Origin of the sequence: Paraburkholderia sp. BL21I4N1 (genome assembly GCF_002973525.1) — a bacterium.
Lineage (GTDB): Bacteria > Pseudomonadota > Gammaproteobacteria > Burkholderiales > Burkholderiaceae > Paraburkholderia.
In genome coordinates this window covers 111,061-167,058 of sequence record NZ_PVEN01000017.1, presented here as the reverse complement: position 1 = coordinate 167,058, position 55,998 = coordinate 111,061, and the positions used below count along the sequence as shown (strand labels likewise).

Annotated in this window: 57 protein-coding genes and 1 tRNA gene (2 of these 58 cut by a window edge); 36 read left to right on the top strand and 22 right to left on the bottom strand. The window is 62.7% G+C overall.

Annotation, left to right across the window (positions count from 1 at the left end; genetic code table 11):
• The 5 genes from paaN to paaK all read left to right on the top strand — a co-directional run.
• Positions 1-159, top strand: partial view of a phenylacetic acid degradation protein PaaN gene (gene paaN / locus B0G83_RS31255; RefSeq protein WP_105511200.1) — the end only. 1,542 nt of this gene lie to the left of the window's left edge; 159 of the gene's 1,701 nt are visible here — the last part of the coding sequence; its start codon lies beyond the left edge, outside the window; the stop codon is at positions 157-159.
• A 129-nt stretch (positions 160-288) separates the two neighbouring features.
• Complete coding sequence (gene pcaF, locus B0G83_RS31250) at positions 289-1,491, top strand: 3-oxoadipyl-CoA thiolase (protein WP_105511199.1); 1,203 nt, start codon at positions 289-291, stop codon at positions 1,489-1,491.
• Positions 1,492-1,549: 58 nt separating this feature from the next.
• Positions 1,550-2,341 (top strand): 2-(1,2-epoxy-1,2-dihydrophenyl)acetyl-CoA isomerase PaaG, encoded by a 792-nt coding sequence (paaG, locus tag B0G83_RS31245; protein ID WP_105511198.1) that lies wholly within the window; start codon positions 1,550-1,552, stop codon positions 2,339-2,341.
• A gap of 1 nt (position 2,342) precedes the next feature.
• Positions 2,343-2,822, top strand: coding sequence for a hydroxyphenylacetyl-CoA thioesterase PaaI (gene paaI, locus B0G83_RS31240; protein WP_105511197.1), 480 nt, complete (start codon positions 2,343-2,345; stop codon positions 2,820-2,822).
• Positions 2,823-3,037: 215 nt separating this feature from the next.
• Complete coding sequence (paaK, locus tag B0G83_RS31235) at positions 3,038-4,342, top strand: phenylacetate--CoA ligase PaaK (RefSeq protein WP_105511196.1); 1,305 nt, start codon at positions 3,038-3,040, stop codon at positions 4,340-4,342.
• A 180-nt stretch (positions 4,343-4,522) separates the two neighbouring features.
• On the opposite strand, the gene B0G83_RS31230 is transcribed toward paaK, so the two are convergent.
• Positions 4,523-5,647, bottom strand: a complete 1,125-nt coding sequence (locus B0G83_RS31230; RefSeq protein WP_105511195.1) for a murein transglycosylase A — start codon at positions 5,645-5,647, stop codon at positions 4,523-4,525.
• 28 nt (positions 5,648-5,675) lie between these two features.
• Between B0G83_RS31230 and B0G83_RS38775 the strand changes: the two genes are divergently transcribed.
• Positions 5,676-5,846 carry a hypothetical protein gene (locus B0G83_RS38775; protein ID WP_181157140.1) on the top strand — a complete coding sequence of 57 codons (171 nt, stop codon included), beginning with the start codon at positions 5,676-5,678 and terminating at the stop codon, positions 5,844-5,846.
• Between the two features lie 82 nt (positions 5,847-5,928).
• On the opposite strand, the gene apaG is transcribed toward B0G83_RS38775, so the two are convergent.
• The gene (gene apaG / locus B0G83_RS31220) at positions 5,929-6,303 is read right to left on the bottom strand and encodes a Co2+/Mg2+ efflux protein ApaG (protein ID WP_105511208.1); all 375 of its coding nucleotides are present in this window, start codon (positions 6,301-6,303) and stop codon (positions 5,929-5,931) included.
• A gap of 277 nt (positions 6,304-6,580) precedes the next feature.
• On the opposite strand from apaG, the gene rpe reads away from it, so the two are divergent.
• The 8 genes from rpe (at position 6,581) to B0G83_RS31180 (ending at position 13,872) form a co-directional block, all read left to right on the top strand.
• Positions 6,581-7,264, top strand: a complete 684-nt coding sequence (gene rpe, locus B0G83_RS31215; protein ID WP_105511193.1) for a ribulose-phosphate 3-epimerase — start codon at positions 6,581-6,583, stop codon at positions 7,262-7,264.
• Between the two features lie 14 nt (positions 7,265-7,278).
• A complete protein-coding gene (locus B0G83_RS31210; protein WP_105511192.1) occupies positions 7,279-8,007 on the top strand; it encodes a phosphoglycolate phosphatase in 729 nt (242 codons plus the stop codon).
• A 375-nt stretch (positions 8,008-8,382) separates the two neighbouring features.
• Positions 8,383-9,876 (top strand): anthranilate synthase component I, encoded by a 1,494-nt coding sequence (gene trpE, locus B0G83_RS31205; protein WP_105511191.1) that lies wholly within the window; start codon positions 8,383-8,385, stop codon positions 9,874-9,876.
• 13 nt (positions 9,877-9,889) lie between these two features.
• A complete protein-coding gene (locus B0G83_RS31200; protein ID WP_105511190.1) occupies positions 9,890-10,480 on the top strand; it encodes an aminodeoxychorismate/anthranilate synthase component II in 591 nt (196 codons plus the stop codon).
• A gap of 17 nt (positions 10,481-10,497) precedes the next feature.
• On the top strand, positions 10,498-11,529 hold the full coding sequence (gene trpD / locus B0G83_RS31195) for an anthranilate phosphoribosyltransferase (RefSeq protein WP_105511207.1): 1,032 nt from the start codon (positions 10,498-10,500) through the stop codon (positions 11,527-11,529).
• 18 nt (positions 11,530-11,547) lie between these two features.
• A complete protein-coding gene (gene trpC, locus B0G83_RS31190) occupies positions 11,548-12,333 on the top strand; it encodes an indole-3-glycerol phosphate synthase TrpC (protein WP_105511189.1) in 786 nt (261 codons plus the stop codon).
• Between the two features lie 48 nt (positions 12,334-12,381).
• The gene (locus B0G83_RS31185; RefSeq protein WP_105511188.1) at positions 12,382-13,008 is read left to right on the top strand and encodes a CYTH domain-containing protein; all 627 of its coding nucleotides are present in this window, start codon (positions 12,382-12,384) and stop codon (positions 13,006-13,008) included.
• A 33-nt stretch (positions 13,009-13,041) separates the two neighbouring features.
• Positions 13,042-13,872 carry a uracil-DNA glycosylase gene (locus B0G83_RS31180; RefSeq protein WP_105511187.1) on the top strand — a complete coding sequence of 277 codons (831 nt, stop codon included), beginning with the start codon at positions 13,042-13,044 and terminating at the stop codon, positions 13,870-13,872.
• A 131-nt stretch (positions 13,873-14,003) separates the two neighbouring features.
• Here the strand turns inward: B0G83_RS31180 and B0G83_RS31175 are convergent, their stop codons facing one another.
• The 5 genes from B0G83_RS31175 to B0G83_RS31155 all read right to left on the bottom strand — a co-directional run bounded on the left by B0G83_RS31175 (position 14,004) and on the right by B0G83_RS31155 (position 19,122).
• A complete protein-coding gene (locus B0G83_RS31175) occupies positions 14,004-14,600 on the bottom strand; it encodes an FMN-dependent NADH-azoreductase (RefSeq protein WP_105511186.1) in 597 nt (198 codons plus the stop codon).
• A 156-nt stretch (positions 14,601-14,756) separates the two neighbouring features.
• On the bottom strand, positions 14,757-16,547 hold the full coding sequence (locus B0G83_RS31170; RefSeq protein ID WP_105511185.1) for a M61 family metallopeptidase: 1,791 nt from the start codon (positions 16,545-16,547) through the stop codon (positions 14,757-14,759).
• Positions 16,548-16,652: 105 nt separating this feature from the next.
• The gene (locus B0G83_RS31165; RefSeq protein WP_035562643.1) at positions 16,653-17,378 is read right to left on the bottom strand and encodes a DsbC family protein; all 726 of its coding nucleotides are present in this window, start codon (positions 17,376-17,378) and stop codon (positions 16,653-16,655) included.
• Positions 17,379-17,499: 121 nt separating this feature from the next.
• Entirely contained in the window at positions 17,500-18,672 is a 1,173-nt protein-coding gene (locus B0G83_RS31160) for a UbiH/UbiF family hydroxylase (RefSeq protein ID WP_105511184.1), read from the bottom strand.
• Positions 18,673-18,759: 87 nt separating this feature from the next.
• A complete protein-coding gene (locus tag B0G83_RS31155) occupies positions 18,760-19,122 on the bottom strand; it encodes a hypothetical protein (RefSeq protein WP_258168396.1) in 363 nt (120 codons plus the stop codon).
• A 331-nt stretch (positions 19,123-19,453) separates the two neighbouring features.
• Between B0G83_RS31155 and ychF the strand changes: the two genes are divergently transcribed.
• Both ychF and B0G83_RS31145 read left to right on the top strand, forming a co-directional pair.
• Positions 19,454-20,548 (top strand): redox-regulated ATPase YchF, encoded by a 1,095-nt coding sequence (ychF, locus tag B0G83_RS31150; protein ID WP_105511183.1) that lies wholly within the window; start codon positions 19,454-19,456, stop codon positions 20,546-20,548.
• A 107-nt stretch (positions 20,549-20,655) separates the two neighbouring features.
• Positions 20,656-21,006, top strand: a complete 351-nt coding sequence (locus B0G83_RS31145) for a nucleotide pyrophosphohydrolase (protein ID WP_105511182.1) — start codon at positions 20,656-20,658, stop codon at positions 21,004-21,006.
• A 24-nt stretch (positions 21,007-21,030) separates the two neighbouring features.
• Here the strand turns inward: B0G83_RS31145 and B0G83_RS31140 are convergent, their stop codons facing one another.
• Entirely contained in the window at positions 21,031-22,002 is a 972-nt protein-coding gene (locus tag B0G83_RS31140; protein WP_105511181.1) for a glycerophosphodiester phosphodiesterase family protein, read from the bottom strand.
• A gap of 366 nt (positions 22,003-22,368) precedes the next feature.
• Between B0G83_RS31140 and ugpB the strand changes: the two genes are divergently transcribed.
• The 7 genes from ugpB to B0G83_RS31105 all read left to right on the top strand — a co-directional run bounded on the left by ugpB (position 22,369) and on the right by B0G83_RS31105 (position 30,262).
• Positions 22,369-23,694, top strand: a complete 1,326-nt coding sequence (gene ugpB, locus B0G83_RS31135) for a sn-glycerol-3-phosphate ABC transporter substrate-binding protein UgpB (RefSeq protein ID WP_105511180.1) — start codon at positions 22,369-22,371, stop codon at positions 23,692-23,694.
• Between the two features lie 98 nt (positions 23,695-23,792).
• The gene (ugpA, locus tag B0G83_RS31130; protein WP_105511179.1) at positions 23,793-24,677 is read left to right on the top strand and encodes a sn-glycerol-3-phosphate ABC transporter permease UgpA; all 885 of its coding nucleotides are present in this window, start codon (positions 23,793-23,795) and stop codon (positions 24,675-24,677) included.
• A complete protein-coding gene (ugpE, locus tag B0G83_RS31125) occupies positions 24,674-25,519 on the top strand; it encodes a sn-glycerol-3-phosphate ABC transporter permease UgpE (protein WP_105511178.1) in 846 nt (281 codons plus the stop codon). Before ugpA ends, ugpE begins: the two co-directional genes overlap by 4 nt.
• 83 nt (positions 25,520-25,602) lie before the next feature.
• Positions 25,603-26,691 (top strand): sn-glycerol-3-phosphate import ATP-binding protein UgpC, encoded by a 1,089-nt coding sequence (locus tag B0G83_RS31120; protein ID WP_105511177.1) that lies wholly within the window; start codon positions 25,603-25,605, stop codon positions 26,689-26,691.
• Positions 26,692-26,758: 67 nt separating this feature from the next.
• A complete protein-coding gene (locus tag B0G83_RS31115; protein ID WP_105511176.1) occupies positions 26,759-27,061 on the top strand; it encodes a DUF3761 domain-containing protein in 303 nt (100 codons plus the stop codon).
• Positions 27,062-27,294: 233 nt separating this feature from the next.
• Positions 27,295-28,959, top strand: coding sequence for an energy-dependent translational throttle protein EttA (gene ettA, locus B0G83_RS31110; RefSeq protein WP_105511175.1), 1,665 nt, complete (start codon positions 27,295-27,297; stop codon positions 28,957-28,959).
• A 178-nt stretch (positions 28,960-29,137) separates the two neighbouring features.
• The gene (locus tag B0G83_RS31105; RefSeq protein WP_105511174.1) at positions 29,138-30,262 is read left to right on the top strand and encodes a DUF748 domain-containing protein; all 1,125 of its coding nucleotides are present in this window, start codon (positions 29,138-29,140) and stop codon (positions 30,260-30,262) included.
• A gap of 113 nt (positions 30,263-30,375) precedes the next feature.
• On the opposite strand, the gene B0G83_RS31100 is transcribed toward B0G83_RS31105, so the two are convergent.
• The 3 genes from B0G83_RS31100 to B0G83_RS31090 are packed head-to-tail and all read right to left on the bottom strand — an operon-like array spanning position 30,376 to position 33,148.
• Positions 30,376-30,999, bottom strand: coding sequence for an HAD family hydrolase (locus B0G83_RS31100; protein ID WP_105511173.1), 624 nt, complete (start codon positions 30,997-30,999; stop codon positions 30,376-30,378).
• 57 nt (positions 31,000-31,056) lie between these two features.
• The gene (locus tag B0G83_RS31095; protein ID WP_105511172.1) at positions 31,057-32,874 is read right to left on the bottom strand and encodes an aminopeptidase P family protein; all 1,818 of its coding nucleotides are present in this window, start codon (positions 32,872-32,874) and stop codon (positions 31,057-31,059) included.
• A gap of 19 nt (positions 32,875-32,893) precedes the next feature.
• On the bottom strand, positions 32,894-33,148 hold the full coding sequence (locus B0G83_RS31090) for a hypothetical protein (RefSeq protein ID WP_105511171.1): 255 nt from the start codon (positions 33,146-33,148) through the stop codon (positions 32,894-32,896).
• A gap of 203 nt (positions 33,149-33,351) precedes the next feature.
• Between B0G83_RS31090 and B0G83_RS31085 the strand changes: the two genes are divergently transcribed.
• The 7 genes from B0G83_RS31085 to B0G83_RS31055 all read left to right on the top strand — a co-directional run bounded on the left by B0G83_RS31085 (position 33,352) and on the right by B0G83_RS31055 (position 39,517).
• The gene (locus B0G83_RS31085) at positions 33,352-34,074 is read left to right on the top strand and encodes a response regulator transcription factor (protein WP_105511170.1); all 723 of its coding nucleotides are present in this window, start codon (positions 33,352-33,354) and stop codon (positions 34,072-34,074) included.
• A 63-nt stretch (positions 34,075-34,137) separates the two neighbouring features.
• Positions 34,138-35,424, top strand: coding sequence for a glutamyl-tRNA reductase (hemA, locus tag B0G83_RS31080; protein WP_105511169.1), 1,287 nt, complete (start codon positions 34,138-34,140; stop codon positions 35,422-35,424).
• A 121-nt stretch (positions 35,425-35,545) separates the two neighbouring features.
• Positions 35,546-36,628 carry a peptide chain release factor 1 gene (gene prfA / locus B0G83_RS31075; RefSeq protein ID WP_105511168.1) on the top strand — a complete coding sequence of 361 codons (1,083 nt, stop codon included), beginning with the start codon at positions 35,546-35,548 and terminating at the stop codon, positions 36,626-36,628.
• Positions 36,629-36,638: 10 nt separating this feature from the next.
• Positions 36,639-37,487, top strand: coding sequence for a peptide chain release factor N(5)-glutamine methyltransferase (gene prmC, locus B0G83_RS31070; RefSeq protein ID WP_105511167.1), 849 nt, complete (start codon positions 36,639-36,641; stop codon positions 37,485-37,487).
• 138 nt (positions 37,488-37,625) lie between these two features.
• Positions 37,626-37,937, top strand: coding sequence for a Grx4 family monothiol glutaredoxin (gene grxD / locus B0G83_RS31065; RefSeq protein ID WP_035554969.1), 312 nt, complete (start codon positions 37,626-37,628; stop codon positions 37,935-37,937).
• A 61-nt stretch (positions 37,938-37,998) separates the two neighbouring features.
• On the top strand, positions 37,999-38,598 hold the full coding sequence (locus B0G83_RS31060; protein ID WP_105511166.1) for a UbiX family flavin prenyltransferase: 600 nt from the start codon (positions 37,999-38,001) through the stop codon (positions 38,596-38,598).
• Between the two features lie 133 nt (positions 38,599-38,731).
• Entirely contained in the window at positions 38,732-39,517 is a 786-nt protein-coding gene (locus B0G83_RS31055; protein ID WP_105511165.1) for a class III extradiol ring-cleavage dioxygenase, read from the top strand.
• A 178-nt stretch (positions 39,518-39,695) separates the two neighbouring features.
• On the opposite strand, the gene B0G83_RS31050 is transcribed toward B0G83_RS31055, so the two are convergent.
• Entirely contained in the window at positions 39,696-41,291 is a 1,596-nt protein-coding gene (locus B0G83_RS31050) for an APC family permease (RefSeq protein ID WP_105511164.1), read from the bottom strand.
• A 481-nt stretch (positions 41,292-41,772) separates the two neighbouring features.
• On the opposite strand from B0G83_RS31050, the gene B0G83_RS31045 reads away from it, so the two are divergent.
• Positions 41,773-41,976 (top strand): cold-shock protein, encoded by a 204-nt coding sequence (locus B0G83_RS31045; protein ID WP_060858913.1) that lies wholly within the window; start codon positions 41,773-41,775, stop codon positions 41,974-41,976.
• 111 nt (positions 41,977-42,087) lie between these two features.
• Here the strand turns inward: B0G83_RS31045 and B0G83_RS31040 are convergent, their stop codons facing one another.
• On the bottom strand, positions 42,088-43,338 hold the full coding sequence (locus B0G83_RS31040; RefSeq protein ID WP_105511163.1) for an Hsp70 family protein: 1,251 nt from the start codon (positions 43,336-43,338) through the stop codon (positions 42,088-42,090).
• Between the two features lie 189 nt (positions 43,339-43,527).
• Between B0G83_RS31040 and B0G83_RS31035 the strand changes: the two genes are divergently transcribed.
• A complete protein-coding gene (locus B0G83_RS31035; protein ID WP_105511162.1) occupies positions 43,528-45,021 on the top strand; it encodes an MFS transporter in 1,494 nt (497 codons plus the stop codon).
• Between the two features lie 92 nt (positions 45,022-45,113).
• Here B0G83_RS31035 and B0G83_RS31030 read toward each other — a convergent pair whose 3' ends face one another.
• Positions 45,114-45,707: a nitroreductase family protein gene (locus B0G83_RS31030; protein WP_181157139.1), complete on the bottom strand. Its 594-nt coding sequence runs from the start codon at positions 45,705-45,707 to the stop codon at positions 45,114-45,116.
• Between the two features lie 214 nt (positions 45,708-45,921).
• On the bottom strand, positions 45,922-47,205 hold the full coding sequence (locus tag B0G83_RS31025) for an MFS transporter (RefSeq protein WP_105511160.1): 1,284 nt from the start codon (positions 47,203-47,205) through the stop codon (positions 45,922-45,924).
• Between the two features lie 153 nt (positions 47,206-47,358).
• On the opposite strand from B0G83_RS31025, the gene B0G83_RS31020 reads away from it, so the two are divergent.
• Positions 47,359-48,000 (top strand): TetR/AcrR family transcriptional regulator, encoded by a 642-nt coding sequence (locus B0G83_RS31020; protein ID WP_105511159.1) that lies wholly within the window; start codon positions 47,359-47,361, stop codon positions 47,998-48,000.
• 64 nt (positions 48,001-48,064) lie between these two features.
• On the top strand, positions 48,065-48,619 hold the full coding sequence (locus B0G83_RS31015; RefSeq protein WP_105511158.1) for a DUF1415 domain-containing protein: 555 nt from the start codon (positions 48,065-48,067) through the stop codon (positions 48,617-48,619).
• A 35-nt stretch (positions 48,620-48,654) separates the two neighbouring features.
• Here B0G83_RS31015 and B0G83_RS31010 read toward each other — a convergent pair whose 3' ends face one another.
• Positions 48,655-49,497, bottom strand: a complete 843-nt coding sequence (locus B0G83_RS31010; protein ID WP_105511157.1) for an SAM-dependent methyltransferase — start codon at positions 49,495-49,497, stop codon at positions 48,655-48,657.
• Positions 49,498-49,896: 399 nt separating this feature from the next.
• On the opposite strand from B0G83_RS31010, the gene B0G83_RS31005 reads away from it, so the two are divergent.
• Positions 49,897-50,217, top strand: coding sequence for a hypothetical protein (locus tag B0G83_RS31005; protein ID WP_012434486.1), 321 nt, complete (start codon positions 49,897-49,899; stop codon positions 50,215-50,217).
• Positions 50,218-50,291: 74 nt separating this feature from the next.
• Here the strand turns inward: B0G83_RS31005 and B0G83_RS31000 are convergent, their stop codons facing one another.
• Positions 50,292-50,501, bottom strand: coding sequence for a DUF1059 domain-containing protein (locus tag B0G83_RS31000; protein ID WP_105511156.1), 210 nt, complete (start codon positions 50,499-50,501; stop codon positions 50,292-50,294).
• Between the two features lie 375 nt (positions 50,502-50,876).
• Between B0G83_RS31000 and B0G83_RS30995 the strand changes: the two genes are divergently transcribed.
• Positions 50,877-52,217 (top strand): TIGR03862 family flavoprotein, encoded by a 1,341-nt coding sequence (locus B0G83_RS30995; protein ID WP_105511155.1) that lies wholly within the window; start codon positions 50,877-50,879, stop codon positions 52,215-52,217.
• A 71-nt stretch (positions 52,218-52,288) separates the two neighbouring features.
• Here the strand turns inward: B0G83_RS30995 and B0G83_RS30990 are convergent, their stop codons facing one another.
• The 5 genes from B0G83_RS30990 to B0G83_RS30970 all read right to left on the bottom strand — a co-directional run.
• Positions 52,289-53,413 carry a class I SAM-dependent methyltransferase gene (locus B0G83_RS30990; protein ID WP_105511154.1) on the bottom strand — a complete coding sequence of 375 codons (1,125 nt, stop codon included), beginning with the start codon at positions 53,411-53,413 and terminating at the stop codon, positions 52,289-52,291.
• A 292-nt stretch (positions 53,414-53,705) separates the two neighbouring features.
• A complete protein-coding gene (locus B0G83_RS30985; RefSeq protein WP_105511153.1) occupies positions 53,706-54,275 on the bottom strand; it encodes a TetR/AcrR family transcriptional regulator in 570 nt (189 codons plus the stop codon).
• A 445-nt stretch (positions 54,276-54,720) separates the two neighbouring features.
• Positions 54,721-54,796: transfer RNA gene (locus tag B0G83_RS30980), tRNA-Thr, on the bottom strand.
• Positions 54,797-54,815: 19 nt separating this feature from the next.
• Positions 54,816-55,322 carry a ClpXP protease specificity-enhancing factor gene (locus tag B0G83_RS30975; RefSeq protein ID WP_105511152.1) on the bottom strand — a complete coding sequence of 169 codons (507 nt, stop codon included), beginning with the start codon at positions 55,320-55,322 and terminating at the stop codon, positions 54,816-54,818.
• Positions 55,323-55,392: 70 nt separating this feature from the next.
• Positions 55,393-55,998: the 3' portion of a glutathione S-transferase N-terminal domain-containing protein gene (locus B0G83_RS30970; RefSeq protein ID WP_035554923.1), read on the bottom strand. The gene runs 6 nt beyond the window's last position; 606 of the gene's 612 nt are visible here — the last part of the coding sequence; its start codon lies off the right edge, out of view; the stop codon is at positions 55,393-55,395.

Here is a 55,998-nt window from a genome sequence, read left to right as displayed (position 1 = left end):
GTCAACCAGTCGGCAGCGTTTTCCGACTTCCACGGCACGGGCGCCAACCCGGCGGCCAACGCAGCGCTGGCGGATGCGGCCTTCGTGGCAAACCGCTTCCGCGTCATTCAAAGCCGCGTTCATGTTGAACCGAAAGCGGCGCCGGCGGTAGCTAGCTGAAAGTCATAAGACAAAAGCACGGCTTTCGTCCTATGCCTTTCGGCCGAATGGACCTAGCCGTGCCCTCCCAACTAACATGAGACATCGGATCGGCATTTCGCGCCGGTCCGCCCCCCCGTAGGAGCTCATATGAACGACGCCTTCATTTGCGACGCGATTCGCACCCCGATCGGCCGCTACGGCGGCGCCCTCAAGGACGTTCGAGCCGACGACCTCGGCGCGGTGCCGATCAAGGCACTGATCGAGCGCAATCCTGGCGTCGACTGGCGCGCGCTCGACGACGTGATCTACGGTTGCGCCAATCAGGCCGGCGAAGACAACCGCAACGTCGCGCGCATGTCCGCGCTACTGGCAGGTTTGCCGACCGACGCACCCGGCGCGACCATCAACCGTTTGTGCGGCTCGGGCATGGACGCGGTCGGCACCGCCGCACGCGCCATCAAGGCGGGTGAAGCGCGTTTGATGATTGCCGGCGGCGTGGAAAGCATGACGCGGGCGCCATTCGTTATGGGCAAGGCAGCTAGCGCCTTCGCGCGGCAAGCCGACATTTACGACACGACCATTGGCTGGCGCTTCATCAACCCGCTGATGAAACGCCAATACGGCGTCGACTCGATGCCGGAAACGGCGGAAAACGTCGCGGTCGAATTCAGTATCAGCCGCGCGGACCAGGATCTGTTTGCACTGGCGAGCCAGCAGAAGGCGGCTCGTGCGCAGGAAGACGGTACGTTGGCCCAGGAAATCGTCGGCGTCGACATTCCGGTGAAGAAAGGCGACCCGGTGCGCGTCATGCTCGACGAGCATCCGCGGGCGACCTCGCTCGAAAGTCTGGGCAAGCTCAAAGGCGTGGTTCGTCCCGACGGCAGCGTGACGGCCGGCAACGCGTCCGGTGTGAACGACGGCGCCTGTGCACTGCTGCTGGCGAATCAACAGGCTGCCGATCAGTACGGCCTGCATCGCCGTGCTCGCGTGGTGGGTATGGCAACGGCGGGGGTCGAGCCGCGCATCATGGGCATCGGCCCGGCGCCCGCCGCCCAGAAACTGTTGAAGCAACTCGGCATGACGCTCGAACAATTCGACGTGATCGAGTTGAACGAAGCTTTTGCGTCGCAAGGCCTGGCCGTGCTGCGCACGCTCGGATTGCGTGACGACGACCCACGTGTCAATCCGAACGGCGGCGCCATTGCGCTCGGCCATCCACTCGGTGCATCGGGCGCGCGTCTGATCACGACTGCGCTGTATCAGTTGGAACGGATCAACGGCCGCTTCGCGCTTTGCACGATGTGCATCGGGGTAGGCCAAGGCATCGCGCTGGTCATCGAGCGGCTCTGATACAAGCGCACAAACGTCAAAGCGTCCATCGATCTAAGAGACTTTGAGGAGACACCCAATGTCGTATGAAGCGATTCGCCTGGATATAGATGCATCAAGCCGTGTAGCGACCATTACGCTGAACCGCCCGGACAAGCTGAACAGCTTTACGCGCGCAATGCATCAGGAATTGAGCGCCGCGCTCGACCAGGTGGAAGCGTCCACGGCTCGCGCGCTCGTGCTCACCGGTGCGGGCCGCGGCTTCTGTGCCGGTCAGGATCTTGCCGATCTCGACTTCACGCCAGGCGCAATGACCGATCTGGGCGAGTTGATCGACACGTATTTCAATCCGCTGATTCGTCGCCTGCAAGCGCTGCCCATGCCCGTGATCGCCGCAGTGAACGGCACGGCCGCAGGCGCCGGCGCCAACCTCGCACTGGCCTGCGATCTCGTGCTCGCAGCCCGCTCCGCGAGCTTCATCCAGGCGTTCGTGAAGATCGGCCTCGTGCCTGATTCAGGCGGCACCTGGTTCCTGCCGCAACGCATCGGTATGGCGCGCGCGATGGGACTCGCCATTACCGGCGACAAACTCGGCGCCGAAAAAGCCGAGAGCTGGGGATTGATCTGGCAAGTGGTCGACGACGCAGAACTCGCCGGCACCGTTGCCAAACTGGCGAGCCAACTCGCGCAGCAACCCACGCGCGCGATCGCGGCGATCAAACACGCCATGCGTGCAGGTGCGACGCAAACCCTGGATCAGCAACTCGACCTCGAACGTGATCTGCAGCGTGAGCTCGGCGCTTCCCACGATTACGCGGAAGGCGTCCAGGCTTTCGTCGACAAGCGTGCGCCACGTTTCGAGGGCCGCTGAGATGCCCGCACAGACCAGCCACACCAGCCAACCCGGCCAACCCAGCCAGATGACGCCAGACGAACTCGCCCGCGCGACCGCAGCCGCGATGTACGAAAACGACGCGTGCAGCAAGGCGCTCGGCCTCGACATACTGGAAGTCCGCCCCGGCTACGCACGTTTGCGTATGGCTGTGCGCGAAGACTTTCTGAATGGTCACCAGATTTGTCACGGCGGCCTGATTTTCACGCTTGCCGATTCCACGTTCGCGTTCGCCTGCAATACGTACAACATCAACACGGTGGCAGCTGGTTGCTCGATCGAATTCCTGCGTCCGGTGCATGGCGGCGACGTGCTGACGGCGGAAGCGGTCGAACAGACACTGAGCGGACGCACCGGCATTTACGACATTCGTGTCACGAATCGCGCCGAAGAAACCGTTGCGATGTTTCGCGGCAAATCGGCGCAGATTAAAGGCAACCTGATTCCCGCAGGGGATTGAACGAAGGACGCACGGAAACGTCGCGATGAACCGCTCGCGAAAGCGTGGCGGTCGTCGTGGTAACCGTAGTAATCAGGCGGCAAATTCCGCAGCACAAAGTGGCGACTAGTCGAAGAACTAGCGAACACGAGATTCATCAACATCAGCCCGCCCCAGTTTTGCGCGCAAGCGCACCGTACATAGACCCAGGCATTGAGGCAGCAAGGAGACATTCGATGACCACCGCCCTTCCGCTCGATCCCATCGAGACCGCCAGCCGCGACGAACTAGCCGCGCTTCAACTTGAACGGCTCAAATGGTCGTTGAACCACGCCTATGAAAATTCACCGGTCTATCGTCGCAAGTTCGACGAAGCCGGTGTGCATCCCAGCGAAGTGAAAACCCTCGCGGATCTGGCGCGCTTTCCCTTCACGACCAAGAAGGATCTGCGCGACAGCTATCCCTTCGGCATGTTCGCCGTGCCGCAGGAACAGATCTCGCGGATTCACGCGTCGTCCGGTACGACCGGCAAGCCGACCGTGGTGGGCTACACCGCACGCGACATCGACACGTGGGCGAACCTTGTCGCGCGTTCCATCCGTGCGGCCGGCGCGCGGCGCGGCGACAAGGTTCATGTGAGCTATGGCTACGGTCTCTTTACCGGCGGCCTCGGCGCTCACTACGGTGCGGAACGCGCGGGGCTCACCGTGATTCCGTTCGGCGGCGGTCAGACCGAAAAACAGGTCCAGCTGATTCAGGATTTCCGGCCGGACATCATCATGGTGACGCCGAGCTACATGCTCTCGATCGCGGATGAACTCGAGCGTCAAGGCATCGACCCGGCCGCCTGCTCGCTGCGCCTCGGCATCTTCGGCGCGGAACCGTGGACCAACGACATGCGTCAGGCCATTGAAAAACGCATGGGCATCGACGCGGTCGACATTTACGGCCTGTCCGAAGTGATGGGGCCGGGCGTGGCATCGGAATGTGTGGAAACGAAAGACGGCCCGACCATCTGGGAAGATTATTTCTACCCCGAGATCATCGATCCCGAAACCGGCGAAGTGCTGCCCGACGGTGAACTCGGCGAACTGGTGTTCACGTCGTTGACCAAGGAAGCGCTGCCTATCGTCCGCTATCGGACACGCGATTTGACTCGACTCCTGCCAGGCACAGCTCGCACCATGCGCCGCATGGAGAAGATCACGGGTCGTTCGGACGACATGATGATTGTGCGCGGCGTGAACGTTTTCCCGACGCAAATCGAAGAGCTTCTGCTCAAGCAGCATGCGCTCGCGCCGCACTATCAGATCGTGCTGACCAAGGAAGGGCCGCTCGACGTGTTGACGCTGAACGTCGAACCTTGCCCCGAGACGGCGCCGGATACTGCCGCGTTGACCACGGCAAAGCAGGCATTGACTTACGACATCAAGGCATTGATCGGCGTGAGTGCCGTAGTGAATGTGCTGGCGGTGAACGGGATTGAACGTTCGGTGGGCAAAGCGCGGCGCGTGGTGGACAAGCGCAAGTCCGGGCTTTGATGCGTTGAGGAAGGACTGCATCTGATGAAAAGCGGCTAAAGCAGCGAAAGCGGCTGTTGAAGACGGCGGTTTTCAAAACGAAATCCGCCGCTTCACCCGCAACCCAAGCCTGCCGAAAGCCGAAGATCGCCAAAGGCCGAAATCACCGACAGCCGAAGCCCTCAAGCCCCAGCCTCACCCTCACGAATTCGGCAACAACAACCACATCCGGCCACCCTGCTTCATCTTCCCGGCCAGGTCGCCGGCGTCATCGCCGAGACCCCAGAAGTAATCCGCGCGTACCCCGCCCTTGATCGCGGAGCCGGTGTCTTGTGCGAAGACGAGGCGATTCATCGGCGAGTTGGTCAGCGGGCGTGTGGTCTGCAAAAAAACCGGCGTGCCCAGCGGAATCGAGGACGGGTCGACCGCGATCGAACGCTCCGGCGTCAAAGGCACACCGAGTGCGCCGATCGGACCATCCGCCCCGCCGCCCGGCACACCTTCGCCGGAAGGCATTTCGCGGAAGAACACAAAGCGCGGGTTCGTATCCAGCAGCGCATCGACGCGGGTCGGATTCGCGCGCGCCCACGCCTTGATACCTTGCATGGTTGCCTGCGCCGGCGTGAGTTCGTTACGATCCAGCAACCAGCGTCCAATCGACTTGTACGGCTGATTGTTCGTGCCGCCAAAACCGAGTCGCATCACGCTGCCGTCTTCCATCACGATCCGGCCGGAGCCTTGAACCTGCAGGAAGAACGCTTCGATCGGATCGTCGACCCAGACCAGTTCATTGCCGTTAAGCACGCCCGCGCGTTCGAGCTGCGCGCGCACCGGCAGCGGCGCGCCCGCGCGATAGCCGGACGGCCAGCGATACAACGCGGTCTGATACACGCCGTGACGCGTGCGCGAACCACGCAGCAAAGGCTCGTAGTAACCGGTGACGAGGCCGTCGAGCGTGCCGTCGTTATTCGCTAGCTGGAACGGCGTGAAATAGGCCTCGAAAAAGGCCCGCGCGCCGGTGACGTCGAGATCGTCGATTTGTGAGGCCGCGGCACATGCGCGCGCCCAATTCGGCTGACGCGCCAGTCTCACGCAATTTTGCCGCAGCGCGGCAGTCGCGCCGATCAGCGAGTCGTCCTGCCAACCCGGTACCTGTTGCCACGCAACCGCCGTGAGCCGAGTCGCGGCAATCTGTCCGGGTATGATCGCGGCACCGGTGGGCGGTGACACCGAAGGCCGGACCGCGCCGCCGCCTCCGCAGGACGCCAGCATCACCGCAACCGAAAGCGCGCCGAGCCATGCTCCGGCCGTGCGGACAAACCGCATACAATGTTCGTTCTTGATGGAAACCGCCATGTCTGATCTGTTCGACGAATACCCAATGCTCATCTTCGCGCTGGAGTCGCTCCTCGCGCTTTTCCTGCTGGTTTTTATCGTGGTGTGGACGTCGTCCGGCAAGAAGAAAATCACACGCGCCCACTCGACCGAACAGCATAAACAGCAAAACCCACAAAACCCGCAGTAGACCTGCTGCGTAAAAAACCTGCTGCGTAGTAAAAGCCCGAGCGCGTCGGAGTGTTTAAGAGACCGCCGTCAGCGGCCTCGGTTCAATGCAAAGTACGCGGCATGCGCAGGATGAATTCCGGTACCGGCGCTTCGAAACGCTCGCCGTCTTCCGCCACACAAAAATATTCGCCGCGCATGGTGCCGACCGGCGTGCCGATCACCGCCCAACTCGTATATTCGAAGTGCTCGCCTGGTTTGAGCAGCGGCTGATGGCCGACCACGCCCAGCCCTTTCACTTCCTGCTCGCTATTGTCGCTGTCGGTAATCACCCAATGCCGCGCAATTAATTGCGCCGGCACCTGGCCAGTATTGCGGATGGTCAGCGTGTATGCGAACGCATACTGGCGGCGCTCCGGGTCCGACTCTTCGGGCAGAAATTGCACCTGCGCCGAGACGCTGAATTCGTACTGGCTCATCCTGATTCCGATCTGGTGAAACGGGCTGTGAAAAATCGCGGGAAAGCCCGCATGCCAATGGTTTGCGGGCGCACCGGTGATGCGGTGCTCATGGATTGGCATTCTGCTTGATGCGCGTCAGGCCCGCAACCGGACAAATCCCTCTGGCCAAGGGCCGCTCAGACGTTTTGTCATCTTCACGGCGTGCATCGCGAAAGTGACGCGCGCCGTCCGCGAGCCGGTTCCCAACCGCACAAAACGGTAAAATGATGCTTTCCCGCTTGCATCCTTCCCCGCCATGACGCAATTCCGCATTGCCCCCAGCATTCTGTCCGCCGACTTCGCCCGTCTGGGAGAGGAAGTGCGCAACGTCGTCGCCGCCGGCGCCGACTGGATTCACTTCGACGTGATGGACAACCATTACGTGCCGAACCTGACCATCGGGCCGCTCGTGTGCGAGGCGATCCGCCCGCACGTGGACGTGCCGATCGACGTGCATCTGATGGTGCGTCCGGTCGACCGGATCGTGCCGGATTTCGCCAAGGCCGGCGCGAATCTGATCAGCTTTCATCCTGAAGGCTCGGACCATATCGACCGCACGCTGTCGCTGATTCGCGACCACGGCTGCAAGGCCGGCCTGGTGTTCAATCCGGCTACGTCGCTGAATTACCTCGATCACGTCATGGACAAAGTCGACCTCGTGCTGATCATGTCGGTGAATCCGGGCTTCGGCGGTCAGTCGTTCATTCCGGAAGCGCTCAACAAGCTGCGCGAAGCGCGCGCGCGTATCAACGCGTACAAGGAGCGCACCGGCCGCGAGATTCATCTGGAAGTGGATGGCGGCGTGAAGGTCGACAACATCGCCGAAATCGCAGCGGCCGGCGCGGACACGTTCGTAGCCGGCTCGGCAATCTTTGGCCAGCCGGATCACAAGGTCGTGATCGAAAAGATGCGCGCGGCGCTCGCCAATATCCAGCACTGAAACCGGCACGACCTATGACCGCACCGCTTCACGTCCCTTTCCCAACGCCGACATTCACCGGTCCGCGCCTGCGGGCCGCGATCATCGACCTCGACGGCACGATGGTCGATACCGCCGACGATTTCACCGCCGGTCTGAACGGCATGCTCGCGCAACTCGACGCGACGGAAACCTCGCGTGAGGAAGTGGTCGGTTATGTCGGCAAGGGTTCGGAGCATCTGATCCGCAGCGTGCTGGCGCAGCGTTACGAAACGGAGCATGCGCAAGACCGTTTCGACGAAGCGCTCGCGATCTATCAGGAAGAGTACGCAAAGATCAACGGCATGCACACGCGGCTCTATCCCGACGTGGAAGCCGGCCTGAGCGCCATGCGCGAGGCCGGCATCAAACTCGCCTGCGTGACCAACAAGCCGCACCGGTTCGCAGTCGAGCTGTTGCAGCAATACGGGCTCGCCCAATATTTCAGCGTCGTGCTAGGCGGCGACAGCCTCGCGAAAAAGAAGCCCGACCCGCTGCCCATGCTGACCGCCGCGGCACAGTTAGGCGTCGAGCCGCAAGCCACGGTGGCGATCGGCGATTCGGAAAACGACGCGCTGGCCGGCCGTGCGGCGGGCATGGCAACGTTGACCGTACCCTACGGCTACAACCATGGTCGCGCTATACAAGAAATAAAATCCGATGGTATAGTTGCCTCGCTGCTCGACGCCGCCAAGGCGATCGCAGCGCACCAATCAACGACCTGAAAAGTCCACCATTCTCATGTTTCTGAACAAAAAACGGAGTCTGATTAGCATCGACCGGGGAGCTTGGCCCTGGCGTCGCTGGTCGCGCTAACCTCGCCTGAGGTACGCTGAAGCTCGTCTTCGGCAACCGTTTTTTGCTTCGCTGCGCTCACGCGTTTTTTCCATTGTTTGGTTTCGCTGCATCGGTTGATTCGGCCTGCGTGTACCCACAAAGTACCGTCTTGCGCCGACACTGCTTGCACGCGTCGATGGGAAACTCGCGCCGGTCGGTATCATCATCGTGTCGAAACTGTCGAACGAACGCCCTGACCGGCCGCGCAACGCCCCGCTTTGTCCGACGCATGCTGCCGCCGGATCACCGTACAGGATCGGAACATGACCGAACTCGAATTCCAGTCCCTCGCCAACGAGGGTTTCAATCGCATTCCGCTGATCGCCGAAGCGCTCGCAGACCTCGAAACGCCGCTCTCGCTGTATCTGAAGCTCGCGCAGAGCGAGCGCAACGGCGCGAACTCGTTCCTGCTCGAATCGGTGGTGGGTGGCGAACGCTTCGGCCGCTATTCGTTCATCGGCTTGCCGGCGCGGACGCTGCTACGTACTCGGAACGGTATCTCCGAAATCGTGCGCGACGGCAAGGTCGTCGAAACGCACGAAGGCGATCCGCTCGAGTTCATCCAGCAATTCCAGGCGCGTTTCAAAGTGGCGCAACGCCCTGGGCTACCGCGTTTCGCGGGCGGTCTGGCTGGTTATTTCGGTTACGACGCCGTGCGTTACATCGAGAAAAAGCTCGCGCACACCGCGCCGCCGGACGACCTGAATCTGCCCGATATCCAGTTGCTGCTGACCGAAGAAGTCGCGGTGATCGACAACCTCGCGGGCAAACTCTATCTGGTGGTCTACGCCGATCCGACGCAGCCCGAGGCTTACACCAAGGCCAAGCAGCGTCTGCGTGAATTGCGTCAGCGTTTGCGCACGACCGTTCAGCCGCCGGTCACGTCGGCCAGCGTGCGCACCGAGACCTACCGCGAATTCGCCAAAGACGATTACCTCACCGCCGTGCGCAAGGCGAAGGAATACATCGCCGCCGGCGAACTGATGCAAGTACAGGTCGGCCAACGCCTGACCAAGCCGTTCCGCGACAATCCGCTCTCGTTGTATCGCGCGCTGCGCTCGCTGAATCCGTCGCCGTATATGTATTACTACAACTTCGGCGACTTCCACGTGGTGGGGGCGTCGCCCGAAATTCTGGTGCGCCAGGAAAAGCGCGGCGAAGACCGTATCGTCACGATCCGGCCGCTCGCCGGCACGCGTCCGCGCGGCAACACGCCGGAACGCGACGCCGAACTCGCCACCGAATTGCTGAACGACCCGAAGGAAGTCGCCGAGCACGTCATGCTGATCGACCTCGCGCGTAACGACGTGGGCCGCATCGCGCAGATCGGCTCGGTGGTCGTGACCGACAAGATGGTGATCGAGAAGTACTCGCACGTGCAGCACATCGTGAGCTCGGTGGAAGGCAAGCTGAAGCCCGGCACCACCAATTTCGACGTATTGCGCGCCACTTTCCCGGCCGGCACGCTGTCGGGGGCGCCGAAGGTGCGCGCCATGGAACTGATCGACGAACTGGAGCCCGTCAAACGCGGGCTGTACGGCGGTGCGGTCGGTTACCTGTCGTTCACTGGCGAAATGGATCTCGCCATCACGATCCGCACCGGCGTGATCGCGAACGGCAATCTGTATGTGCAGGCGGCAGCGGGTGTCGTCGCGGATTCGGTGCCCGAGTCCGAATGGCAAGAGACCGAGAACAAGGCACGCGCCGTGTTGCGCGCCGCCGAGCAGGTTCAAGACGGCCTCGATAGCGACTTCTGACCGGAGACACACCATGCTGCTCATGATCGACAACTACGATTCGTTCACCTACAACCTGGTGCAGTACTTCGGCGAACTCGGCGAAGACGTACGCACCTACCGCAACGACGAAATCACGCTGGACGAAATCGCGAAGCTCAACCCCGAGCGCATCTGCCTGTCGCCCGGCCCGAGCAATCCGCAACACGCCGGCATCACGCTCGACGTGCTGCGCGAATTCGCCGGCAAGACGCCGATTCTCGGCGTGTGCCTCGGCCATCAGGCGATTGGCGAAGCGTTCGGCGGCCGCGTGGTGCGCGCGCAGACCATCATGCACGGCAAGGTCAGCACGATCGAAACCGATTGCAAAGGCGTGTTCGCCGACCTGCCGAAGCACTTCGTGGTGACCCGCTACCACTCGCTCGCGATCGAACGCGAATCGCTGCCCGATTGCCTCGAAGTGTCGGCATGGACCGAAGACGGCGAGATCATGGGCGTGCGTCACAAGGAACTGGCGGTGGAAGGCGTGCAATTCCATCCGGAATCGATCCTGTCCGAACACGGCCACGCGCTACTCGAAAACTTCGTGAAGCAGTCGAAACTCGCGTCCGCTCAACGCGCCTGATGAAGAGAGACGAAATCATGTCGATTACGCCCCAGGAAGCGCTGCAACGGACCATCGAGCACCGCGAGATTTTCCACGACGAAATGCTGCATCTGATGCGCCTCATCATGCGCGGCGAACTGTCGCCCGTGATGTCGGCGGCGATCATTACCGGCTTGCGCGTAAAAAAAGAGACCATCGGCGAAATCACCGCGGCCGCCACGGTGATGCGTGAATTTGCCCGGCATGTCGATTTGCCGGACAACTCGAACTTCGTCGATATCGTCGGGACCGGCGGCGACGGTTCGCAAACCTTCAATATTTCCACGGCGACCATGTTCGTCACGGCCGCGGCCGGCGCGAAAGTCGCGAAGCACGGCGGACGCGGCGTGTCGAGCAAGTCGGGCAGCGCGGACGTGCTCGAAGCGCTCGGCGTGAATATCGATCTGCAGCCGGAACAGGTGGCGGCGTCGATCGCGGAAACCGGCATGGGCTTCATGTTCGCGCCGAACCATCATCCGGCCATGAAGAACATCGCGCCGGTGCGCCGTGAACTCGGCGTACGCACGCTGTTCAACATTCTCGGCCCGCTGACCAATCCGGCAGGCGCGCCGAATCAGCTGATGGGCGTGTTCCACGGCGACCTGGTTGGGATTCAGGTGCGCGTCATGCAGCGCCTCGGCGCGAAGCACGTGCTGGTGGTGTACGGCATGGACGGCATGGACGAAGTGTCGCTCGGCGCGGCGACGCAGGTCGGCGAGTTGCGCGACGGCCAGATCCACGAGTACGAAATTCATCCGGAAGACTTCGGCCTGCAGATGGTGTCGAACCGCACGCTGAAAGTGGCGGACGCGAGCGAATCGAAAGCGATGCTGCTCGAAGCGCTCGACAACACGCCGGGCGTCGCACGCGAAATCGTCACGCTGAACGCGGGCACGGCGCTGTATGCGGCGAACGTGGCGGCATCGATTGCGGACGGCATTCAGCTGGCACGCGAAGCGATCGCGAGCGGCAAAGCGCGTGCGAAGGTCGACGACCTGGTCCGCTTCACCCAGCAATTCAAGCATTAATCACGTAGCGAGACACTGATGAGCGACATTCTCGACCAAATCATCGCGATCAAACGCGAAGAAGTCCGTGCGGCGCAGCAAAGCGCGTCGCTCGAAGAACTGCGCCTCGAAGCGGCGTCGCGCGATATCCGCGATTTCGTCGGCGCATTGCGCGCGAAGCACACGGCGGGTCTCGCCGCGGTGATCGCCGAAGTGAAGAAGGCGAGCCCGTCGAAAGGCGTGCTGCGCGAACACTTCGTGCCCGCCGAGATCGCGCGATCGTATGAACAGCACGGCGCGGCGTGCCTGTCGGTGCTGACCGACGTGCAATTCTTCAAGGGCAGCGTCGCGTATCTCGAAGAAGCGCGCGCGGCCTGCAAACTGCCCGTGTTGCGCAAGGATTTCATCGTCGATCCGTATCAGATCGTCGAAGCCCGCGCGATGGGCGCCGACGCGATCCTGCTGATCGCCGCCGCGCTCGAAACGTCGCAGATGCAAGACCTCGAAGCGCTCGCGCATTCGCTGAATCTGGCCGTGCTGGTCGAAGTGCACGACAGTAAGGAGCTGATGGAAGCGCTCACGCTGAAAACGCCGCTGATCGGCGTCAACAATCGCAATCTGCGCACGTTCGAAACGTCGATCGAGACGACCATCGGCATGCTCGAAGCGATTCCGGACGACCGGATCGTCGTCACGGAGTCGGGCATTCTGTCGCGTGCCGACGTCGAGCGGCTGCGCGCGATGGACGTGCACACGTTCCTCGTCGGCGAGGCGTTCATGCGCGCGGACGAGCCGGGTGTGGAACTTGCGCGGATGTTTTTCTGAGCGCCAAAGTCGACACGCGGCACGGCTGTACACGGAGCAAAGCAGATCATGGGCATGGAACGCGAAATCAAGCTGGCGCTGCCGGCTGACCAGGTGCACGCGGCGACGCAGTGGTTCGTCGCGCGCACGGGCACCGAGGGACGCGACGTCAAGCTGGCGAATATTTACTTCGATACGCCAGCATTGACGTTGGCGAAGTCGAAAAGCGCGCTACGTCTGCGTCACACGCCGGACGGCTGGCTGCAAACCTTCAAGACGGTGGGCGAAGCGAAGGACGGTTTGCACAGCCGGCACGAGTGGGAAATGCCGGTAGCGGGCGAAAAGCTGGAAATCGACACGTTGCTGCGCGAGTGTGATGAGCCGGCTGCGGCTGAGGCGGTGCGTCAGGCGGCGTCTGAACTGGTTCAGCTATTTCGCACGGACTTCACGCGCACGCTGTGGCATATCGAGCTGGACGGCGCGACGGTCGAAGCCGCGATCGATCAAGGCGACGTGATCGCCGACGTGAACGGCGAAACGCGTCGCGCGCCGATCTCCGAGGTCGAACTCGAACTGAAGTCGGGTCGCGAGGCCGCCTTGAATGTGCTGGCGGCCGAGCTCGGTAAAGCAATCGCCGGGTTGACGCCGGATAACGTGAGCAAGGCCCAACGCGGATATCAGTTGCGAGAGGATTGAGCAACGCCTCGTTTGCTGCGACACTTCCCCGCCATGACCTCCGCTTCCCGTCCCCGTCCCGATTCGTCACAGGCTTCGCTTTTCAGCGACGCCGCGCCCGCGCAAGCCGGCGCCGACACCCATTCATCTTCCGCTACCGCCGCACCGCCAACCCTCGAGGCCCAATTCGCCGCCCTGCCCCCGGCCTGGCGCGCGCATCTCGAGCCGTTCATCGAGAGCGATGCTTACGCACCGCTGTGCCGTTTCGTCGACGGTGAACGCGCGGCAGGCAAAACCGTTTATCCCGCCGACGTATTCCGCGCGCTGCGCCTGACGAGTCCCGACGAAGTGAAAGTCGTGATCCTCGGTCAGGACCCGTATCACGGCGAAGACCGTGGCACGCCGCAAGCGCACGGATTGGCGTTTTCGGTGGCGCCGAACGTCCGCATTCCGCCATCGCTGCGCAACATCTTCAAGGAAATTGCCGCGAGCCTTGGCCACGAAACGCCGCGTCACGGTTGTCTCGACACGTGGGCGAGGCAAGGCGTGTTGCTGCTGAACACGGTGTTGACCGTCGAGCGCGACGCCGCGGCGAGTCACGCGAAACGTGGCTGGGAAAAGTGCACGGACACGCTGATCCACGAACTCGCCATGCGTCATGACGGCCTCGTGTTCATGCTGTGGGGTGCGCACGCGCAAGCCAAGCGCGCGCTGCTCGGCGGCAAATCGCACTATGTGCTGGAAGCGCCACATCCGTCGCCGCTGTCGGCTCATCGTGGCTTTCTCGGCTGTGGGCATTTTGCGAAGGCGAACGAGTATCTCGCGCGGCACAGCCGTGCGACGATCGACTGGCGCTTACCGGACGAAGCGCAGATGCTGGCATAGAGGCAACAAGCGCATCGGCGCATCGAACGGAAAAACAAAAACGCCACGGCTTCGACTCCGTGGCGTTTTTTCATCGCGTCCCGTACTGCAACGCGCGGCGCACCGCATCGAGGCAGTGCGACTCAACCCTCTTACACGGCAGCAATCGCTTCGCGCGCCGAAGCCAGCGCGGCGGTCGCTGCGTCCGGACCCATGTTCAGGCCTTCGGCGTAGATGAAGTTCACGTCGGTCATGCCGAGGAAACCCAGGAAAGCCTTCAGATACGGCGTTTGGCTGTCGTTCGGCGTGCCCAGATACTTGCCGCCGCGTGCCGACACGACGTGAACCTTCTTGCCCTTCACGAGGCCTTCCGGACCGTTCGCCGTGTACTGGAACGTGATGCCGGCGCGTGCGATGAAGTCGAAGTACGTCTTGAGTTGCGACGAGATACCGAAGTTGTACATCGGTGCGCCGATCACGACGATGTCGGCGGCTTGCAGTTCGGCGATCAGCGCTTCGCTGCGGGCGGCGATTTCAGCTTGCTCGGCGGTGCGTTGGTCTGCCGGCGTGAAGAACGCGCCGAGAACGGCGTCGTCCAGGTGCGGCAGCGGCTCAGCTTGCAGATTGCGGACGACGACTTGCGCGCCCGGATTCGATTGTTGCAGCTTGGCGGTCAGTTCGTTGACGAGAAGCGTCGAGTTCGCGCCTTGCGAACGGGCTGCCGAGTTGATTTGCAGGATCGTGGTCATGTCGGTGACTCCAGTAGGGGCGCGCAGTTTTGCGCGAGTGGAGTCATTGTGTTTTTTTACCACCCCGAGAAAAAGCCATCCGGCAGCGACGGATTGTTGCACTGATAGAACAATCCGCCGCCCTCGGGCGTTGATTAATAGCTGAGACTATTACGATCAGCTTGCGAGCCAGCGCTCGCGGGCCTTGCGCGTGGTGGTCCCTTTGTCGCTGACCGCAAGCTTGTAGCGTGCCGGCTCCGGCCCGTCCAGCTTGACTTGCGTGGTGCGCAGTTCGTCGCGGCGGAAGGCGTGGACCTCGACTTTCGCGCCCGGCTGATAGCGCGACAGCAGGCCGTCAAGATTCGAGCCGGTCACGCGCAGGCCGTCGAGCGCGATCAGCACGTCGCCGGCCGAGAGCCCCGCTTTCTGCGCGGCGCTGCCTTCATGCACCGCCGCCAGCGTGCAATCCGCGCCGCCGCGCAAGCGCGCGCCGAGCGACGGCCGAGCGTTCTTGTCGAGTTCAGGCGCGAGCGTGACGCCGAACGACGCGAGCAGCGTGTCGAGCGGTAAATCGCGCGTGCCGTGGACAGCCTCGGCGAACAGCTCGCCGAGTTGCGTGCCGGTCGCTTCCACGAACAGCGCTTCGACCTCGCTTTCTTCGACGCCGACCGGCTTGCCGCGATAAAAGTCGCGGCCGAAGCGTTGCCACAGCAGACGCATCACGTCGTCGAGCGATTTGCGGTTATTGGTCTGCGCGCGGATCGTCAGATCGAATGCGAGCGCGACCAGCGAGCCCTTGGTGTAATAGCTGACGATCGCGTTCGGCGCGTTCTCATCCTGGCGGTAGTACTTGACCCACGCGTCGAACGAGCTTTCGGCGACGGTCTGCTTCAAGCGCCCGCTGCCGCGCAGCACACCGCCCACCACCTTGCCGAGCAGGCCGAAATAGTCGTCCGGCGAAATCAGGCCGCTGCGCACGAGGATCAGATCGTCGTAGTACGACGTAAAGCCCTCAAACAGCCACAGCAGCGACGTGTAGTTCTCTTCTTTCAGGTCGTACGGCGCGAACACCGCCGGCTTGATGCGCTTCACGTTCCAGGTGTGGAAATACTCGTGACTGCACAGGCCGAGGTAGGTCCGGTAGCCTTCGCTGAGCGCGTCGCGTCCTTGCACCGGCAAATCGCCACGATTGCAGATCAGCGCGGTCGAAGCGCGATGTTCCAGTCCGCCATAACCATCGGTGACGGCCTGGGTCATGAACACGTAGCGGTCCATCGGCGCTTTCTTCGACTTCGGCTCGAACAACGCGATTTGCGCTTCGCAGATACGTTTCAGGTCGGCGGACAACCGCGCCATGTCCAGCCCGATCACGCGCCCGGCAATCACGACGTCGTGGGGCACGCCATGCGCCTCGAACGTGGCCAGCGCGAATTCACCCAGCGTCACGGGGTGATCGATCAGCTCATCGTAGTTCTGCGCGCGATATTCGCCGAAGCTGTAACGCTTGGTGCCGCGCGCCTCCGGCAACGCGGTCGCGACGCGCCAGTTGCGATACGCGGCACCGTCCGGTTTCTGGATATCGACCACGCATTGCGCTTCTTCATGACCGAGCGGCGCCAAAAACACGCTGGTGCCGTTGAAGAAACCCGTCGTGTCGTCCAGATGCGCGGCCCGCACCGACAGATCCCATGCATACACCTCGTAGCGCAGCGTCAGCGCGCCTTTGATCGGCGCCGCCTGCCAGGTGTGCTTGTCGGTCTTCTCGACGCGCACCTTGCGACCGGCTTCGTTGACGGCGCGCAGCGTGACGATGTTGCGCGCGAACTCGCGCACCATGTAGCTACCCGGAATCCACACCGGCAGCATGAAACGCTGGCCGGCCGGATCGGGATCGGCGACGGTCACGGTGACTTCGAACAGATGGGCGGCGGGTTGCTTGGGAACGATGGTGTAGCGGATCGGCTTCATCGGCGGCGATTAGGAGAGTGTGAGGCGGGGATGTGGGGGACTGAATGTGAAAGGAGGCGCACTGCGCGCCTCCTTGCTTCTTTGTCTGTTCAAGCTGCGTGCGGCTCAATGCACCGCGGACATTTCCTTGTCGAGCCGGTCCGCCGGCACTGCGCCGGGCAGACGGCGGCCGTCTGCGAGGAACACGGTCGGCGTACCGTCCACGTTCATGGCGTGACCGAGCGCGAGGTTCTTGTCGATCGCGGCGGTGTCGCAGGTGCCGGCGGCGGTCGGCGCCTGATGGTCCTGCATCCACGATTCCCAGGCCTTGGCGCGATCCGTCGAGCACCAGATCGACTTGGACTTGGCGGTCGAATCCGGCGACAGCACCGGGTACAGGAACGTGTACACGGTCACGTTATCGATCGACTTGAGCGTGGTTTCGAGTTGCTTGCAGTACGGGCAGTTCGGATCCGAGAACACGGCGATCTTGCGCGACCCATTGCCCTTCACGACCTTCACCGCGTTCGCGAACGGCAGGCTCGCGAAATCGATGCGGTTGGTTTCCGACAGACGCGCTTCGGTCAGATTCTTGCGGGTCTTCGCGTCGACCATGTCGCCGAGCAGCAGGTAATCGCCGTTCGCATCGCTATAGACGATCTGCGTGCCAAGGTTGATTTCGTAAATGCCGGCGATCGGCGACTTCGTCACGCTCTTGATCGTCACGTCGGCCAGACGCGTTTGCAGCGTGGCCTTGAGTTTGTCGGTGGTTTGATCGGCCTGCGCCGAGCAGCCGAGCGTGATCGCGGCGATGGCAAGCGCGGCGGCCGCCACGCGGAAGGTCTTTTTCATGCTGAATTCCTGGTTCATTCGCGCTTGATGCGCGTTTTGCGGTGGTCCCGGTCTGACCGGAACGGCGCCCATCCGTTCATGATACCCGTCTCGCCAGCCGAGGCGGGCCGGGCGGCACGCTTTAGCCCAGCGCGGCCGACACCAGCCACCGTTTGATAAACGGCTGCGCGCCGACGAACGCCATGCCGGTATTGCGCAGCACCTTGGCGAACGGGCCGGGTGCGGAAAAGAGCTTTTGCAGGCCGTCGGTGGCCATCATCAACGCGCGAATGTCTTCGCGACGGGCGCGTTCGTAACGGCGCAATAGCACCATGTCGCCGAGATCGCGGAACGATTCCTTGCCGGCGACGGTATCGGCGAGCGCCGCAACGTCGCGCAAGCCGAGGTTCATCCCCTGGCCCGCCAGCGGATGAATCAGATGCGCGGCGTCGCCGACCAGCGCGACGCGCGGCGCGACCAGCCGGTCGACCGTTTGCAGCGCGAGCGGGAAACCCTGCGCGGGCGTCACGCATTCGAGCGCGCCGAACTGGCCACCGGTCACGCGTTCTACTTCGGCGGCGAGTTGCGCCGGGTCGAGCGCGACCAGCTTTTCCGCGTGTTCGGTGCGTGCCGACCAGACGAGCGACACATGGCCGTCGGGCATGGGCAGCAGCGCGACGATCTCGCCGTCCTTGAACCATTGGTAGGCCGTTTCGCCGTGTGGCTTTTCGGCCTTGAAGTTCGCGACAACGCCGGTCTGTTTGTAGTCGCGGCGCGTCATCTTCGAGTTGATCTGCGCGCGTACCCATGAATGCGCGCCGTCCGCACCGACCACCAGATCGGCTTCGAGCACATTGCCGTTGGCGAGGCCGACGCTGGCGCTGTCGACGCTAAAGTCCAGCGCCTGCGCGCGCGTGTCGATCCATGTGAGATTCGGCTGGAAGCGCAGCGCCGCATCTAACGCGCGCTCGATCACCGACGACTCGACGATCCACGCCAGTTGCGGCACCGACGCCTGGAAGGCGGAGAAATGCAGTTCGGCGTGCGCATCGCCATAAACGCGCATGTCGTAGACCGGCCCGAGGCGGCCCAGATCGAGCGCCTGCCAGACCCGCAAGCGCTCCAGCAGCGCCTGCGAACTCGACGACAACGCGTAGACGCGCGAGTCGAATACAGCGCCGGCCGGCAAGGCCGCGCAGGGCTGCGCGAGCAGCGCCACGCGCAGCCCGCCTTGCGTCAGCGCCAACGCCGCGGTCTTGCCGACGAGCCCGCCGCCGATCACGGCGACATCAAAGGTCTGGTGGTGTGCGTTCATGCGCGCATTATAGCCGCGGGGGTTGCGGGGGACGGATCGAGACGCGCGGCATATTGGCCCGGAACAAGGTCTTCGCGGATTGGTCCGCTAGTGCCCTTGCGCGGCATGTGCCGCATGCGATTCGCGCAGCAGCATGAAGTCGCGGTCGGACGACAACACCCGCCAGGCGCTCGACACCAACTCGCGCTTACGGTCGCGCTGGTCGCCCCGCACCATGCAATCCGGGTACACGCGGTCATAGACGCGCCACAGCGAGTCGAAGTCGTTCGTATCGGCGAATTCGGCAATGCGGCGCTTATCGTCGAGCGTGAGTGCGTTCGTCATGCAGTTGACCGTCTGACGGTCGGTGGCGGCCTGCGCCTCGTCGTAATTAGGCAGTAACCAGACGACGACGCCCGCCGCGAGCGCGATGCCCGCGCCCCATCTCAGATATGTTGTTATTTTCATCATGCTTTCTCGGAAAGGGCTCTAGCGGCCCCGGACAGTCATCTTACAATGTTCCGACGAATGAGCCCTGTGGCGTTTCTACGGGTAGGCGCTCGTTTCCGCACATTTCCTGGCAGCTTTAGGTTTGCCGCGCGCTTCTTAGGAAGCCGATCCGGACGGGTTACAATTGCGCTTTCCGTGACGAGACTCGCCCGGGACCGTCGAGGCCCTGCCCGACCCGGTGTCTTGTCCCGCTCCGCTGCGGTCCGCCGCCACGCCAAACGCGAAGGCTTTTCGACTCCTGCACACAGCGTCGAGCGCATCACGCAACCTACTGAATCACTGAAGGATTTCCATGAGCCTCAAATGCGGCATCGTCGGCCTGCCTAACGTCGGCAAGTCCACCCTGTTCAACGCGCTGACCAAGGCGGGCATCGCCGCCGAAAATTATCCGTTCTGCACGATCGAGCCGAACGTCGGCATCGTCGAAGTGCCGGACGCGCGTCTGAAGGCGCTCGCTGAAATCGTCAAGCCGGAGCGCATCCTGCCGGCGGTGGTGGAGTTCGTCGACATCGCCGGCCTGGTGGCCGGCGCGAGCAAGGGCGAAGGCCTTGGCAACCAGTTCCTCGCGAACATCCGCGAAACCGACGCGATCACGCACGTGGTGCGCTGCTTCGAAGACGACAACGTGATTCACGTCGCGAACAAGGTCGACCCGCTGTCGGACATCGAAGTGATCAACACCGAACTGGCGCTTGCCGACCTCGCCACCGTCGAAAAAGCCCTGTCGCGCTATTCCAAAGCGGCCAAGTCGGGTAACGACAAGGAAGCGATCAAGAACGCCGCGGTGCTCGAAAAGGTCCGCGCGCAACTCGATCAGGCCAAGCCGGTGCGCGCGCTCGATCTGTCGGACGAAGAAAAAGCGACGCTCAAGCCGTTCTGCCTGATCACCGCGAAGCCGACCATGTACGTGGCGAACGTAAAAGACGACGGTTTCGAGAACAACCCGCATCTGGACGCGGTCACGAAGTTCGCGGCAGCGGAAAACGCGCCGGTCGTGGCAGTGTGCGCGGCGATCGAAGCGGAAATCGCCGACCTCGACGAAGCCGACATGACGGTGTTCCTCGCCGACATGGGCATGGAAGAACCGGGCCTTAACCGCGTGATTCGCGCGGCGTTCAAGCTGCTGGGTCTGCAGACGTACTTCACGGCCGGCGTGAAGGAAGTGCGCGCCTGGACGATCCATATCGGCGACACCGCACCACAGGCAGCGGGCGCGATCCATACTGACTTCGAGCGCGGCTTCATCCGGGCGCAGACCATCGCGTTCAATGACTTCATCGCCTTCAAGGGTGAGCAAGGCGCGAAAGAAGCCGGCAAGATGCGCGCGGAAGGGAAGGAATACGTCGTGCATGACGGCGACGTGATGAACTTCCTCTTCAACGTTTAAGGTTCGGCAAGCCTCGCAGATCTATTGCGATCTCACTGCCCCCGCTAAAGCTCGTCAAAGCCCGTGAATAGCGGGCTTTTTCTTTTTCAGCAACGGAGAGTCAAACCATGACCAGCAGCGATCTGCTCGAACGGGTGCTTGCGTTCCGCGAGGCCCGCGACTGGAAACAGTTCCACACGCTACGCAACCTGATCGTGTCGACCAGCATCGAGGCCGGCGAGCTGCTGGAGACGATTCAGTGGAAAACCGATTCCGAGGTGGATGCGTTGCTGCTCGACCCGAAGCGCAAAAAGCATCTGGAGCATGAATGCGCGGACGTGCTCATTTACCTGATGCTGGTCGCCCACACGGCGGGCTTCGATCTGGTCGACGCCGCCATGGAAAAAGTGGCGTTGAACGAAGCGCGTTACCCGGTGGAGAAGTCCAAAGGGACGGCGACGAAGTATTCGGAGCTCTGACCACGCGCCCAAATACCTGATGCCTTACTGCCCGCCCGCCGCGGCAGCCTGTTCACACCGCAGCGGCAGCACAGCCCCTTCCTTGAGCGGCACCATCCTTGAAGGCGAATCCGCCAGCACCGCGTCGATCCCGAGGCACGCGGCCGTCCGATAATCATCCGCGTCGTTCACCGCTATTGCGACGATGCGCACGTCGGGTTTCTGCCGGAAACACGCGACGGTTGCCGGCGTCCACAACGTGGCCTGCACCTCCGACTGCCCTTCTCCCAGCGTGAACTTCTCCACCACTGTCAACGCCCGATGCAATTCGAACGCGCTCATTGCATGTTCGGCCGGCGCATCCACGCAGCCTTGGTTCAGCAACACGCGCACGAGTCGCCCACGTGTGGCGTCGCGCGATTCGAACAGTTTGGCCTGCGGATACGCCGCGAACGTCTGTTGATAGTCTGCTTCGGTCGAGTAGATCGACACTCGCGACCACGCCTGTTCGTCATCGAGCACACGCGCCACCGCTTGCGTCTGCATGTCCGCGGGCAGCGCCTTCATATCGAGGATCACCGGCATGGCTGGCGGCACGGCGCGCAATGCCGCGCGCAGCGTGGGAATGCCGGCTGGACGATCGCGATACGGATAGGCGTCGCCCAGACGGAAGCTCCAACCGGCATTCACCCGCGAGAGTTCAGCCGCGGTGTAGTCCGACACCGGTCCTTTCGCGTCGGTTAACGCCGACAGATCCGCCGGCCGATATAGAACCGGCACGCCATCTTTGCTCAATTGCACCGACAGCCACATCACGTCGGCACGATGCTCGACCGACAGTCGGATCGCCTCCAGCGTATTTTCCGGCGCGTCGCCGGTGCCGCCGCGGTGGGCGATGACGAGAGGCAACGCCGTGAACTGCGTGCCGTCGCCGGCATTACCCGACGCCAGCGAACAGCCCGCCAGGACGAGAGCCAGGATCGAACCGCCCACCACTCGCCGCACTAAATCAAGCATCTGGAATCCTGATTAAAAAAATCGCATGACGCAGGCGTGCCTGCCGTTGCGCAAAACACGCTCCCATTTCGCCAGCCATCATGCCAACGCAGCGGCGGCCCCGTCCAGCGCCCGTGACTGTGCGTTGACCGCACGCAAAACGACGTTCAGACGCCCATGTTTCCGTTTCGTGACAGCCGATGTTAAATTGCCGCAGTCGGCGCCCGTCAGGCGCGCGCCACGCCGCCCGGGCACCGACGCCGGGCTGTCATCGAATACAACTAGAATCGCGCGATTCGCAACCGTACCCGTTCCGATCCGCAAGGATCTTGCATGGGACCCGAGTAAGCGCTAAAGCGCCGACTCGGGTCGACAGGAGACACATCGATGAGTTTGAAGCCGCTGTTCCGTACGCTTTCCGTAGCCGCCGTGTTGAGCGTCGGCGTCAGCCAGGCGGCCCAGGCCGCGACCGAAATCCAGTTCTGGCACGGCATGGAAGCCGCGTTGGGCGAACGTCTGAACGATATCGCCAACGCCTTCAACGCGTCGCAAAGCGACTACAAGATCGTGCCGGTCTTCAAAGGCTCCTACGACCAGACGCTCGCCGCCGGCATCGCCGCGTATCGCGCCGGCAATGCGCCCGCGATCCTGCAGGTCTACGAAGTCGGTACCGCCACGATGATGCAGGCCAAAAAGGCCGTGATCCCGGTCTCGGACGTATTCAAGCAGGCCGGCGTGCCGCTCGACGTGAAGGCCTTCGTACCGACCATCGCCAGCTATTACAGCGACGCCAGGACCGGCGAGCTGATCTCGATGCCGTTCAACAGCTCGACGCCGGTGCTGTACTACAACAAGGACGCCTTCAAGAAAGCGGGCCTTGATCCGAACCAGCCGCCGAAAACCTGGGCCGAACTGCAAACCGACGCGCAGAAGCTGAAAGCGTCGGGCATGGCGTGTGGTTACTCGTCGGGCTGGCAGAGCTGGATTCAGCTCGAGAACTACAGCGCGTGGCATGGCGCGCCGTTCGCGTCGAAGAACAACGGCTTCGACGGCGCGGACGCCCAGCTCGAATTCAACAAGCCGCTGCAGGTCGCGCACATCCAGTTCCTGCAGAACATGCAGAAGGAAGGCACCTTCACCTATGTCGGCCGCAAGGACGAACCGGTGTCGAAGTTCTATAGCGGCGACTGCGGGATCATCACGAATTCGTCGGGATCGCTCGCCACCATCAAGAAGTACGCGAAGTTCAATTTCGGCACCGGCATGATGCCCTACGACGCGAGCGTGAAGGGCGCGCCGCAGAACGCGATCATCGGCGGAGCGAGTCTGTGGGTGTTGTCGGGCAAGGATGCGGCAACGTACAAGGGCGTGGCGAAGTTCCTCGCGTATCTGTCGTCGGCGCCGGTTGCCGCGAAGTGGCACCAGGATACCGGCTACCTGCCGGTCACCACGGCCGCGTATCAGTTGACGCAGCAGCAAGGTTTCTACGAGAAAAACCCGGGCAGCGACACCGCGATCAAGCAGATGCTCAACAAGCCGCCGCTGCCGTACACGAAGGGCCTGCGTCTGGGCAACATGCCGCAGATCCGCACCGTGATCGACGAAGAACTCGAGCAGGTCTGGGCCGACAAGAAGACGCCGCAACAGGCGCTCGACTCGTCCGTGTCGCGTGGCGATGAACTGCTGCGCCGCTTCGAGAAAGCCGGCAATTAAGTAGCAACAGGCTCGTGCGCGCTAAGTAGCCACGCGAGCCAGGTTCCGGTGCGTCCGCGCCGGAACCTGCCGTCACTGCGGAAACTTGGGAAGATTCGATGGAAAAGCGCTCCAGCTTCGGCACCAGCCTGCTGCCCTATCTGCTCGTCGCGCCGCAACTCGCGATCACACTGCTGTTCTTCCTGTGGCCAGCCGGCGAGGCGCTGTGGCAATCCACGCAGAGTCAGGACGCGTTCGGCACGTCGAGCGAATTCGTCGGGCTCGCGAACTTCAAGCAACTGTTCGCCGATCCGCTCTATCTGTCGTCGTTCTATACGACGCTGATTTTTTGCGCGCTCGTCACCGTGTCGGGGCTGGTGATCTCGCTGCTGCTGGCAGTCTGCGCGGACCGCGTGGTGCGCGGCGCGAAGATCTACCGAACGCTGCTGATCTGGCCGTATGCGGTCGCGCCCGCGATCGCCGCCGTGCTGTGGTCGTTCCTGTTCAATCCGAGCATCGGCCTCGTCACTTACGCGCTCGCGAAATACGGCATGGTCTGGAATCACGCGCTGAACGCGGGCCAGGCCATGTTTCTGGTCGTGCTGGCTTCCGTCTGGCAGCAGGTCAGCTACAACTTCCTGTTCTTCTACGCCGGCTTGCAGGCGATTCCGCGTTCGCTGATCGAAGCGGCTGCGATCGACGGCGCAGGTCCGGTGCGGCGTTTCTTCGGCATTGCGCTGCCGCTGCTGTCGCCGACCAGCTTCTTCCTGCTGGTGATCAACATCACCTACGCGTTCTTCGACACCTTCCCGGTGATCGACGCGGCCACCGGCGGCGGCCCCGCGCAAGCCACCCGTACGCTGATCTACAAGATCTTCGCCGAAGGCTTCCAGGGACTCGACATCGGCAGTTCGGGCGCGCAGTCGGTGATTCTGATGATGATCGTCGTCGCGCTGACGGTCGTGCAATTCCGCTTTATCGAACGCAAGGTTCAATACTCATGATCGAGAACCGCCGCGGTTTCGACCTCTTCTGCCATGCGGTGCTGCTTCTGGGCGTCGTGCTGGTGGTGTTTCCGGTGTACGTCGCGTTCTGCGCGGCGACCATGAGCGAGCACGAAGTGTTCAGCGTGCCGCTTTCTCTGGTGCCGAGCACGCATCTGTTCGAGAACATCGCGACCGTCTGGTCGCACGGCAGCGGCAACGCGGCCGCGCCGTTCGGCCGCATGCTGCTGAACAGCCTCGTGATGGCGCTGGCAATTGCGATCGGCAAGATTTCCGTGTCGATGATATCCGCCTACGCGATCGTGTTCTTCCGCTTTCCGTTTCGCAATCTCGCGTTCTGGCTGATCTTCATCACGCTGATGCTGCCGGTCGAAGTGCGGATCTTCCCGACCGTGCAGGTCGTCACGTCGATGCATCTGGGCAACACGTACAGCGGTTTGACGCTGCCGCTGATCGCGTCGGCCACCGCGACCTTCCTGTTCCGCCAGTTCTTCATGACGCTGCCGGACGAGTTGATGGAAGCGGCGCGCATCGACGGCGCCGGCGCGATGCGCTTCTTCTGGGACGTGGTCCTGCCGCTGTCGAAGACGAACATGGCGGCGCTCTTCGTCATCACTTTCATTTACGGCTGGAATCAGTATCTGTGGCCGATCCTGATCTCGAGCCAGCAATCGCTGACCACGGCGGTGGTCGGCATCAAGAGCATGATCGCGTCCGGCGACACCGCGACCGAATGGCATCTCGTGATGACAGCCACGCTGCTCGCGATCCTGCCGCCGCTCGCGGTCGTGCTGACCATGCAGCGCTGGTTCGTGCGCGGGCTCGTGGATACGGAAAAGTGAGCCGCACGGCTCACGGCATGACAATCGACAACACCGGAATAACTCCGCGCGCTACGCGGCAAGCAACGAAAGGTTAAAACGGCATGGCTGCACTGACTCTGCAAGGCGTTAAAAAAACCTACGACGGCAAACAGTTCGTGCTGCACGGCATCGACGTCGACGTCGCCGACGGCGAATTCGTCGTGATGGTCGGCCCGTCCGGCTGCGGCAAATCCACGTTGCTGCGGATGGTCGCGGGACTGGAACGCATCTCCGACGGCAGCATTTCGATTGCCGGCAAGGTCGTCAACGAACTGGAGCCGAAGGACCGCAACATCGCGATGGTGTTCCAGAACTACGCGTTGTACCCGCATATGAGCGTGGCCGAAAACATGGGCTACGCGTTGAAGATCGCGGGTGTCGAGCGGGCGCAGATTACGAAGCGCGTGCAGGCGGCCGCGCAGATTCTCGAACTCGAACCCTTGCTGCAACGCAAACCGCGCGAGCTGTCGGGCGGTCAGCGGCAACGGGTGGCGATGGGCCGCGCGATCGTGCGCGAACCCGCGGTGTTTCTGTTCGACGAACCGCTATCGAACCTCGACGCGCGTTTGCGCGTGCAGATGCGGCTCGAAATCCAGCGGCTGCATGCACGCCTCGCCACGACCAGCCTGTACGTGACGCACGATCAGATCGAAGCGATGACGCTGGCGCAACGCGTGATCGTGATGAACAAGGGCCACGCCGAGCAGATCGGCGCGCCGACCGAAGTCTACGAGCGGCCAGCCACGGTGTTCGTCGCGAGCTTTATCGGTTCGCCGGGCATGAACCTGCTGGACGGGCGGGTCTCGGACGACGGTTTGGCGTTCGAAGTGGCCGGCAACGGCCCGAAACTGCCGCTGACGGACGTGCCGTCGATCGGCCGGGAAGTCGCGGCCGGCCGCGAGTGGACGCTAGGCATCCGGCCGGAGCACATGACGCCGGGCGCCGCGAATGCCGCGCACGCCACGCTCACGGTCGACTCCTGCGAACTGCTCGGCGCGGACAATCTCGCGCACGGTCGCTGGGGCAAGCACGATGTCACCGTGCGCTTGCCGCATGCGCATCGGCCCGCCGCGGGCGAAGCGCTGCAAGTGGCGCTGCCCGCGCAGCATCTGCACTTCTTCGATCCGGCAACGGGACGGCGCGCGAACTGAGCTTCGGCTTGCCGCGAGCACGGTCGCGCATTCAGGCGCGGCCGACATAACAACGACTTGAGAGACCATGCAAGGCATCGCCTTCAATCGAAACCTTCGTCGTGGCGCGGCGGTCGCCGCGTTGCTGCTGCTCAGCATGTCGTCCGCGTTCGCCTATGTGCCGCCCGGCACGACGCCCGACGAAGCGAACCTCAGCAATCACAACACCTACACGAATCGCGACGGCAACACCGTCCACGCGCCAGCCCACTCGCTGTCCGGCAAGGCGCCCGAAGGGGCGAGCGCACGCTGCCGCGACGGCACCTACAGTTTCAGCCGCCACCGCAGCGGCACCTGTTCGCGGCACGGCGGTGTGGCCGACTGGCTCTGAGCGCCCGAAGCGACCCTGGCCGAACGGACAGCCCCTGCCGTCCCGCCCATCCGCCGAAGTACAATGCCACCTGAAGAACCCGCCCGTGCGCGGGGCGTCGCGCGTTGACATCGCGTTCGATGCCGCGCCGGCCGGCGCCGGGCGCTCTGCCCGGCCATCAATACCGATTACCCATCCACCCCACGACCGCCCGCCCCTACGCGGCCGGCGTCGTCAACGTCAATTGCGAACAAATGGCCCAATACGTCTTCACCATGAACCGGGTCGGCAAGATCGTGCCGCCCAAGCGTCAAATCCTGAAGGACATCTCGCTGTCGTTTTTCCCCGGCGCGAAGATCGGCCTGCTCGGCCTGAACGGCTCGGGCAAGTCGACACTGATCCGCATCATGGCGGGTGTCGATAAGGACATCGAGGGCGAAGCCACGCCCATGCCGAACCTGAACATCGGCTACCTGCCGCAGGAACCGCAACTGGACCCGAACAAGACGGTGCGTGAAGCCGTCGAGGAAGGCCTCGGCGACGTGTTCAACGCGCAGAAGAAGCTCGACGAAATCTACGCGGCCTACGCGGAAGAAGACGCCGACTTCGACGCGCTCGCCGCCGAGCAAGCCAAGTACGAAGCGATCCTCGCCACGTCCGACGGCAACGCCGAGCAGCAGATCGAAATCGCCGCCGACGCGCTGCGTCTGCCGGCGTGGGACGCCAAAATCGAGCATCTGTCGGGCGGTGAAAAGCGCCGCGTCGCGTTGTGCAAGCTGCTGCTCGAAAAGCCGGACATGCTGCTGCTGGATGAGCCGACCAACCACCTTGACGCCGAATCAGTCGACTGGCTCGAGCAGTTCCTGACGCGTTTTCCGGGTACCGTCGTCGCCGTGACTCACGACCGCTACTTCCTCGACAACGCCGCCGAGTGGATTCTCGAACTCGACCGCGGTCACGGCATTCCGTGGAAGGGCAACTACAGCAGCTGGCTCGACCAGAAGGAAGAGCGCCTGAAGCAGGAAGAGTCGTCCGAATCGGCGCGTCAGAAGGCGATCAAGAAGGAGCTGGAGTGGGTCCGTCAGAACCCGAAGGGCCGTCAGGCGAAGTCGAAGGCGCGTATCGCCCGCTTCGAGGAACTGAACAGCCAGGACTACCAGAAGCGCAACGAAACCTCGGAAATCTTCATCCCGGTCGGCGATCGCCTCGGCAATGAAGTGATCGAGTTCAAGAACGTCAGCAAGTCGTACGGCGACCGTCTGCTGCTCGACAACGTCAGCTTCAAGATTCCGGCGGGCGCGATTGTCGGCATCATCGGTCCGAACGGCGCCGGTAAGTCGACGCTGTTCCGCATGCTGACCGGCCGCGAACAACCGGATTCGGGCGAGATCGTGCAAGGCCCGACCGTCAAGCTGGCGTACGTGGACCAGAGCCGCGACGCGCTGGACGGCTCGAAGACCGTGTTCGACGAAATCGCCGGTGGCGCGGACGTGCTGACGGTGGGCAAGTACGAAACGCCGTCGCGCGCGTATATCGGCCGCTTTAACTTCAAGGGCGGCGACCAGCAGAAGCTGGTCGGCAACCTGTCGGGCGGTGAGCGCGGTCGTCTGCATCTGGCCAAGACGCTGATCGCGGGTGGCAACGTGCTGCTGCTGGACGAACCGTCGAACGACCTGGACGTCGAAACGCTGCGCGCGCTGGAAGACGCGTTGCTCGAATTCGCGGGTTCGGTGCTGGTGATTTCGCACGATCGCTGGTTCCTCGACCGGATCGCGACACATATCCTCGCGTTCGAAGGCGATTCGCAAATCACGTTCTTCGACGGCAACTACCAGGAATACGAAGCGGACAAACGCGCGCGTCTCGGCGAAGAAGCCGCTCGACCGAAGCGTCTGCGTTACAAGCCGATCGCACGATAAGGCGTTGGGTTGGCGGGCGGCTCGGCGAACAGACGGGCCGCCCGTTGAGCTTGTTGTTTTGTTCGGCACGAGGCCGCAAGGCACACGCATTGCGTGCCACGATCAGCGCGAGGCCACGGCGCTCAAAAGCCGGCCATAGCCACGCCGCGTCACACGCGGTGACGAGGAGGCAATTAGCATGGCGATGTCGAAGGGCAAGCGCTGGATCGTTGCCGTAGGCGGTGTGCTGCTGGTGCTGATCGTCGTCGCGATCGGCGCGTTGCAATTCGCGCAGCGCGAAGTGAAGGCGCGAGTGATCGCGGCGCTCGGCCCTTTGGGTAGCGCCGACAGTATCGACGTCGGCCTCACCTCGGTTCATCTCACCAACGTCGTGCTCAAGGCGCCGCCCGGCTGGCCCGCCGGCGACCCGCTCCGAGCGGACGAAATCACGCTCACACCCGACATTCGCGATCTGATCGCACGGCGCATGCACTTGCGCAGCGTGGTGGTGCGCGGTTTCGACATGGCCGTGTTGCGCGCGAAAGACGGCACGATCGGTCTGTTGCCGAATCTGCGGCAATCGGTGAATCAGGCGGACGATCAGGCCAGCGGTGCGGCAGCGCTCGCGACACCGCGCGACAAGCTGATCGATCACATCAGCTTCGAACAGGGCAACTTCCACTTCTACGACATGACGGTCGGCCCGCCGGCCTTCAAAGTGACGGTCAGCAACGCCAACGCTACCGTCGACCACTTGCATCTGCCCGCGCTCAGCGAGCCGACCAACGTGAACCTCACCGGCTCGATCAAAGGGCCGGCGCATACGGGTACCGTGTCGTTTTACGGCTGGATCAAGATCGCCAGCAAGGATTCGCAAACCACCAGCACGCTACGCGGCGTCGATGTCACGATGCTCGATCCGTACCTGCTGAAAAAGGCCGGCGCGAAAGCACAAGTCACGGGCGGCACGGTCGATCTGACGGTCGACTCGACCGTGCGCAACTATCAGTTGCATGCGCCCGGCACCGTGACGGTCCACAACCTGCAACTCGCCGACAGCGGCGATCCACTCGACACCTTCATGTCGATTCCCACCAAAGCGGCCATTGCCGCGCTCAAAGCGCACAACGGCGACATCACCCTGCATTTCGTCCTGGACGGAAATTTGCGCGATCCGAAGTTCTCGGTGCGGGAAGGCATCGTCAAGCGGATCGGCGCGGACTTTGCGAAAACGCTGGGAGTGAGCGTCGAGGGCGTGGCGAAAGGTGCTGGGGAAACCGTGAAGGGCTTGGGGAATGCGTTGAAGAATTTGCTGGGGCAGTAGCGGTTCGCAGTTTAGAGCGGAGGCGAAACGGCTTAGCTTGGCTCGGGTTGGCTGGGTTTGCGTAGGCTTGCCCGGAAACCGCCCCGCCCGCTTCGCTTAAACAGCCACCCCACTCAAACCGGCAAACCCAACTCGCGCAATTCCGCTTCCGTTTGCTCGACGCTGGTGTGATGCACACCATGCCAGCCGAGCGCCGTCGCGGCATCGGCGTTCTTCAGGTTATCGTCGATGAAAACCAGCTCGCCGGGCTCAATGCCCGGCATCTGCGCATAGATCCGCTCGAGCATGGCTGCGAAGATAGCCGGATCGGGCTTTGCCAGCCCCACGCGCCCCGACACGACGACGTCGCGAAACCGCCGCAGCACCGGGTAATGCTCCCACGCGTACGGAAACGTCTCCGCCGACCAGTTGGTCAACCCGAACAGCGGCACCTCGGCGGCTTCGAGCTTTTCCATCAGCGCCACGCCCTGTTCCAGCACGCCGGCCACCATCTCATGCCAGCGTTCGTAGAACGCGCGGATCAGCGCTTCGTGGTCGGGAAACTTCGCGATGAGTTCGTCTGTTGCTTCGGCGATCGGCTGGCCGCCGTCTTGCCGGATCACCCAATCCATCGAACACACATGCGTCAAAAACCAGCGCCGCTCGGTCTCGTCCGGAATCAGCTTGCGATACAGATACTCGGGGCTCCAGTCGATCAACACGCCGCCGAAATCGAACACCACTGCCTTGATCGCCATGCACTCTTTCTCCGTTCGAACGCCGATTCGCTGCGGCGCTTAGATGGGTTGCGGCGCTTAAACCGGCTGCGTGCGCAAGTCGAGCCACGCCTTGGCGTCACCGGAAACATGTGGCGACAGACGCGTGCGCACCGTCTCGTGATACGCGTTGAGCCACGCGCGTTCGTCGTCGCGCAGCAGCGACAGGTCGAGGCAGCGCGTGTCGATCGGACACAGCGTCAAAGTCTCGAACTTGAGGAAATCGCCGAACTCCGTTTTTTCCGCGGGCACGTTCAGCACGAGGTTTTCGATCCGCACGCCCCATTTTCCCGGCCGGTAAATACCCGGCTCGACCGAGGTGATCATTCCCTCTTCCATGGCGGTCCACGGCTCGGCCGGCGCGTAGTGCGAAATCACTTGCGGGCCTTCATGCACGTTCAGGAAGTAGCCCACACCATGACCGGTGCCGTGGCCGTAATCGGCGCCGGCTTCCCAGATCGGCGCACGGGCGATCGCGTCGAGCATCGGCGAACGGATGCCACGCGGGAATTGCGCGCGCGACAACGCCATGGTGCCCTTCAGCACGATCGTGAAATCGCGCCGTTGCGCCTCGCTGAGCGTGCCGACCGGCACGACGCGGGTAATGTCCGTCGTGCCGCTCAGATACTGCGCACCCGAATCGATCAACAATAACCCGTTGCCTTCGATCACCGCATGCGAAGCCTCGGTCGCTCGATAGTGCGGCATCGCGCCGTTCCCGTTGAAGCCCGCGATCGTCGCAAAGCTCAGCGACACGAACCCCGGACGGAGTGCGCGCGCAGCCGTTAGACGTTCGTCGATAGTCATTTCGGTGAGGGTTTCGCCACGCTCCAGCGCGCGTTCCAACCACGCGAAAAATTCCGCGAGGGCCGCACCGTCCTGCTCCATGGTCTCGCGCACGTGCTCGGCTTCAGCTTCCGTCTTGCGTGACTTGAAGAACGTGGACGGGTTGACCGCCTCGATCACCTTGACCGTGGACGGCACCGATTGCAGCGAACCGTAAGTGATCCGACGCGGGTCGATCAGCAACGCACTGCTGGCTGGAAGCGCTGCCAGCGCATCGGCCGCCTTCGCGTAGGGCTCGACGCTGATGCCGTCGCACGCCAACGCGTCGGCCAACGCTTGCGGCACCTTGCCGTCCGACACGAACAGCGACGCGCGGTTCTCACCGATCAGCGCATGCGCGACAAACACCGGGTTATAGCTGACGTCGGCGCCACGCAGATTCAGCAGCCATGCGAGGTCGTCGAGCGTGGAAATGAAGTGCCATTGCGCGCCCTTCTCCGCCATCGCACGGCGAATCTGCGCAAGCTTGTCAGCACGCGCGACGCCCGCATGCGGCGCGGCATGTTCGAACACGGCGGCAGCCGGCAGCGACGGACGCTGCGGCCAGATCGTGTCGAACAGATCGACGTCGGTGCGCAGCTTCACGCCACGCGCGCCGAGCGCCAAGGTGAGCGAGCGCGCCGCGGCCACGCCGAGCACCGCGCCATCCACGCCCACCGTGCCGCCGCTCGCGACGTTCTGCGCGAGCCATTCGAAATGCGGCGCGGTCTGCTGGCCGCCGGTCATCTTCATCAAGTGAACGGTCGTGCCGGACAGTTGCGCATTGGCCTGTTCCCAATAGCGGCTATCGGTCCAGACACCGGCAAAATCCGCCGTGACGACCAGCGTGCCCGCCGAGCCGGTGAAACCCGATAGCCATTGCCGGCCTTGCCAGCGCCCCGGTAGATATTCGGAAAGATGCGGATCCGCGGACGGCACGAGATAAGCGGCCACGCCTTCGCGCGCCATGGCGTCACGCAAAGTGGCGAGCCGTTCAGGAATAGAGGATGTTTCGGGAAGTCGGGCGTTCATCAGAGTCACCTGCAAATATTCATCGACGGGAAAGCGAGCCGACCGTCACGGCAACGGCGATCAACGCAACGGCGGTGCAAACCGGCCATTCGAGCGTGTCGCCATCATGAAAGAGACCGGTCACATTGCCGGCCATGAGCGCGACAGACGCGCCGACTACCCCGGCCAGCAGTGCCATCCACCAACGGGCGCGGCTCGAGCGGCGCGACGGATGCAGCCACCAGCCCGCCAGGCCGATCGCCAAGCCCAATATGACGACACCGGGCCACCCCATTAGCAGCCGACCCCGCGCACTTTCAGATTTGTCTCATGGGCGCAAGGGGCCAGGACAGCTAGCATTTTTGTCTCATTAACTATAGAAGTTCAGCACGGCGCTTTCCGCATAGCGGTTGAGTTTAGGGGTCGGTGTGATGTAAGGCAAGCTGCGGGCCTTACGGATATGCCTGGTTCCGGACATTGCCACGCTGAAAGCGCGCCATGCGAATCGCCCTGATTGAACCTGACCTGCCGCATGCCAAACTGGTTGGCCGGCTGATTTTTGCCGGCGGCCACGTCTGCTATCACTTCACCGCGAGCGCGCCGTTCCTGCAGCACGCAGCAGACGACTTTTTCGATCTCCTCATGACCGAAAGCTGGGCCGGCGACCACTCCGCCGAAGACGTGATTCCACGCGCCCGCTCTGTCCTGCCCGGCTTGCCGGTGATCGTGCTGATGTCCGCGCCGCGCGAAAGCCAGATCGTCGCGGCGCTGCACGCCGGCGCCGACGACTGCCTCAGCAAGCCGGTTCGTGGCCCCGAAATGCTCGCGCGGGTCGACGCTTTGCTGCGTCGCGCCGGACTGCGGCGGCCGCATAACCGTCGGCGCGACGTGATCGGCGGTTATGCGTTCGACACAGCCGCGCTAGCCGTCACATTTCGTAATCTAACGGTCACGCTGACGCCGAAAGAATTCCGCTTTGCGCTGCTGCTGTTCAACAATCTGTCTCGCCCCGTGTCGCGGGCGCATATTCTCGAAAGCGTCTGGTCGCGCCGCCGTGACCTGAAGTCGCGGACGGTCGACACACACGCGTCGCGCGTGCGCACTAAATTGCAGTTGCGCCCGGAACTCGGCTACTGTCTGACTCCGCTTTACGGCTACGGCTATCAACTCGACGCGATCCCGCTGGAGACGACTGTAGAGGCCGTTGCAGAAGTGGGTTGACACGCGTCCAATGTAAGAATCTTGGAAACGCTATAATATTGGGCTAAACCATAGCTCCCCCAAATGCAGCTTCTAACGATCGGAATCAATCACCACACTGCGCCTGTCGCCTTGCGCGAACGCGTGGCGTTTCCGCTCGAACAGATCAAGCCTGCACTGGACACCTTCAAGAGCGCCTGGCTCGGCCGCACGGCCCGCACGGCGCCGGAAGCGGCGATTCTGTCCACCTGTAATCGCACCGAGCTGTATTGCGTCACCGACGACCAGGCCGCGCGCGAAGCCGCGATCCAGTGGCTGTCGAAATACCACAATCTGCCTATCGACGAACTCGCGCCGCACGTCTACGCGCTGCCGCAGTCGGAAGCCGTGCGCCACGCGTTCCGCGTCGCGTCGGGCCTCGATTCGATGGTGCTGGGCGAGACGCAAATCGTCGGACAAATGAAGGACGCGGTGCGCACCGCGTCCGAAGCCGGCGCGCTCGGCACCTATCTGAATCAGTTGTTCCAGCGCACCTTCGCCGTCGCGAAGGAAGTACGCAGCACCACCGAAATCGGTGCGCAGTCGGTTTCAATGGCCGCAGCCGCCGTGCGGCTCGCGCAACGTATTTTCGACAAGGTCTCGAACCAGCGCGTGCTGTTCATCGGCGCGGGCGAAATGATCGAGCTTTGTGCGACGCACTTTGCCGCGCAGCAGCCGCGCGAACTGGTGGTCGCGAACCGTACGGCCGAACGCGGCACGCGGCTCGCCGAGCGCTTTAACGGCCGTGCCATTCCGTTGTCGGAATTGCCCACGCGCATGCACGAGTTCGACATTATCGTGTCGTGCACGGCGTCCACGTTGCCGATCATTGGTCTGGGCGCGGTCGAGCGGGCTGTGAAAGCGCGTCGTCACCGGCCGATTTTCATGGTCGATCTGGCGGTACCGCGCGACATCGAACCTGAAGTCGGCAAGCTCGAAGACGTCTTCCTGTACACCGTCGACGATCTCGGCGCGATTGTCCGCGAAGGCAATGCATCGCGTCAGGCCGCGGTCGCGCAAGCCGAAGCCATCATCGAAACGCGCGTGCAGAACTTCATGCAGTGGCTCGACGCGCGCAGCATCGTGCCGGTGATCCGCCATATGCATACGCAAGCCGACGTGTTGCGGCGTGCCGAAGTCGAACGTGCGCAGAAAATGCTCGCGCGCGGCGACGATCCGGCCGCAGTGCTCGAAGCGCTGTCGCAAGCGCTCACCAACAAGCTGATCCACGGACCCACGCACGCGCTCAATCGCGCGAGCAGTGAAAACCGTGACACGCTCATCGAACTGATGAGCGGTTTCTACAAACACTCCGGTTCCACGGAGCGTTAGCGGCGCAGCCTCCGCCACGCGGTCCGCGCCACCCACGGTGGCCCGCGACGTGCTTCTGACCAGGGCATCAGCCCATTTCCCTAGCGCCGTCCTTTCCGGAGTCCGCTCCGAACCCCGTCCGATGAAAACGAGCATGCAACGCAAGCTCGACCAGCTCACTACCCGGCTGGCCGAACTGAACGACCTGTTGAGCCGCGAGGACATCACCTCGAATCTCGATCAATACCGCAAGCTCACGCGCGAGCACGCGGAACTGGGGCCCGTGGTCGAGCATTACGCGCTGTGGCGCCAGGCCATGAACGACGCGGAGACCGCGCAGGAACTGCTGACGGACGCATCGATGCGCGACTTCGCCGAAGAAGAAATTCGCGCGGCACGCGAGCGGATGGAGAAACTCGGCGCGGAGCTGCAAAAAATGCTGCTGCCGAAGGATCCAAACGACGACCGCAATATCTACGTCGAAATCCGCGCGGGCACCGGCGGCGACGAATCCGCGCTGTTCGCGGGCGATCTGCTGCGTATGTACCTACGCTACGCCGAACGCAATCGCTGGCAGGTCGAGATGATGTCGGCAAGCGAATCGGATCTGGGCGGTTACAAGGAAGTGATCGTGCGGATCGCCGGCGAAGCCGCGTATTCGAAGCTCAAATTCGAGTCGGGTGGCCACCGCGTGCAACGCGTGCCGGCCACCGAAACGCAAGGGCGCATTCACACGTCGGCGTGCACGGTCGCGGTCATGCCGGAAGCGGACGAAATCGGCGAAGTCGAAATCAATCCGGCCGACCTGCGGATCGACACGTTCCGCGCGTCGGGCGCGGGCGGGCAGCACATCAACAAGACCGATTCGGCCGTGCGCGTCACGCATTTGCCGACCGGCATCGTCGTCGAATGTCAGGACGACCGTTCGCAGCACAAGAACAAGGACCGCGCGCTGAAGGTGCTGGCCGCGCGCATCAAGGACAAGCAGTCGCAAGAGCAGCACGCGAAAGAAGCTGCTACGCGCAAGAGCCTGATCGGCTCGGGCGACCGCTCGGAGCGGATTCGCACGTATAACTTCCCGCAAGGGCGCATGACCGATCACCGGATCAACCTGACGCTGTATCGCCTCGACGCGCTCATGGACGGCGATCTCGACGAGTTGATCGCGGCGCTCGTCAGCGAACATCAGGCCGAGTTGCTGGCTTCGCTGGGCGATTCGGACTAAAGCGCTAACGATGAACGCCACGCCTGTCACGCCCGCCGCCCTATTGCGCGCGTCGCCGCTGCCGCCGCTCGAAGCGCGGATTCTGCTCACGCACGTGCTCGGCTGGCGGCCTACGCAGTTGATTACGCGCAGCGATGAAACGCTCGAGCGCGCTGCGGTCGAACGTTATCGCGTATTGGAAGCGCGGCGGGCGGCCGGTGAGCCGGTCGCGCAACTGGTCGGCACACGGGAATTTTTCGGCCGCGATTTCGAAGTCACGCCGGACGTGCTGATTCCGCGGCCTGAAACCGAATTGCTGGTGGAGACCGCGTTGGCGGCCATGGAAGGTCTGTCGCGGCCGCGCGTGCTCGATCTCGGCACCGGCACCGGCGCCATTGCGGTCTCGATCGCATCGACGCGGCCGGACGCGCAAGTCCACGCGATCGATCGTTCCGCTGAAGCGCTGGCTGTCGCTACGCGCAACGCCACGCGTCTGCTGGACGCAAAGCGCCCCGGCGGCGCCATGGTTTTGAGCCAAAGCGACTGGTACTCGGCGCTCGAGGCGGCCCTGCGCTTCGACGTGATCGTCAGCAATCCACCGTATATCGCGAGCGGCGATCCGCATCTGGCGGAAGGCGATCTGCGCTTCGAGCCGCGCGGCGCACTCACCGACGAAGCCGACGGCCTCAGCGCGATCCGCGCGATCGTCGCCGGCGCGCCCGCGTACCTTGCCGCCAACGGCGTTCTGTGGATAGAGCACGGCTACGATCAAGCCGAAGCTGTCCGCGCGCTGCTGACGGCGCAAGGATTCAGGCAGGTGCGCTCAGAGCGGGATCTGGCAGGCATCGAACGAATCAGCGGCGGGCAGTTGCCGGGCTGAAGCCGGCATCGGACCCGCCCTCTAAACACCATTCACACCGAAGTCCTCCAAAGGTCGAAGCGGTGCTCGGCCGGCTATACCGAAATCCGCTATCATTTCAGCCTATTCCCTACACATCACGGAACCGCAAGGTCAGTCATGGATACGCAACAACGCATCAAGCAAATCGTCGACGAAAACGGCGTCGTCCTCTTCATGAAGGGCACCGCCCAGTTCCCGATGTGCGGTTTTTCCGGCCGCGCCATCCAGATCCTGAAGGCGTGTGGCGTCGCGGAAATCAAAACCGTCAACGTGCTCGAAGACGACGAAGTCCGCCAGGGCATCAAGCAGTTCTCGAACTGGCCGACCATTCCGCAGCTCTACGTGAAGGGCGAATTCGTCGGCGGCTCGGACATCATGATGGAAATGTACGAATCAGGCGAACTGCAGCAACTGTTCGCCGCGGCCTGAGCGGCCCCGGTTCGACCGTTCGCTCACGAACCTCACGCGTTCATCTAAGGCGCCGCGAGCCATGGAAACACGCGCTGCGGCGCCCCGCCGGCTGATCGTCGCGATCACCGGCGCAACCGGCGCCATTTACGGCATCCGGTTGCTCGAGACGTTGCGCCGGCTGGGCGGCGTCGAGAGCCATCTGCTGATTTCGAGCGCGGGTTGGCTCAATATCCAGCACGAACTCCAGCTGAGCAAAGAAGACGTGCATCCGCTCGCGGATGTCGTCCATTCGGTGCGCGACGTCGGCGCGAGTATCGCGTCCGGCTCGTTCGCGACCGACGGCATGGTCGTCGCGCCGTGCTCGATGAAGACGCTCGCGAGCGTCGCGCACGGTTTCTCCGACAACCTGATCACCCGCGCCGCCGACGTCACCCTGAAGGAACGCCGCCGGCTCGTGCTGCTGGTGCGCGAAACGCCGTTCAATCTCGCGCATCTGCGCAACATGACCGCGGTCACGGAGATGGGCGGCGTGATCTTCCCGCCGCTGCCGGCGTTCTACAACCAGCCCGCGTCTATTGACGAAATGGTCGATCACACGGTGTCGCGCGTGCTGGATCTGTTTGCGCTCGGTCCCGCTATGTCACCCGTGTGGCATGGGTTGCGGGACGCGCAGGACTGACGTCAAACGCCCGCCATTAACAACGTCAGCGACACAATCAATTCCATTTTCGCCCGTTTATCAAACCGCGGTGCGAACCTATATTGATAGCAACCCAACTTTCACGCCCTGCCCTCCAGGCTGCGTTGCTGACATGAACCGCTTGCCTTCGCTTTTCCTGTCCCACGGCGCGCCCACGCTGCCGATCGACCCGTCGCTGCCGTCTGCCGAGTTCGGCGTACTGAGCGCGCAGCTGCCGCGTCCGCAAGCCGTGCTGATGCTGTCTGCCCACTGGGGCACGGCACAGCCGGTGGCGAGCACGTCCACCGCGCCGGAAACCATCCACGATTTCTACGGCTTTCCGCGTCAGTTGTACGAAATCCAGTACCCGGCGCCGGGCGCGCCCGAGGTGGCGCGACGCGCCGCCGCGCTGCTGGGCGAACAGGGCGTGCTGACCGACGTCCAGCCGCACGGGCTCGATCACGGCGCCTGGGTGCCAATGCTACTGATGTTCCCCGACGCCGACGTGCCCGTCGCGCAGTTGTCGATCCAGCCGCATCAGGACGCGGCGCATCACTTCCGTGTCGGCCGCGCGCTGCGCTCGCTGAAGGACGACGGCGTGATGGTGATCGGCTCCGGCCAGATTACGCACAACCTGCGCGCGGCGGATTTCTCCGCGCGCCCGGAAGATGCCGATCCGCGCGTCGCCGAATTCACCGACTGGTTCGAGGACAAACTGGCCGCGCACGATATCGACGCGCTGCTCGACTATCGCCGCCAGGCGCCGCACGCGGTGCTGATGCATCCGACCGACGAGCATCTGCTGCCCGTCTTCGCGGCGCTGGGCGCGGCCGACGACGACTACTCGCTGGCGATTCAATCGCTCGGAACCTACCAGCGTTCGCTTGCGATGACGAATTACGTGTTCGGCAACGCCTGATCCGATCGCGGGCACGACAGCGGCGCAACATAGCCCTGCGCCAGCCCGCCGCGCCAAGCCATCGCGCCAAAACAAAAGCCCGCCTGAGTCACCTCAGGCGGGCTTTTTTACGCATCGTACTGTACCGGACCTAACCCACCACCGTCCGGCAAACAGCGCTCAGGCTAAACGCAACGGCTTAATGCGCGCCCATGCCTTCGAGCACTTCGTCGTGCTCATCGCGCTCGTCCAAGTATTCCGAACGATAGCCGCTGTGCACGCCCCAGTAATAGAACACTAGCGAAAACGCGATAACGACCAGCATGTCCCAGCCGTACGGCAAGACGCCGCGACCGCCGAACTCCTTGCTGCCGATCAGCGACAGGATCGCCATCACCGGCAGGTAAGCCACCAGCCACCATGCCGCCTTCAGGTCACGGCCCCAGCCGCCGAAGCCCGACTTCGCCTGGAAGTAGAAGTAGACCGGCAGCGCGACGACCATCAGCAGAATGATTTCGCCGGTCAGCGGCCACTTTGCCCAATACAGGATCAGCGACGCGCAAACGAACGCGAAGGGTGCGATCACCTTCATGCCGACGATATGCAGCGGACGCTCCAGATCCGTCGCCGCACGGCGCAGCGCCATCAGGCTGATCGGGCCAGTCAGGTACGAGATCACGGTCGCCACCGAAATCACCGCCGCCAGCGAGCTCCAGCCGCGGAAGAAGAACATGAAGATGAACGAGACCAGCAGGTTGAACCACATCGCCTGACGCGGCACGCCGTAGAACGGGTGGACGTTGCCGAACATCTTCGGCATCGTGTTGTTGCGTTCCATCGCGTAGATCATGCGGCTGGTGGTCGCCATGTAAGTCGTGCCGGTGCCGCTCGGGCTGACAAACGCGTCGACATACAGGAGGATCGCCAGCCAGTTCAGGTTCAGCGCGATCGCCAGTTCCGCGAACGGCGAAGCGAAGTTGAAGTGGCTCCAGCCCTTCATCACGTCGGCCGGATTCACCGCGCCGATGTACGCGACCTGCAGCAGCACGTAGATCACCAGCGCGAGCAGGATCGAACCGATCACCGCGAACGGCACGCTCTTGGTAGGATTGCGCGCTTCACCCGCGAGATTGATCGGGCTCTGGAAACCGTTGAACGCGAACACGATACCGCTCGTCGACACGGCGGTTAGTACCGCCGACCAGCCATACGGCGCAAAGCTGCTTGCTTCGCCGAAGTTTTCACGATGGAAGCCCGTGAACATCAAACCGAGAATCGTCGCACCGGGAATCAGGAACTTGAAGATCGTGATCGCCGAATTGGCACGCGCGAACAGTTTCACGCCCCAGTAATTCAGCATGAAGTAAATGATCACGAGCGCCGCGGACAGGAATAACCCGTTATGAGTTAGTGACCCATCCACGAATAGCGCATGCGCCCATGGATACGGCCAGGTACTCATATATTGAATGGAGGCTTCAGCCTCGATTGGAATCACCGAGACAATGGCGATCCAGTTGGCCCACGCGCTGATGAAACCGACCAGCGCGCCATGCGAGTAGCGCGCGTAGCGCACCATGCCGCCGGACTCCGGGAACATCGCGCCGAGTTCGGCGTAGGTCAACGCAATCGCGAGAATCACGACCGCGCCGATCACCCATGCACAAATGGCAGCCGGGCCGGCAATTTTTGCAGCCTTCCACGCGCCGAACAGCCAGCCCGATCCGATGATCGAACCCAAGCCAGTCAGCAGCAGCGCTACCGGCCCGATGTTCCGTTGTATAGAACTTTTCACGTCTTCTCCTGTGTCGGCCGGAGTGGGTGATTTAGCACCGACTCCGGACCTATGCAAATTTGCATCCGAGCCATACCGGCACCACGTGACGTCGCTTGGAGCGGGACGGGTGACAGGCATCTCGAAGCGGCGACGGTCCATTCTAATCAGGTGCAACCGACGCGCGGCGCGTAGTTTAACGGTTGCACCCTCGCGCTGCAGCCAAACCAAGGGTTCTCCCTGGCAAAAAAATAAGACGAACAGCAAGCTTTGTAAGCAACTTTTACGCCCGTTGCCCGAATTTGTGGAAAGTTGCCAGGAGAGTGTTGACCTTCTCTCAAAATGGCCGTATAAAGTCGGGGCAGGATTTCAAGCGGCGAGTGAATTGGTCTTTCGTAGTTCGCCCATCAACGGTACTCCGGTTGGTCCCATTACCCCCTTCCTTGATTTTCATGCACTTTCTGGGCTTCGGCCTTATTTACCATCTTTAGGAACAAGTAATATGGAAACCGGTACCGTCAAGTGGTTCAATGACGCAAAGGGCTTTGGCTTCATCACGCCGGACGGCGGTGGCGAAGATCTGTTCGCGCATTTCTCGGAAATCCGCACGGAAGGCTTCAAGACGCTGCAAGAAAACCAAAAGGTTACGTTTGAAGTGAAGACGGGCCCGAAGGGCAAGCAAGCGGCTAACATCAAGCCGGCTTAAGCTAAACGCTTCCTTCCGGATGCAAAAAAACCCCGCCTCGGCGGGGTTTTTTTATATCTATTGCAACGACTCGCGGTGATTATCTTCGCGGTATGCGATTGATTAATCCGGTTATCCGAAGAGACGTCGCGCGTGAATACCGAGACCTGTCGCGACACTGGCGAGACGATCGCCGAATACCGGTTTGGCGTCGGGAAATGCCGCCGCCAATGCGCCCGATAGAAACGCCAAACCCGTCGAACCGCCGGTGAAGTAAATCGCGCTGACATCGCGCGTGGCAACGCCGGCTGCCTGCACCGTGTCGCGCGCCGCCTGCACGATACGCTGCGTTTCGTCCTGGCCCGCTTTGATCAACTGCGCTTCGTCGAACGCGAGGCGCAGGTCGTCTTCCACTTCATCCAGATCGATCACGGTCTCGCCGCCCGCCGCCACGCCGATCTTCGCTTCTTCCGCGTGCGCCGCCAGCGCGTGGCCGAAGCGCTGTTCCACCACGCGCATCAAACGGTCGTGGTGCTTGACCTCGGTGAACAGGTGCCGCATCAGCGAAAGTTCGCTGACGCGTTTAGGCGCGTAGACGGTGTTGATCAGGTGCCAGGTCGCCAGATCGAAATAGACCCGGTTCGGGATCTCGCGGCCTTCCGGATCGAGCGCCTGATAGCCGAGCTCGCGCAGGATCGTGACCAGTTCGACGCGGCGGTCGAAGTCCGTGCCCGCGACGTGCACACCGTGATGCGCCAGCACGTCGTCTTTGCGCTCCACGCGGGTCATGCGCTGCGGGCCGACGCGTACCAGCGAAAAGTCCGACGTACCGCCGCCAATGTCGGCCACCAGCACGAGCCCCTCTTCCGTCAGATGCGACTCGTAGTCGAACGCGGCTGCGATCGGCTCATACTGGAAGTGGATCTCCCGCAACCCGACCGACCGAGCGGCCGCTTCGAGCTGCTGCTGCGCCATCTGATCGGCACGGGGATCGTCGTCGACGAAAAACACCGGCCGGCCCAACACGGCGCGGCTGATCGGCGCGCCGGTGGTCTTTTCGGCCGAGCGCTTCAGATGGTCGACGAAAATCGCGATGACGTCCGTGTACTTGATCGCGGAGCCGTCGCCGAGATCGGTCGAATTCTCGGCGAGCGGCGAGCCGAGAATGCTTTTCATCGAGCGCATCAGCCGGCCGTCGAAACCGTCAATGTACGCGGCCAGCGCCGCCCGCCCGAACTCGCGGGTGTTCTCGTCGGTGTTGAAAAACACCGAGGTGGGCAGCGTCGTATAGGCGCCCTCGACCGGCGCGAGCCTGAGCACGCCGCCGTCGGGAACGGCCACGGCCGAGTTGGAAGTACCGAAGTCAATCGCGCAATAGTTCATGGCAGGAATCGCCGCTCACGGCTGGCGCGGACAGAAAGGGGAGCGGCTTTGTAACACGAAAGCCCAACCAGCATCAACTGACGCTTGTGGGCCGCTCGCATTCACACGTAAGGGCCGCCCGACGGAATGAATATTGCTGAATTCGACAGGATACGCCGCCAATTTTCGGACTTGAGGAGACTTCGAGCAATGAGCGCGCCGCCTACCGCCGCTGTCCACGAAAAAACCGCCGCCGTCGTCGAGACGGATTTGCCATCGCGGCTCGACCGCTTGCCGTGGGGACGTTTTCACTCGCTGATCGTCGTCGCGCTAGGCGTGACGTGGCTGCTCGACGGATTGGAGGTCACGCTGGCGGGCGCGGTGGCGAGCGCGTTGAAGTCGAGTCCGTCGTTGCACTTTTCCAACGCCGACGTGGGACTGGCCGGCAGCGCCTATATCGCCGGCGCAGTGCTCGGCGCGCTGGGCTTCGGCTGGCTGACCGACCGGCTCGGCCGGCGCAAGTTGTTTTTCATCACGTTGGCGCTGTATCTGGCGGCCACGGCCGCGACTGCGCTGTCGTGGAATCTGGCCAGTTTTCTGCTGTTTCGTTTTCTCACCGGCGCCGGGATTGGCGGCGAATACACGGCGATCAATTCGACGATCCAGGAATTCACGCCGGCCCGCGTGCGCGGCTGGACCGATCTCGGCATCAACGGCACGTTCTGGGTAGGCGCGGGGCTCGGCGCGGCCGGTTCGCTGGTGCTGCTCGATCCGCATCTGCTGCCGGCCGACTGGGGTTGGCGCGCGTGCTTCTTTATCGGCGCGGTGCTGGCGCTGGCTATCTTGCCGATGCGCATCTGGGTGCCCGAAAGTCCGCGCTGGCTGCTGACGCACGGCGACGAGCGCGACGCGCGCTCGATCGTCGAAGGCATCGAGACACGCTTTCGCCGCGAAGGGCACGAGCTTGCCGACCACGAGTTGACGCGTCTGAAGCTCCGTGCGCGGGATCACACGCCGCTGCGCGAGGTATTCCATACCCTCTTCAACGTCCACCGACGGCGCGCGCTGGTCGGCCTCTCGTTGATGACCGCGCAGGCCTTCTTCTACAACGCGATCTTCTTTACCTACGCGCTGGTGCTGACCGATTTCTATCAGGTGCCGGGCGACCACATCGGCTGGTATCTGCTGCCCTTCGCGCTAGGCAACTTCCTCGGGCCGCTGCTGCTCGGCCGGCTGTTTGACGTGATCGGACGACGCAAGATGATTGCCGCGACCTACGGCCTGTCCGCGATCCTGCTGACGATCAGCGGCTATCTGTTCGAGCAGCACCTGCTCACCGTCGTCACGCAGACGATCGCGTGGATGGTGATTTTCTTCTTCGCGTCGGCGGCGGCGAGTTCGGCCTATCTGACGGTCAGCGAATCGTTTCCGCTGGAGATCCGGGCGTTGGCCATCGCCGTGTTTTACGCCTTCGGCACGGCGCTGGGCGGCATCGCGGGGCCGGCGTTCTTCGGCCGCCTGATCGATACGCATCAGCGCGGCGAGGTGTTCGCGGGCTATCTGGTCGGCTCGGGGCTGATGCTTGCGGCTGCGGTGATTGCGGCGTTCTGGGGCGTGGACGCCGAGCGCAAGTCGCTGGAGAGCGTCGCCGCGCCGCTTTCGAGCGTAGTTGACGGGCAGGACGATCGGCACGGTACGGAATAAAAAACGCGCGGTCGGCGCCGCGCGTTTATGACTGCTTCTAACCTCTAACTTTTAACTTCTACGGAAGCCGCGATACCCAGGCGTGCTGCCGCTCAGAACGCCTTCTTCCACGCGCCGCCATAGGCGATATCCGCCAACGGCAAGCGCTGACGTACCGACTTCTCGCGTTCGCGCAGGACCGGGTCGAGCTTGTCGACTTCGCCGTAATGACCGAGCGAAATGATCGAGATCACGTCGACGTCGCTCGGCAATTCGAAAGCCGTGCGGAACGCGTTCGGATCGAAGCCGCTCATCTGATGCGCGGCGAGGCCGAGCGCATGGGCCTGCAACACGAGCGCCATGGCCGCCGCGCCCGCGTCGTACGGCGCGCAGCGGTTCACTTCGCCCTTGCTGGTCAACGTGTGCGTCGTCACCGCGATCAGCACCGGCGCCGGCGCATTCCAGCCCTGATTGAACGGCACCAGCGTAGCGAAAGCCTTCTTGAACGAGACTTCGTCGACACTGCGATCGAAGACGAGAAAACGCCACGGTTGCGCGTTATACGACGAAGGGGCCCAGCGAGCCGCCTCCAGCACGGCGTGCAGATGCTCGCGGCTCACCGGCTCGCTCGAATACGCGCGCGGGCTCCAGCGGCCTGCAATCAGCTCGTGGATGGCAACTTCGGTAGGGGCGGGTTTGTTGGTCATGCGCTTCTCTCGGTCGAAATTCATGATCGACGGGCGACTGCCCGGGGCCACATAGCATAACCGGGCTTCGGCGCACGTGCTCCAACCTGTATGCAGTTAGTTTTCACGCTGGCTGCAATGCGAAAACGGCCCCGCAGGGCCGTTGCAGCGTGAATGCCGATGGACATGGCCGCGCGCGATTCGCTGCCTGCCGGCTTACCGCACCGCTCAAACCTCACACCACTTGCGGTTCCGGCACTTTGGCGGGCCGGTTGATACGCAGCACGATCAACGCGGCCACGAGGCACAGTCCGCCCGAAATCATCGACGCCACCGTGTAAGTCCCGAGGCTCGCGCGCAGCATGCCCGCGCCGAGCGCCGCGAACGCCGCACCGAGCTGATGGCCGGCCACGACCCAGCCGAACACAACCGGGGCCGATTCCTTGCCGAAGACGTCCGTGGCGAGACGCACGGTCGGCGGCACGGTCGCGATCCAGTCGAGCCCGTAGAACACGGCGAACAGCGGCAAGCCGAAGAAGTCGATACCAAATGCGTGCGGCAGATAGATCAGCGACAACCCGCGCAGACCGTAATACCAGAACAGCAGCACCCGGCTATTGAAGCGGTCCGACAGCCAGCCCGACAAGGTCGTGCCGAACAGATCGAAGATGCCCATCGCGGCGAGCAGCGACGCGCCCTGCACTTCCGTCATGCCGTAGTCGCCGCACATGGCGATCAGGTGCGTGCCGACATAGCCGTTGGTGCTCGCCCCGCAGATGAAAAAGCTGAAGAACAGCAGCCAGAAGTCGCGCCGCTTGCTCGCCATGGCAAGCGTGCCGAACGCGATGGCGAGCGGATTCTGTTTGCTGCCGGTGGCGGCGATCGGCGCGTCATGCGCTTCGCCATACGGGCGCAGCTTCATGTCGGCCGGACGTTCGGGCAGCAGAAACGCGACCAGCGGAATCACGATCGCCACTGCGATTGCCACGACCCACACGACGTTACGCCAACCGTGATGCTCGGCGATAGCGGCCAGCATCGGCAGGAACACCAGTTGGCCGGTGGCCGAACTGGCCGTGAGAATGCCCATCACGAGGCCGCGGCGCGTGGTGAACCAGCGTGTCACCACCGTCGCCGACAACGACAACGCCGCCACGCCCGTCGAGCCGCCGACCATCACGCCCCAGATCAGCACCATCTGCCACGGATGCGTCATCAGCGACGACAGCGCCACGCCCGCCGCCATCGTGCCGAGCGCGGCCAGCAGCGTGGGACGCACGCCAAAACGCTGCATCGCGGCCGCCGCGAACGGGCCCATCAGCCCGAACAGCGCAATGTTCACCGAGATCGCGAGCGAGATGGTCGCGCGGCTCCAGCCGAATTGATGCTCGAGCGGCACCATCATCACGCTCGGCGTGGCGCGCGTGCCGGCCGCCGCCAGCAACACCAGAAACACCACCGCGACCGTCAACCAGCCGTAGTGGAAACGCCCGCCAATCAGTCTCGCTGCCCAGTTCATCGGTTCTCCAATCGATGCCGGCCGGACGGGCCGCATCGCTCGCATTGTTACGACTTCGGTAAAGAACTTGTGACAGATCTGTCACAATGAGTTGCGATCTTAGTTACTGCTCGGTAACATGTCAAGACGTCAATTACATCGAGGTGGCAGTCCATGTCCGATAGCGAATCACCCAAGGCGACCGGCGCGCGGCGCGCGCGCAGTGCGCAGACGGCGGGGCCGCAGGCGCAGCAGCATCTGCTGCGCGCCGCGGACGAACTGTTCTATCGCGAAGGCGTGCGCACGGTCGGCGTGGACGCGGTGGTCGAGCGGGCGGGCGTCAACAAGATGAGCTTGTATCGCCAGTTTTCGTCGAAAGATGATCTCGTGATGGCTTATCTGGACCGCAGAGACGAGCAGTTCTTCGGCTACGTGGAGAAGAGTTTCGCCAAACATCCGGGCGAGCCCGCCAGGCAGTTGCAGCAATATTTCGACGACCTCGCGGTGCGCGCTTCGAGCGACGACTATCGCGGCTGTCCGTTCGTCAATATATCGGTAGAGTTTCCGGACGTCGCGCATCAGGCGCGGCAGTTCGTGTATGACAACAAGGCGCGGCTGATGGCACGGTTGACCGGCCTCGCGACCGAAGCCGGCGCTGACGATCCGGTGGCGCTCGCCAACGCGCTTGGGTTGATGATTGAAGGCGTGTACGCGGCCAGCCAGACTTATGGGCCGGGATGCGGGCCGATTCTGGCCGCGCCGAAGGCGGCGGCGCTGTTGATCGCAGCGGCTTGCGGCGCGGCGGCCGCGGGCTGAGGTGGATCGGCATTCGTGCCGGTCGGTCCCGTTAGAATGGCGCTTTCGTCTCGCTTTATTTGTTATGCCGTTGCCCGCCGAATCCCACGACGCCGTCATCGCCGCGACCCGCCATTGGCTCACCGAAGCGGTGATCGGACTGAATCTCTGTCCGTTTGCGAAGGCGGTGCACGTGAAAGGCCAGATTCGCTATGCCGTCAGCGATGCGACGCACATGGAAGCGGTCCTGGCCGATCTGGAAACCGAGCTTCAAACCCTGGTCGCCGCCGATCCGAACGCGGTGGATACCACGCTGCTGATCGTTCCCAATGCGCTCGGCGACTTTCTCGACTACAACGACGGCCTGTTTTTCGCCGAACGGATGATCAAGCAGCTTCGTCTGGAAGGCGTGATTCAGATCGCCAGCTTTCATCCTTTTTATCAGTTCGAAGGCAGCGAACCCGACGAGATCGAGAACTATACGAACCGGGCACCGTATCCGATCTTTCACCTGTTGCGTGAAGACAGCATCGAGCGGGCGGTCCAGGCTTTTCCCGACGCGGAAGCCATTTACGAGCGCAACCAGGAAACGCTCCGGAGAATCGGCCTGGCCGGTTGGAACGCGCTCCTGAAGCATTAATCGACGCAACGGTTCAGCGGCAGACCACGACGAAATCAGGTGGACACAAAAAACCGCTCTTTCAGTTCCTCGATCCCCAGCGTTTCCATCACCTCGTTGAGCCGCTCGGCCGGACGCCGTCTCGGCAGATCTTTGTACTGGGCGACGATGAGTTCGTTTTTCATTGAATGCTCCCAGCCGACCAGTTCGGTCACGCTGACCTGATAGCCGTGCGCCTCGAGCTGCAAACAGCGCAGCACATTCGTGATCTGGCTGCCGAACTCGCGCGTATGCAGCGGATGCCGCCAGATTTCCGTCAGCGCGTTCCCCAGCGACTTACCCTTGTTCTGCTTCAACACCCCTGCCACTTCGGCCTGACAGCACGGCACGACCACGATGTTCTTCGCCTGCTTGCGCAGCGCGAAGCGGATCGCGTCGTCGGTGGCGGTGTTGCAGGCATGCAGCGCCGTCACGATGTCGATACGCTCGGGCAAGCGATCGGACGTGATCGACTCCGCAACCGAGAGGTTCAGGAACGACATACCCGTGAAGCCCAGCCGGACGGCCAGTTCCTCGGATTTGGCGACCAGGTCCTCGCGCGCTTCGATACCGTATATGTGCGAAGCCCCACCCGCGGCATCCTGAAACTCCTTGAAGAAAAGGTCGTACAGAATAAAACCTAGGTATGACTTGCCCGCGCCGTGGTCGACCAGCGTCACGGCGCCCTGATCGTCCTTGCGCTCCTTCAGCAATGGCTCGATGAACTGAAACAGGTGGTAGACCTGCTTGAGCTTGCGCCGGCTGTCCTGATTCATCTTGCCGTCGCGCGTAAGGATATGGAGCTCCTTCAGCAGCTCGATGGACTGATTCGGACGGATTTCGTGGGTTTTGCTGGACATCTTGGGGGACCGCTTACGGGGAACCGCCATCGATTGCACGGCGAACGTGCGACAGGCGACGGAAAAAGGGAAAAGTTGCTGCCAGTTTACCCAAAGTGCCGCCGACTCACCGAAGGGTGGCGCAAATCATGCAAGAAAAGGCAAAAAGCTGGAACGGTTCCTGCTCGTTTAAGACCACGCAGGACGTTTCCAGGGTGACGCAAAAACCGGCTGTCATGGCGTTTCGACCAAGCAGGCAGGCCGTATCGCCGATAACAACGAGCTGCCGGACGTGGCTTCGATCACGCAAACCGAATGCATGTGGGGAGGACGGTCCCGGAACACGGGCCGAACGTTACGTAACCAGCAGCGCGCCGTGATCTCGACTGGACGCGTGCTCGGATAATAGAAGAGGCAGCAATGGATACGGTACCCAACGGAAACGTCGAACAGAAGTTTCAGGAAATGCTGGCGAAGCTGATCGCCACCCCGGCCTGGTCCGAAAAACAGCAGCTCGAACTGGAGATGGCCCGCGACATCTCCACGGAAATGCTGCGCCTGGCCGAAGTCATGCGCGACGGCAGCGTCGACATGGAAACCTGCCTGACGATGCTCAAGTACGCGAAAGTGCTCGACTTCGTGATGACGACGCTCGCGTCGCGCCGCGATATCAAACCGCAGACGCTAAGGGTCATTTTCAAGCTGGCGGGATTGAAGGTGGACGAGGCTTATCCCGGCTAGAAAATAAAAATACGGCGATCCGAGCGAGCGGGCGGCAATGCACCGCTCGTGCGGGTCGGTCCGGACGCCGGCATTCAAGCGCGCGGCGCCTCGACCGGTGGCGTGCCTTCATGAAACAGCGTCTTCAGTTGCGCACGCAACTCCGGCGAATCCGTGTGTTGATGGACAGTGACCGCGTGCTGCACGGCGGCGTCGAGCAATTCGCTCTCTGAGTCGGCGGACAGGGCAACGGTGCAATTCATTTCGCTCGGGAACTCCCGGCAGTCGATATATTTGCGGGTCATGGCAGTCTCCTTGGTGCATACGTTCACCTATCCGTCTGTGCGGTCGCATGCGCTAACCATGTCACTGGCCATACGCGGCGGCGAGCGCGGCGCTAGGCGGCAAGTGGGAGGCCTTGTTTGACGAGGAACGACGCGAACGGCGCCCAATGGATGGTGTTTGAAAAGTATAGGTCGCGCGGTCGAACAGCAAAGCGGCGAGCGCCAATCGAGCTGATCCGGATGCGCCTGAAGCCAGCTTTTTTCGGCCCGCCCGCTTGTCCGTGTGTTTGCCCAACACTGCCCACGGTGTGAAAATAGCGACCTTCGCGCTGCTTGGTTCGCCTCGTCTTTCGCCGCCGGGCTCCGCACCGCCTCTCCGCTCATCCGCAGGACCGCATGCCCTCTTCCCTTGATTCCGCCCGCGTCGCCGTGATCGGCGGCGGCCCCGCCGGCTTGATGGCCGCCGAGGCGCTCGCCAGCCATGGCGTGCAAGTCGACGTCTACGACGCGATGCCGTCCGTCGGCCGCAAATTCCTGATGGCGGGCAAAGGCGGCATGAACATCACGCATTCCGAGGCGCTCGAGCCGTTTCTCGGCCGCTATGGCTCGCGCCGTCAGCAGATCGCGCCGCTGCTGGATGCGTTCGGTCCCGACGCGCTGCGGGCCTGGCTGAAAGGGCTGGGCGTCGAGACGTTTGTCGGCAGTTCAGGACGCGTCTTCCCCACCGACATGAAAGCCGCGCCGATGCTGCGTGCGTGGCTGCATCGGCTGAGAGAGACCGGGGTGCGTTTTCACATGCGCCACAAGTGGGTCGGTTGGGATAGCGAAGACGGTGTTGCAACTGCCGCTGCGAGTCAATCCAGCACGCAGATGCTACGGTTCACGACACCCGACGGCGAGCAACGCGTAACCTACGATGCGGTCGTCTTCGCGCTCGGCGGCGCAAGCTGGCCGCGTCTCGGATCCGACGCCGCCTGGGTGTCGCTGATGAGCGCCCGCAACGTGCCGGTGGCGCCGCTGCGCGCCGCGAACTGCGGCTTCGACGCCGATTGGAGCCCGTATCTGCGCGAGCGTTTCGCGGGACGACCGGTCAAGTCGATCGCCATTTCCCTCACCGATATAGACAAAAATGTCCACAATCGACAAGGTGAAATACTTCTGACCGAAACGGGCCTTGAAGGGAGCCTGATTTACGCGTTGTCGGCGGCGATTCGCGAGCGGATTCTGGCTGACGGCGACGTGACGATCGCGCTAGATCTGGCGCCGGGCTTGCCTTTGGAGCGAGTCATCGCGGAAGTCACGCGGCCGCGCGGCTCGCGTTCGATGTCGAGCCATCTGCAAGGGCGAATCGGGATCGGCGGGGTCAAACTCGCGCTGCTGCACGAGATGCTGTCGAAGGAGACCTTCGCGGATTCGAACCGGCTGGCGCATGCGATCAAGGCGCTGCCCGTGCGGCTCACCCGCGCGCGACCGATCGCCGAAGCGATCAGTACGGCAGGCGGCATTCCGTTCGAAGCGCTCGACGCGCATCTGATGCTCAAGCCATTGCCGGGCGCGTTTTGCGCGGGCGAGATGCTCGATTGGGAAGCGCCGACCGGCGGTTATCTGTTGACGGCGTGCTTTGCTAGCGGGCTGGTAGCGGGGCGCGGCGCGCTCGCGTATCTTGCGGCGGGTGCCGGGTTGAATGCGGCGGGTACGACGGATGCCTCAGGCGCATCGCAACCGCCGGCTGCGTGACGCTCGAAAGAAAACGCCGCGTGTCGGACTAACCAACGCGCGGCGCTCCAGCCCATCACCTGGCGCTCAGCTTAACGCGCCTTCAACCGCCACAGCGAAGTCAACTCGGCCACACGCGCTGCGTGAAGCGCGTCGGTCTCATCGGTCGATTTCGGATGCCGCGGACGAATATCCTCACGTCCTACCACCGTCAACCCTGCCTTGTCGATCGCGTCGAGCAGCCATTCACGCGAACGCAGCCCGAGATGCTCGGCGAAGTCCGACAGGATCAGCCAGCCCTCGCCGCCCGGCGACAGATGCGCGGCCAGGCCATTCAGGAAACCGAGCAGCATACGGCTATCCGGATCGTAGACGGCATATTCGATCGGCGACGCGGGCCGCGCCGGCACCCACGGCGGATTACAGACGACCAGCGGCGCGCGTCCCTCCGGAAACAGATCGGCCTTCACGACCTCGACCTGCTGGTCATAACCGAGACGCGTGAGATTCTCGCGCGCGCAGTCGAGCGCGCGCGGATCCTGATCGGTCGCGACGATTTTCTTCACGCCACGTCTGGCGAGCAACGCGGCCAACACGCCAGTGCCGGTGCCGATATCGAACGCCTTGTTCAGCGACGGCAGCGGCGTGCGTGCGACAAGATCCACATATTCGCCACGCACCGGCGAGAACACGCCGTAATGCGGATGAATCCGCTCGCCGAGCGCGGGAATCTCGACGCCCTTCTTGCGCCACTCGTGCGCGCCGATCAGACCGAGCAATTCGCGCAGCGATACGACCGATGCCTCATCGTTCGCCGGCCCGTAGGTTTCGACGCACGCCTGTAGCACTTCGGGCGCGCGGCGCAGCGGAATGGCGTACGCGGCGTCGAGCGGAATCAGGATCATGCCGAGCGTGCGCGCGCGTTGCGACTGCGACTGCCGATGCAGGTTGAATGCGTCGATCGGCGTTTCACCTTGTTTGCGCGGTTTGCGCTCCAGCCGTCGGGTGACGGCCTGCAGCAATTGGCGGGCATTCTGGAAGTCGCCGTTCCAGAGCAGCGCCGTGCCTTCGCACGCGAGGCGGTAAGCCGAGTCGGCGGTGGTGCGATCGTCGGCGACGACCACGCGTTTGGGCGGCGGCACGGCCGCTTCGGAGCGCCAACGCGCGGTGCGAGGGCCATCGGCTTCGGGCCAGGTAATGAATGCGGGGCTGGTCATGATGAGGTGGGATCGGTGTTGCGGGAGGGACGCGGAGAAAACTCGCGTCGTCGGGGGCGTTGCCCGCCGGAGTACTGGATAGTGATGCCGACTGACTGACGCCCGAATAGTACCTCTGTCGTCCGGGTAAGCGGTGCGCTATTCGTCGATGTTCAGGCTTGCCGTCGTTGCCGTAAGCCGAAAATAGACAAAAAAGTCCACAATCGACAAGGTGAATGAGATATGGTGATTTTCGACCGTTCCGCGCCTCACCGCTACGCCGGGCAGCCGGTCTATCTCACCCGTCATGAAATCAGACCGTCGCCTCGGAATGCACAGCCAGCAAAGCGCGCGCGGCATTCCAGGCTTCGCCCGCAGCGCCTTTTCGACTGGAAATCTGCACCGCCAAAGTGGCGCCGTCGAGCAGCATGACCATGACTGGCGCGAGGATTTTGGCCTGCGAGGACGACACGAGATCTGTCAGCAGTTGCTCGATGAATTGCGTGAGACCTGCTTTCTGTTCGACGCTAATTTCGTGGATGCTGCTGCCTTTGTCGGCGAATTCGGCGGCTGCATGCGTGAACATGCAGCCCGTGAAGGTCTCGCTGGTGAACCAGTCCTGATGCCAGTCGAATACTCGTTCGAGACGGACCAGCGGCGCGTCTGCCTCCTCGACAAACGCTTTGAGCGACACTGCGCACAGTTCCTGACGCTGCCGCAATACGGCGATCACCAGGTCGGTCTTGGACGGGAAATGCCGGTACATGGTCATTTTCGCCACCCCGGATTCGGCGATGATCCAATCCACGCCCACTGCGTGATAACCATGCTTGCTAAACAGCAGCGTTGCGGTATCGAGAATCTGTTGACGCTTATCTGACACGGCGACCTTGGTAATAAATTATGCGTATTGATTATACAAGTGCGGCCACCTGTCTATCTCAGGTGTTCGGGGCAACCAGGGCTTTCCCGCCAAACAATAGACAGATCCGTATCGCCCAGGTATAGTCGTTCTCAACCTGTGGGAAAGGCCGTACCCACTAGGACCTGAGAGATCGCGCACTGAGACGCCGCACCACGGCCTCCAAAACGCCAATTAAAAATCAAGCCTTTGAATTGCCCTCGAGTGGCGGACATGCATTGCGTGTCCGCCACTCGTTTCGTTTACGCGCCCCCAAGTTCAGCGAACTATATTTTCGCGGGATTATCCTGACTGGGATAAGCCGCCAATGGTCTTGCCGCACAATTCATCGCGCCACGCGCGGTTTGCGAAAACGCCAATAAAAAAACGGGGTTTCTGAATGAACAGAAACCCCGTTTTGTACTTCTGGTGCCGGCTGCAGGACTCGAACCCGCCACCTCATGATTACAAGTCAAGCGCTCTACCTGATGAGCTAAGCCGGCATGAGGCCGTGATTCTACTTCATTTTACGATCTTGAGGCGAGCCCTTCCGCCACCTTTTGAACCATCGTCGTCCGGCTGCGGGCCGTCCGTTGCGGTCTCGGCTTTGGCGGCCGCGTCGGCGGCCGACGTCTCGACCGCGCGCGGTGCGGCCGGCGCTTCGGTTTCGTCCGCCAGTTCCGCGTCCGCACCCGAATCCTGGGCCTCACCGCCGGCCGACTCGACCGGGAACGCCATGCCTTGGCCGTTTTCGCGCGCGTAGATCGCGAGAATATTGGCGATCGGCACTTCGATCTTGTGCGACTTGCCGGAGAAGCGCGCGCTGAACTCGATCCACTCGTTGCCCATCTGCAACTGGCTGGTTGCCTCGAAGCTGATGTTCAACACGATTTCGTTGTCGCGCACAAACTGACGCGGCACCCGCGTCTGGTTGTCGACCCGGACCGCGATGTGCGGCGTATAGCCGTTATCCGTGCACCACTCGTACAACGCGCGCAGCAGATAAGGCTTGGTGGAAATCTCTTGCATCAACAGTCCTCTTACCGGATGCGAGGCCGCGCCACGCCTACCGCGCGACGCCCGCACCCTAAAGCCAAACTCAACGACGCATCACCTTTTCCGACGGCGTCAGCGCTTCGATATAAGCCGGGCGGCTGAAAATGCGCTCGGCGTACTTCATCAGCGGTGCTGCGTTCTTCGACAGTTCGATACCGTAGTGATCCAGACGCCACAGCAGCGGCGCGATCGCGACGTCGAGCATCGAGAACTCTTCGCCGAGCATGTACTTGTTCTTCAGGAAGATCGGTGCGAGCTGCGTCAGACGATCGCGGATCGCGAGGCGAGCCTTCTCGTGATTCTTCTCGGCGGCCTTGCCCTTTTCGTTTTCGAGCGTGCCGACGTGAACGAACAGTTCCTTTTCGAAGTTCAGCAGGAACAGACGGGCGCGCGCGCGCTGAACCGGATCGGCCGGCATCAGTTGCGGGTGCGGGAAGCGCTCGTCGATATACTCGTTGATGATGTTCGATTCGTACAGAATCAGGTCCCGTTCGACGAGAATCGGCACTTGACCATACGGATTCATCACGGCGATGTCTTCCGGCTTGTTAAACAGGTCGACGTCGCGGATTTCGAAGTCCATGCCCTTTTCGAACAACACCAGCCGGCAGCGCTGGCAGAACGGGCTAGTTGTGCCGGAATACAGAAC

Coding starts and splice junctions, on each gene's coding strand:
- pcaF (WP_105511199.1), top strand. CDS start 289: ATGAACGACGCCTTCATTTGCGACGCGATTCGCACCCCGATCGGCCGC.
- paaG (WP_105511198.1), top strand. CDS start 1,550: ATGTCGTATGAAGCGATTCGCCTGGATATAGATGCATCAAGCCGTGTA.
- paaI (WP_105511197.1), top strand. CDS start 2,343: ATGCCCGCACAGACCAGCCACACCAGCCAACCCGGCCAACCCAGCCAG.
- paaK (WP_105511196.1), top strand. CDS start 3,038: ATGACCACCGCCCTTCCGCTCGATCCCATCGAGACCGCCAGCCGCGAC.
- B0G83_RS31230 (WP_105511195.1), bottom strand. CDS start 5,647: ATGCGGTTTGTCCGCACGGCCGGAGCATGGCTCGGCGCGCTTTCGGTT.
- B0G83_RS38775 (WP_181157140.1), top strand. CDS start 5,676: ATGTCTGATCTGTTCGACGAATACCCAATGCTCATCTTCGCGCTGGAG.
- apaG (WP_105511208.1), bottom strand. CDS start 6,303: ATGAGCCAGTACGAATTCAGCGTCTCGGCGCAGGTGCAATTTCTGCCC.
- rpe (WP_105511193.1), top strand. CDS start 6,581: ATGACGCAATTCCGCATTGCCCCCAGCATTCTGTCCGCCGACTTCGCC.
- B0G83_RS31210 (WP_105511192.1), top strand. CDS start 7,279: ATGACCGCACCGCTTCACGTCCCTTTCCCAACGCCGACATTCACCGGT.
- trpE (WP_105511191.1), top strand. CDS start 8,383: ATGACCGAACTCGAATTCCAGTCCCTCGCCAACGAGGGTTTCAATCGC.
- B0G83_RS31200 (WP_105511190.1), top strand. CDS start 9,890: ATGCTGCTCATGATCGACAACTACGATTCGTTCACCTACAACCTGGTG.
- trpD (WP_105511207.1), top strand. CDS start 10,498: ATGTCGATTACGCCCCAGGAAGCGCTGCAACGGACCATCGAGCACCGC.
- trpC (WP_105511189.1), top strand. CDS start 11,548: ATGAGCGACATTCTCGACCAAATCATCGCGATCAAACGCGAAGAAGTC.
- B0G83_RS31185 (WP_105511188.1), top strand. CDS start 12,382: ATGGGCATGGAACGCGAAATCAAGCTGGCGCTGCCGGCTGACCAGGTG.
- B0G83_RS31180 (WP_105511187.1), top strand. CDS start 13,042: ATGACCTCCGCTTCCCGTCCCCGTCCCGATTCGTCACAGGCTTCGCTT.
- B0G83_RS31175 (WP_105511186.1), bottom strand. CDS start 14,600: ATGACCACGATCCTGCAAATCAACTCGGCAGCCCGTTCGCAAGGCGCG.
- B0G83_RS31170 (WP_105511185.1), bottom strand. CDS start 16,547: ATGAAGCCGATCCGCTACACCATCGTTCCCAAGCAACCCGCCGCCCAT.
- B0G83_RS31165 (WP_035562643.1), bottom strand. CDS start 17,378: ATGAAAAAGACCTTCCGCGTGGCGGCCGCCGCGCTTGCCATCGCCGCG.
- B0G83_RS31160 (WP_105511184.1), bottom strand. CDS start 18,672: ATGAACGCACACCACCAGACCTTTGATGTCGCCGTGATCGGCGGCGGG.
- B0G83_RS31155 (WP_258168396.1), bottom strand. CDS start 19,122: ATGATGAAAATAACAACATATCTGAGATGGGGCGCGGGCATCGCGCTC.
- ychF (WP_105511183.1), top strand. CDS start 19,454: ATGAGCCTCAAATGCGGCATCGTCGGCCTGCCTAACGTCGGCAAGTCC.
- B0G83_RS31145 (WP_105511182.1), top strand. CDS start 20,656: ATGACCAGCAGCGATCTGCTCGAACGGGTGCTTGCGTTCCGCGAGGCC.
- B0G83_RS31140 (WP_105511181.1), bottom strand. CDS start 22,002: ATGCTTGATTTAGTGCGGCGAGTGGTGGGCGGTTCGATCCTGGCTCTC.
- ugpB (WP_105511180.1), top strand. CDS start 22,369: ATGAGTTTGAAGCCGCTGTTCCGTACGCTTTCCGTAGCCGCCGTGTTG.
- ugpA (WP_105511179.1), top strand. CDS start 23,793: ATGGAAAAGCGCTCCAGCTTCGGCACCAGCCTGCTGCCCTATCTGCTC.
- ugpE (WP_105511178.1), top strand. CDS start 24,674: ATGATCGAGAACCGCCGCGGTTTCGACCTCTTCTGCCATGCGGTGCTG.
- B0G83_RS31120 (WP_105511177.1), top strand. CDS start 25,603: ATGGCTGCACTGACTCTGCAAGGCGTTAAAAAAACCTACGACGGCAAA.
- B0G83_RS31115 (WP_105511176.1), top strand. CDS start 26,759: ATGCAAGGCATCGCCTTCAATCGAAACCTTCGTCGTGGCGCGGCGGTC.
- ettA (WP_105511175.1), top strand. CDS start 27,295: ATGGCCCAATACGTCTTCACCATGAACCGGGTCGGCAAGATCGTGCCG.
- B0G83_RS31105 (WP_105511174.1), top strand. CDS start 29,138: ATGGCGATGTCGAAGGGCAAGCGCTGGATCGTTGCCGTAGGCGGTGTG.
- B0G83_RS31100 (WP_105511173.1), bottom strand. CDS start 30,999: ATGGCGATCAAGGCAGTGGTGTTCGATTTCGGCGGCGTGTTGATCGAC.
- B0G83_RS31095 (WP_105511172.1), bottom strand. CDS start 32,874: ATGAACGCCCGACTTCCCGAAACATCCTCTATTCCTGAACGGCTCGCC.
- B0G83_RS31090 (WP_105511171.1), bottom strand. CDS start 33,148: ATGGGGTGGCCCGGTGTCGTCATATTGGGCTTGGCGATCGGCCTGGCG.
- B0G83_RS31085 (WP_105511170.1), top strand. CDS start 33,352: ATGCGAATCGCCCTGATTGAACCTGACCTGCCGCATGCCAAACTGGTT.
- hemA (WP_105511169.1), top strand. CDS start 34,138: ATGCAGCTTCTAACGATCGGAATCAATCACCACACTGCGCCTGTCGCC.
- prfA (WP_105511168.1), top strand. CDS start 35,546: ATGAAAACGAGCATGCAACGCAAGCTCGACCAGCTCACTACCCGGCTG.
- prmC (WP_105511167.1), top strand. CDS start 36,639: ATGAACGCCACGCCTGTCACGCCCGCCGCCCTATTGCGCGCGTCGCCG.
- grxD (WP_035554969.1), top strand. CDS start 37,626: ATGGATACGCAACAACGCATCAAGCAAATCGTCGACGAAAACGGCGTC.
- B0G83_RS31060 (WP_105511166.1), top strand. CDS start 37,999: ATGGAAACACGCGCTGCGGCGCCCCGCCGGCTGATCGTCGCGATCACC.
- B0G83_RS31055 (WP_105511165.1), top strand. CDS start 38,732: ATGAACCGCTTGCCTTCGCTTTTCCTGTCCCACGGCGCGCCCACGCTG.
- B0G83_RS31045 (WP_060858913.1), top strand. CDS start 41,773: ATGGAAACCGGTACCGTCAAGTGGTTCAATGACGCAAAGGGCTTTGGC.
- B0G83_RS31040 (WP_105511163.1), bottom strand. CDS start 43,338: ATGAACTATTGCGCGATTGACTTCGGTACTTCCAACTCGGCCGTGGCC.
- B0G83_RS31035 (WP_105511162.1), top strand. CDS start 43,528: ATGAGCGCGCCGCCTACCGCCGCTGTCCACGAAAAAACCGCCGCCGTC.
- B0G83_RS31030 (WP_181157139.1), bottom strand. CDS start 45,707: ATGACCAACAAACCCGCCCCTACCGAAGTTGCCATCCACGAGCTGATT.
- B0G83_RS31025 (WP_105511160.1), bottom strand. CDS start 47,205: ATGAACTGGGCAGCGAGACTGATTGGCGGGCGTTTCCACTACGGCTGG.
- B0G83_RS31020 (WP_105511159.1), top strand. CDS start 47,359: ATGTCCGATAGCGAATCACCCAAGGCGACCGGCGCGCGGCGCGCGCGC.
- B0G83_RS31015 (WP_105511158.1), top strand. CDS start 48,065: ATGCCGTTGCCCGCCGAATCCCACGACGCCGTCATCGCCGCGACCCGC.
- B0G83_RS31010 (WP_105511157.1), bottom strand. CDS start 49,497: ATGTCCAGCAAAACCCACGAAATCCGTCCGAATCAGTCCATCGAGCTG.
- B0G83_RS31005 (WP_012434486.1), top strand. CDS start 49,897: ATGGATACGGTACCCAACGGAAACGTCGAACAGAAGTTTCAGGAAATG.
- B0G83_RS31000 (WP_105511156.1), bottom strand. CDS start 50,501: ATGACCCGCAAATATATCGACTGCCGGGAGTTCCCGAGCGAAATGAAT.
- B0G83_RS30995 (WP_105511155.1), top strand. CDS start 50,877: ATGCCCTCTTCCCTTGATTCCGCCCGCGTCGCCGTGATCGGCGGCGGC.
- B0G83_RS30990 (WP_105511154.1), bottom strand. CDS start 53,413: ATGACCAGCCCCGCATTCATTACCTGGCCCGAAGCCGATGGCCCTCGC.
- B0G83_RS30975 (WP_105511152.1), bottom strand. CDS start 55,322: ATGCAAGAGATTTCCACCAAGCCTTATCTGCTGCGCGCGTTGTACGAG.